This window comes from Stenotrophomonas muris (assembly GCF_052751275.1).
Genome location: NZ_CP199879.1, coordinates 3,875,172 through 3,931,880 on the forward strand (window position 1 = coordinate 3,875,172; position 56,709 = coordinate 3,931,880).

General features: G+C 68.5%; 54 protein-coding genes (2 of these 54 running past the window's edge). 41 read left to right on the forward strand and 13 right to left on the reverse strand.

The window, feature by feature from the left end:
• On the reverse strand, positions 1–79 hold the 5' portion of the coding sequence (locus ACUVWL_RS17950) for a RidA family protein (protein WP_445392024.1). The gene continues 311 nt to the left of window position 1, outside the view; 79 of the gene's 390 nt are visible here — the first part of the coding sequence; it begins with the start codon at positions 77–79; the stop codon falls past the left edge of the window.
• A gap of 108 nt (positions 80–187) precedes the next feature.
• Between ACUVWL_RS17950 and ACUVWL_RS17955 the strand changes: the two genes are divergently transcribed.
• Positions 188–1,081, forward strand: a complete 894-nt coding sequence (locus tag ACUVWL_RS17955; RefSeq protein WP_445978622.1) for a LysR substrate-binding domain-containing protein — start codon at positions 188–190, stop codon at positions 1,079–1,081.
• A gap of 146 nt (positions 1,082–1,227) precedes the next feature.
• Positions 1,228–1,737: a DNA polymerase III subunit epsilon gene (gene dnaQ, locus ACUVWL_RS17960; RefSeq protein ID WP_049407177.1), complete on the forward strand. Its 510-nt coding sequence runs from the start codon at positions 1,228–1,230 to the stop codon at positions 1,735–1,737.
• Positions 1,738–1,750: 13 nt separating this feature from the next.
• On the opposite strand, the gene ACUVWL_RS17965 is transcribed toward dnaQ, so the two are convergent.
• A complete protein-coding gene (locus ACUVWL_RS17965) occupies positions 1,751–2,965 on the reverse strand; it encodes a glycosyltransferase (RefSeq protein ID WP_049442086.1) in 1,215 nt (404 codons plus the stop codon).
• A 280-nt stretch (positions 2,966–3,245) separates the two neighbouring features.
• Here ACUVWL_RS17965 and rpmB point away from each other — a divergent pair, with 280 nt between their 5' ends.
• The 9 genes from rpmB to ACUVWL_RS18010 all read left to right on the forward strand — a co-directional run bounded on the left by rpmB (position 3,246) and on the right by ACUVWL_RS18010 (position 11,496).
• A complete protein-coding gene (rpmB, locus tag ACUVWL_RS17970) occupies positions 3,246–3,482 on the forward strand; it encodes a 50S ribosomal protein L28 (RefSeq protein ID WP_005411638.1) in 237 nt (78 codons plus the stop codon).
• Positions 3,483–3,492: 10 nt separating this feature from the next.
• The gene (gene rpmG / locus ACUVWL_RS17975; protein ID WP_169411268.1) at positions 3,493–3,660 is read left to right on the forward strand and encodes a 50S ribosomal protein L33; all 168 of its coding nucleotides are present in this window, start codon (positions 3,493–3,495) and stop codon (positions 3,658–3,660) included.
• A gap of 517 nt (positions 3,661–4,177) precedes the next feature.
• On the forward strand, positions 4,178–4,426 hold the full coding sequence (locus ACUVWL_RS17980) for a hypothetical protein (RefSeq protein WP_126411524.1): 249 nt from the start codon (positions 4,178–4,180) through the stop codon (positions 4,424–4,426).
• A 125-nt stretch (positions 4,427–4,551) separates the two neighbouring features.
• The gene (gene cls / locus ACUVWL_RS17985; protein ID WP_014648869.1) at positions 4,552–5,970 is read left to right on the forward strand and encodes a cardiolipin synthase; all 1,419 of its coding nucleotides are present in this window, start codon (positions 4,552–4,554) and stop codon (positions 5,968–5,970) included.
• A gap of 45 nt (positions 5,971–6,015) precedes the next feature.
• Positions 6,016–7,437 carry an FAD/NAD(P)-binding protein gene (locus tag ACUVWL_RS17990; RefSeq protein ID WP_445978623.1) on the forward strand — a complete coding sequence of 474 codons (1,422 nt, stop codon included), beginning with the start codon at positions 6,016–6,018 and terminating at the stop codon, positions 7,435–7,437.
• Between the two features lie 9 nt (positions 7,438–7,446).
• Entirely contained in the window at positions 7,447–9,639 is a 2,193-nt protein-coding gene (gene uvrD / locus ACUVWL_RS17995) for a DNA helicase II (RefSeq protein WP_445392020.1), read from the forward strand.
• 121 nt (positions 9,640–9,760) lie between these two features.
• Positions 9,761–10,087 (forward strand): low molecular weight protein tyrosine phosphatase family protein, encoded by a 327-nt coding sequence (locus tag ACUVWL_RS18000; RefSeq protein WP_032960648.1) that lies wholly within the window; start codon positions 9,761–9,763, stop codon positions 10,085–10,087.
• 106 nt (positions 10,088–10,193) lie between these two features.
• Positions 10,194–10,748: a hypothetical protein gene (locus tag ACUVWL_RS18005; RefSeq protein ID WP_049442082.1), complete on the forward strand. Its 555-nt coding sequence runs from the start codon at positions 10,194–10,196 to the stop codon at positions 10,746–10,748.
• Between the two features lie 301 nt (positions 10,749–11,049).
• Positions 11,050–11,496 carry a universal stress protein gene (locus tag ACUVWL_RS18010; RefSeq protein WP_005411629.1) on the forward strand — a complete coding sequence of 149 codons (447 nt, stop codon included), beginning with the start codon at positions 11,050–11,052 and terminating at the stop codon, positions 11,494–11,496.
• Between the two features lie 170 nt (positions 11,497–11,666).
• Here ACUVWL_RS18010 and ACUVWL_RS18015 read toward each other — a convergent pair whose 3' ends face one another.
• Positions 11,667–11,951, reverse strand: a complete 285-nt coding sequence (locus ACUVWL_RS18015) for a DUF2782 domain-containing protein (protein ID WP_111205376.1) — start codon at positions 11,949–11,951, stop codon at positions 11,667–11,669.
• A gap of 97 nt (positions 11,952–12,048) precedes the next feature.
• Here ACUVWL_RS18015 and polA point away from each other — a divergent pair, with 97 nt between their 5' ends.
• Complete coding sequence (polA, locus tag ACUVWL_RS18020; protein ID WP_445978624.1) at positions 12,049–14,823, forward strand: DNA polymerase I; 2,775 nt, start codon at positions 12,049–12,051, stop codon at positions 14,821–14,823.
• A gap of 369 nt (positions 14,824–15,192) precedes the next feature.
• A complete protein-coding gene (locus ACUVWL_RS18025) occupies positions 15,193–15,672 on the forward strand; it encodes a DUF421 domain-containing protein (RefSeq protein ID WP_014648862.1) in 480 nt (159 codons plus the stop codon).
• Positions 15,673–15,716: 44 nt separating this feature from the next.
• Here ACUVWL_RS18025 and ACUVWL_RS18030 read toward each other — a convergent pair whose 3' ends face one another.
• The 7 genes from ACUVWL_RS18030 to ACUVWL_RS18060 form a co-directional block, all read right to left on the reverse strand.
• On the reverse strand, positions 15,717–17,237 hold the full coding sequence (locus ACUVWL_RS18030) for a hypothetical protein (protein ID WP_445978625.1): 1,521 nt from the start codon (positions 17,235–17,237) through the stop codon (positions 15,717–15,719).
• 96 nt (positions 17,238–17,333) lie between these two features.
• A complete protein-coding gene (gene hemF / locus ACUVWL_RS18035) occupies positions 17,334–18,230 on the reverse strand; it encodes an oxygen-dependent coproporphyrinogen oxidase (RefSeq protein ID WP_032960638.1) in 897 nt (298 codons plus the stop codon).
• A gap of 53 nt (positions 18,231–18,283) precedes the next feature.
• Positions 18,284–19,897 (reverse strand): hypothetical protein, encoded by a 1,614-nt coding sequence (locus ACUVWL_RS18040; RefSeq protein ID WP_445978626.1) that lies wholly within the window; start codon positions 19,895–19,897, stop codon positions 18,284–18,286.
• Positions 19,898–19,934: 37 nt separating this feature from the next.
• Complete coding sequence (locus ACUVWL_RS18045) at positions 19,935–21,047, reverse strand: hypothetical protein (protein ID WP_445978627.1); 1,113 nt, start codon at positions 21,045–21,047, stop codon at positions 19,935–19,937.
• Between the two features lie 34 nt (positions 21,048–21,081).
• On the reverse strand, positions 21,082–21,642 hold the full coding sequence (locus ACUVWL_RS18050) for a hypothetical protein (protein ID WP_241887618.1): 561 nt from the start codon (positions 21,640–21,642) through the stop codon (positions 21,082–21,084).
• 30 nt (positions 21,643–21,672) lie between these two features.
• Positions 21,673–22,092, reverse strand: a complete 420-nt coding sequence (locus ACUVWL_RS18055) for an NUDIX hydrolase (RefSeq protein ID WP_445978628.1) — start codon at positions 22,090–22,092, stop codon at positions 21,673–21,675.
• Entirely contained in the window at positions 22,089–24,458 is a 2,370-nt protein-coding gene (locus ACUVWL_RS18060) for a prolyl oligopeptidase family serine peptidase (protein ID WP_164076988.1), read from the reverse strand. The genes ACUVWL_RS18055 and ACUVWL_RS18060 overlap by 4 nt, the downstream gene beginning before the upstream one ends.
• A gap of 167 nt (positions 24,459–24,625) precedes the next feature.
• On the opposite strand from ACUVWL_RS18060, the gene ACUVWL_RS18065 reads away from it, so the two are divergent.
• The 3 genes from ACUVWL_RS18065 to ACUVWL_RS18075 are packed head-to-tail and all read left to right on the forward strand — an operon-like array spanning position 24,626 to position 25,854.
• A complete protein-coding gene (locus tag ACUVWL_RS18065; RefSeq protein ID WP_005411618.1) occupies positions 24,626–24,955 on the forward strand; it encodes a hypothetical protein in 330 nt (109 codons plus the stop codon).
• Positions 24,956–24,991: 36 nt separating this feature from the next.
• Positions 24,992–25,642 (forward strand): RNA polymerase sigma factor, encoded by a 651-nt coding sequence (locus ACUVWL_RS18070; protein WP_445978629.1) that lies wholly within the window; start codon positions 24,992–24,994, stop codon positions 25,640–25,642.
• Positions 25,639–25,854 (forward strand): hypothetical protein, encoded by a 216-nt coding sequence (locus ACUVWL_RS18075; RefSeq protein WP_445392014.1) that lies wholly within the window; start codon positions 25,639–25,641, stop codon positions 25,852–25,854. The genes ACUVWL_RS18070 and ACUVWL_RS18075 overlap by 4 nt, the downstream gene beginning before the upstream one ends.
• Positions 25,855–25,944: 90 nt before the next feature.
• Here the strand turns inward: ACUVWL_RS18075 and ACUVWL_RS18080 are convergent, their stop codons facing one another.
• Complete coding sequence (locus ACUVWL_RS18080; RefSeq protein ID WP_445392013.1) at positions 25,945–26,487, reverse strand: hypothetical protein; 543 nt, start codon at positions 26,485–26,487, stop codon at positions 25,945–25,947.
• Positions 26,488–26,792: 305 nt separating this feature from the next.
• Here ACUVWL_RS18080 and ACUVWL_RS18085 point away from each other — a divergent pair, with 305 nt between their 5' ends.
• The 23 genes from ACUVWL_RS18085 (at position 26,793) to ACUVWL_RS18195 (ending at position 50,062) form a co-directional block, all read left to right on the forward strand.
• Entirely contained in the window at positions 26,793–28,190 is a 1,398-nt protein-coding gene (locus ACUVWL_RS18085; protein WP_032960628.1) for a cytochrome ubiquinol oxidase subunit I, read from the forward strand.
• Position 28,191: 1 nt separating this feature from the next.
• On the forward strand, positions 28,192–29,205 hold the full coding sequence (cydB, locus tag ACUVWL_RS18090) for a cytochrome d ubiquinol oxidase subunit II (RefSeq protein ID WP_032960627.1): 1,014 nt from the start codon (positions 28,192–28,194) through the stop codon (positions 29,203–29,205).
• A 217-nt stretch (positions 29,206–29,422) separates the two neighbouring features.
• The gene (locus ACUVWL_RS18095; protein ID WP_014648849.1) at positions 29,423–30,166 is read left to right on the forward strand and encodes a beta-ketoacyl synthase chain length factor; all 744 of its coding nucleotides are present in this window, start codon (positions 29,423–29,425) and stop codon (positions 30,164–30,166) included.
• On the forward strand, positions 30,159–30,956 hold the full coding sequence (locus ACUVWL_RS18100) for a lysophospholipid acyltransferase family protein (RefSeq protein ID WP_014038937.1): 798 nt from the start codon (positions 30,159–30,161) through the stop codon (positions 30,954–30,956). The genes ACUVWL_RS18095 and ACUVWL_RS18100 overlap by 8 nt, the downstream gene beginning before the upstream one ends.
• Positions 30,943–31,200, forward strand: a complete 258-nt coding sequence (locus tag ACUVWL_RS18105; RefSeq protein WP_005411610.1) for a phosphopantetheine-binding protein — start codon at positions 30,943–30,945, stop codon at positions 31,198–31,200. Before ACUVWL_RS18100 ends, ACUVWL_RS18105 begins: the two co-directional genes overlap by 14 nt.
• Before the next feature lie 17 nt (positions 31,201–31,217).
• Entirely contained in the window at positions 31,218–31,475 is a 258-nt protein-coding gene (locus tag ACUVWL_RS18110) for an acyl carrier protein (RefSeq protein ID WP_005411609.1), read from the forward strand.
• Between the two features lie 22 nt (positions 31,476–31,497).
• Positions 31,498–32,049 (forward strand): COG4648 family protein, encoded by a 552-nt coding sequence (locus tag ACUVWL_RS18115; RefSeq protein ID WP_046433259.1) that lies wholly within the window; start codon positions 31,498–31,500, stop codon positions 32,047–32,049.
• Positions 32,042–33,727: an ApeI family dehydratase gene (locus ACUVWL_RS18120; protein WP_134809428.1), complete on the forward strand. Its 1,686-nt coding sequence runs from the start codon at positions 32,042–32,044 to the stop codon at positions 33,725–33,727. The genes ACUVWL_RS18115 and ACUVWL_RS18120 overlap by 8 nt, the downstream gene beginning before the upstream one ends.
• A complete protein-coding gene (locus ACUVWL_RS18125) occupies positions 33,717–34,487 on the forward strand; it encodes a glycosyltransferase family 2 protein (RefSeq protein ID WP_445978630.1) in 771 nt (256 codons plus the stop codon). The genes ACUVWL_RS18120 and ACUVWL_RS18125 overlap by 11 nt, the downstream gene beginning before the upstream one ends.
• Position 34,488: 1 nt before the next feature.
• The gene (locus ACUVWL_RS18130) at positions 34,489–35,430 is read left to right on the forward strand and encodes an LpxL/LpxP family acyltransferase (RefSeq protein ID WP_445978631.1); all 942 of its coding nucleotides are present in this window, start codon (positions 34,489–34,491) and stop codon (positions 35,428–35,430) included.
• A complete protein-coding gene (locus ACUVWL_RS18135; protein ID WP_032960620.1) occupies positions 35,420–36,970 on the forward strand; it encodes an HAL/PAL/TAL family ammonia-lyase in 1,551 nt (516 codons plus the stop codon). Before ACUVWL_RS18130 ends, ACUVWL_RS18135 begins: the two co-directional genes overlap by 11 nt.
• On the forward strand, positions 36,957–37,388 hold the full coding sequence (locus tag ACUVWL_RS18140; protein WP_032960618.1) for an acyl-CoA thioesterase: 432 nt from the start codon (positions 36,957–36,959) through the stop codon (positions 37,386–37,388). The genes ACUVWL_RS18135 and ACUVWL_RS18140 overlap by 14 nt, the downstream gene beginning before the upstream one ends.
• Positions 37,385–38,014 carry a LolA family protein gene (locus ACUVWL_RS18145; protein WP_046433189.1) on the forward strand — a complete coding sequence of 210 codons (630 nt, stop codon included), beginning with the start codon at positions 37,385–37,387 and terminating at the stop codon, positions 38,012–38,014. The genes ACUVWL_RS18140 and ACUVWL_RS18145 overlap by 4 nt, the downstream gene beginning before the upstream one ends.
• Positions 38,007–40,361, forward strand: a complete 2,355-nt coding sequence (locus tag ACUVWL_RS18150) for an MMPL family transporter (RefSeq protein WP_227864177.1) — start codon at positions 38,007–38,009, stop codon at positions 40,359–40,361. The genes ACUVWL_RS18145 and ACUVWL_RS18150 overlap by 8 nt, the downstream gene beginning before the upstream one ends.
• Positions 40,362–40,413: 52 nt before the next feature.
• On the forward strand, positions 40,414–41,664 hold the full coding sequence (locus ACUVWL_RS18155; RefSeq protein WP_014648840.1) for an NAD(P)/FAD-dependent oxidoreductase: 1,251 nt from the start codon (positions 40,414–40,416) through the stop codon (positions 41,662–41,664).
• Entirely contained in the window at positions 41,652–42,209 is a 558-nt protein-coding gene (locus tag ACUVWL_RS18160) for a DUF3261 domain-containing protein (protein ID WP_014648839.1), read from the forward strand. Before ACUVWL_RS18155 ends, ACUVWL_RS18160 begins: the two co-directional genes overlap by 13 nt.
• A complete protein-coding gene (locus tag ACUVWL_RS18165; RefSeq protein WP_014648838.1) occupies positions 42,206–43,390 on the forward strand; it encodes a beta-ketoacyl-[acyl-carrier-protein] synthase family protein in 1,185 nt (394 codons plus the stop codon). The genes ACUVWL_RS18160 and ACUVWL_RS18165 overlap by 4 nt, the downstream gene beginning before the upstream one ends.
• Entirely contained in the window at positions 43,387–43,842 is a 456-nt protein-coding gene (locus ACUVWL_RS18170) for an ApeP family dehydratase (protein ID WP_032960608.1), read from the forward strand. The genes ACUVWL_RS18165 and ACUVWL_RS18170 overlap by 4 nt, the downstream gene beginning before the upstream one ends.
• Positions 43,839–44,570 (forward strand): 3-ketoacyl-ACP reductase FabG2, encoded by a 732-nt coding sequence (locus ACUVWL_RS18175; protein WP_032960607.1) that lies wholly within the window; start codon positions 43,839–43,841, stop codon positions 44,568–44,570. Before ACUVWL_RS18170 ends, ACUVWL_RS18175 begins: the two co-directional genes overlap by 4 nt.
• Positions 44,570–45,808, forward strand: coding sequence for a beta-ketoacyl-ACP synthase (locus tag ACUVWL_RS18180; protein WP_014648835.1), 1,239 nt, complete (start codon positions 44,570–44,572; stop codon positions 45,806–45,808). The genes ACUVWL_RS18175 and ACUVWL_RS18180 overlap by 1 nt, the downstream gene beginning before the upstream one ends.
• 61 nt (positions 45,809–45,869) lie before the next feature.
• Positions 45,870–46,310: a hypothetical protein gene (locus ACUVWL_RS18185; protein ID WP_032960605.1), complete on the forward strand. Its 441-nt coding sequence runs from the start codon at positions 45,870–45,872 to the stop codon at positions 46,308–46,310.
• 160 nt (positions 46,311–46,470) lie between these two features.
• Positions 46,471–46,731, forward strand: coding sequence for a YcgL domain-containing protein (locus ACUVWL_RS18190; protein WP_032960603.1), 261 nt, complete (start codon positions 46,471–46,473; stop codon positions 46,729–46,731).
• On the forward strand, positions 46,724–50,062 hold the full coding sequence (locus ACUVWL_RS18195) for an ankyrin repeat domain-containing protein (RefSeq protein WP_445978632.1): 3,339 nt from the start codon (positions 46,724–46,726) through the stop codon (positions 50,060–50,062). The genes ACUVWL_RS18190 and ACUVWL_RS18195 overlap by 8 nt, the downstream gene beginning before the upstream one ends.
• Positions 50,063–50,252: 190 nt before the next feature.
• Here the strand turns inward: ACUVWL_RS18195 and ACUVWL_RS18200 are convergent, their stop codons facing one another.
• A complete protein-coding gene (locus ACUVWL_RS18200; protein WP_014648831.1) occupies positions 50,253–52,031 on the reverse strand; it encodes a monovalent cation:proton antiporter-2 (CPA2) family protein in 1,779 nt (592 codons plus the stop codon).
• 346 nt (positions 52,032–52,377) lie between these two features.
• Here ACUVWL_RS18200 and mgtE point away from each other — a divergent pair, with 346 nt between their 5' ends.
• Entirely contained in the window at positions 52,378–53,748 is a 1,371-nt protein-coding gene (mgtE, locus tag ACUVWL_RS18205; RefSeq protein WP_445978633.1) for a magnesium transporter, read from the forward strand.
• A gap of 150 nt (positions 53,749–53,898) precedes the next feature.
• The gene (locus tag ACUVWL_RS18210; RefSeq protein WP_414611689.1) at positions 53,899–56,619 is read left to right on the forward strand and encodes a bifunctional acetate--CoA ligase family protein/GNAT family N-acetyltransferase; all 2,721 of its coding nucleotides are present in this window, start codon (positions 53,899–53,901) and stop codon (positions 56,617–56,619) included.
• A gap of 73 nt (positions 56,620–56,692) precedes the next feature.
• Here the strand turns inward: ACUVWL_RS18210 and ACUVWL_RS18215 are convergent, their stop codons facing one another.
• A protein-coding gene (locus ACUVWL_RS18215) for a YbjQ family protein (protein WP_049442059.1) crosses the window boundary here: on the reverse strand, positions 56,693–56,709 show its 3' portion. It continues 364 nt past the right edge of the window; 17 of the gene's 381 nt are visible here — the last part of the coding sequence; the start codon falls outside the window, past its right edge — the gene reads right to left on this strand; the stop codon is at positions 56,693–56,695.

The window sequence follows — 56,709 nt, forward strand, 5'->3', positions numbered from 1 at the left end:
ATCGGATCGCCGGCGAGTAGCGGTTGCGCTCGTAAAGCGCCTGGCGGCCGACGGGGAAAACGACATCACGCTGTGACATGGGGAAGATCCCGTGGGAGAGAACGCCATCCTCCGCGCCAGTGCTGTCTGGATAAACCGCGATGATCGGCCTAGATTGATTGCCAATCCCAAACAATCTTGACCCGCCATGGACCGTTTCGAGGCAATGCGCGCCTTCGCCCGGGTGGTGGAAACCGGCAGCTTCACCCGCGCCGCGCAGACCCTTCAGATCAGCCGCACCACGGTCACCCAACTGGTGCAGCAGCTGGAGGCGCACCTGCGGCTGCGCCTGCTCAACCGCACCACGCGCCGGGTCAGTGTCACCGCTGACGGCGCGGCCTACTACCCGCGCATCGCCCGCCTGCTGGCCGAGCTGGAAGAGGTGGAAGGCGGGCTGGGTGACGCGGCCACCCAGCCGCGCGGGCGGCTGCGCGTGGATGTGCCCGGGCCGTACGCGCGGCTGCGGCTGGTGCCGGTGTTGCCGGATTTCCAGGCGCGCTACCCGGAGATGCAGCTGGACATCGGCGTGAGTGACCGCGAGGTCGATGTCATCGCTGACAACGTCGACTGCGTGATCCGGGGTGGCATCCCGGCCGACCCGGCACTGGTGGCGCGGCCGCTGGCGGCGCTGCCGATCGGCTTCCACGCCAGCCCGGGCTATGTGCAGCGTTTCGGGTTGCCGGCCGATCCGCGCGCGCTGGAAGGACCCGACCACCACATGGTCGGCTTCCTTAGTCCGCGCAGTGGCCGGGCGCGGGTATTCAGCACGCAGCGCGGCGATGAACGCATCGAAGTGCAGGGCCGCTATACGGTCGGCTTCGATGACGGCAACGCCTATCTGGCCGCTGCGTTGGCCGGGCTCGGCGTGGTGGCGCTGCCCAGCTACATGGCTGATCCGCACGTGGCGCGCGGCGAGCTGCTGCCGATGCTGCAGGACTGGCAGCTGCCGCCAATGCCGATGCACGTGATGTTCCCGCCGAACCGGCACATGAACCAGCGGCTGCGGGTGTTCATCGATTGGGTGGTGGAGGCGTTGGGTTGATCGCGCGCGCGCATCTGTAGAGCCGAGCCCACGCTCGGCTGCTTCTGGCATCACCAAGCCCGCGCTACGCGCGCCAGCCGAGCGTGGGCCCGGCTCTACCGGCATGCGAAAATCACCACAGCACGCAACAGGACACATCGCCACGCATGAGTCGCATCGTCGCACTGGATACCGAAACCACCGGCATCTCCCACCGCCTGGGGCACCGGGTGATCGAAATCGGTGCCGTCGAACTGATCGATGGCCAGCTCACCGGCCGCCAGTTCCACACCTACCTGCAGCCGCAGCGCAGGGTCGACTGGGGTGCACAGCGCGTGCATGGCATCAGTGATGCGATGCTGGTGGGCAAGCCACTGTTTTCCAGCAAGGCCGCCGAACTGCTGGACTTCCTGCGCGGCAGCGAGATGGTCGCGCACAACGCCACCTTCGATGTGGGCTTCCTGGACAACGAGCTGCGTCTGTCCGGTATTCCTGGCACGCTGGCCCAGCATTGCCGCATCACCTGCAGCCTGAAGCTGGCGCGCGGGCGCTGGCCCGGCCAGGGCAACAAGCTCGATGATGTGCTGCAGCGCCTGCGCATTCCCAGCCAGCGCGGCCTGCACGGCGCGCTCAAGGATGCCCATCTGCTGGCGCAGGTGATTTCGCACCTGCGCTGAGGCCTGGGCGCTGTTACACCGGCCGTAACCAGCGCTCGATCATCGCCACGCCACAGGCCACCCCGTCCTCATGGCCCATCGCCACGCCCAGGGCCGCCGCGCGTGCGCGTGTTGCGTCGGTTTCAACGAAGGTGATGGCTGCCGCCAGCGTTGCTGCATCCAGTCGCTTCGGTGACAACGGTGCCGGTGCCACGCCCAACCGATACAGGCGATCGGCCCAGAAGAACTGATCCGCGGCGAACGGCATCACCAGCGAGGGAATGCCGGCGCGGCAGGCCGAATGCGTGGTGCCGCTGCCACCATGGTGGATGGCGAGTGCGCAATGCGGGAACAGTGCTTCGTGTGGCGTCGGGCCGAGCACGAACACATCTGCTGGCAGCGCACCCGTCGGCAATCCGGCCCACCCTGGAAACAGCAGCACCCGGCGCGGTGCCAGCGCCTGCAGCAGGGCCGGCAGCACGCGCTCGCGATCGAATCCGGTCATGCTGCCAAAGCCCAGATAGACCGGCGGCGGCCCGGCATCGAGGAAGGCCTGCAGATCGGCTGGCGGCGTCCAGGGCGCATCAGGAAGCCGCCATTGGCCACAGGCGATGTGGTCGACCGGCCAGTCCGCCGGTGGCGGCAGCAGCTGCGGCGAGATGCCATAGAGCATCGGCAGGCCGGACCACAGCGCGCGACGCGGCGATTGCCCCAGTTGCTGGCGTGCCGCGTTGATCGGCCGACGGAACTGGCGCCAGATCAGGCCGTTGACCCACCCGTAGCTGGCCCGGTTCAACCAGCCCGGCGAGCGTCCGGGTGGCAGGAACGGAGAGCGGAAGGCTCGCGTCGGGGTCAGCGGAATCATGCCGGTGCCGATGACCGGCAGACCCCGACGTTCGCCCACGCTCATGCCGACAAGGGCCGCCAGTCCGCCGGTCAGAATCGCATCGCAGCCTTCGGCGGCGGCATCGGCCTGGCGCATCCAGCCGCTGACATGCTGCAGCGCCATCCGTGCCAGACCGGTACTGGCGGCGGCAACACCGTTGCCCCGCGAGACAAGGGCGACCACTTCGTCATGGATGTCACCCTCAAGGGCCGCGTGGGGCACATCCAGGGCCTGCGCGCTGCCCAGGGTGCCGCCATCGGCCAGCAGTGTCACCGCGTGGCCTGCGCTGATCAGCCCATGGCAGAGCATGGCCAGCGGACGCGTATCGCCTTCGGTTCCGTAGGTCAGGGCCAGCAGCCGCATGGAAAGCTCCGCAGTGATCCGGGCCAGTATGCCGGTTGGCGAAGTCCCCCCGCCCCGCCGGTCCAGTCCCCGCCTGTGGGTAACTTGCGCAAGTGTTTGAACCCGTGCATAATGCGCGGCTCGCTGTGTCCGGTTTTCTACCGGGCGGCGCCCCCGGGAGCACGTCCCCGGCCGCCCAACGCCAGCGTAACCCTTTGATTCTCTTGACGTGTGGTGGGCAACCATCGAGGCCGCCGTCGCCCGGGCTACGGGCTGACAACTACTACTATCGAGGTGCGCAATGTCCCGCGTATGCCAGGTTTCCGGCAAGCGAGTGCAGACGGGTAACAACGTCTCGCACGCCAACAACAAGACCCGTCGTCGTTTCCTGCCGAATCTGCACGAGCGCCGTTTCTGGGTGGCCAGCGAGAACCGCTGGGTCAAGCTTCGTGTTTCCGCGCATGCACTGCGCACCATCGACAAGAACGGCATCGATTCCGTTCTGGCTGAGCTGCGTGCGCGCGGCGAAAAGGTCTGAGGAGTAAAGCATCATGGCAGGCAAGCGCGATAAGGTCCGTATGATTTCCTCGGCCGGTACCGGCCACTTCTACACGACCGACAAGAACAAGAAGAACACCCCGGGGAAGATGGAATTCCTGAAGTACGATCCGGTCGTGCGCAAGCACGTCCTGTACAAGGAAGGCAAGATCAAGTAATCCGCACGGATTGCTGGTCCCCGCGAAGAAACCCGCCCTTGTGGCGGGTTTTTTCATGCCCTGCGTTTACCTGGTGGATACCGACCGTTCCGATGCTGCTGTGGTGGTGGTGGGTGCCGACCGTTGGTCGGCACTGGGCAGTCCCTGCGCACGCTGTCGCCAATGGCGCCATGCCTGGAGCGAAGGGCCGAATGCGATAAGTGATTGTTCCTACCGGTTCGGGCGCCTCGCACGGTTCAAATCGATTGGAACGACGGGCGTGGCCGTGCCCATGATGGTGAGCCGCTGCGGTTGCAGCGGTCGGGCTTGCAATCCCGTGAAGTCAATCAATCAGTAGACTCGCCCGCCGTCGCCGGAGATCCCTCCGGCGACGGTTGGTGACCTATCCGCCTCTATGGCGGACGGTGCGAGGGGGCCTTGCGCCCGCCGGTTCGTTTGCTGATTGATTGCTTCCCGGTATTGCAACCACGCATCGTCCGCCACCTTCACGGTGGCCAGATCCGTTGAAGGAGGTTGCATGAACACCCCATCACACCGGCAGGACCTGGAACTGGGCTGGCTGCGCCTGCAGCGCATGCTGCAAGGCATCGAGGGCATGGCGCTGCTGCTGTGCGACCACCATCTGGCACTGGCCAACGGCGCGCCGTCGCCGCTGCCGGAGGCGCAGCTGGAGCGGGCCGCACAGGCGATCGCCTGCATGGCGCTCAACGGCCGCCGCCATGCCGACGCGGTGCGGCGGCTGTGCGAGGTGCCGGTGCGGCATTGAGCCATCCTGTAGAGCCGAGCCCACGCTCGGCTGCTGTGCGGTCGGACCGGAAGGCCGTCGAGCGCGGCTCGACTCCACAAGGGCCGGTGGGCAGAATGGCCCATCACCTCCCGACGGGCGACACGATGCTGTTCGAGTGGTTGCTGGGTTCGTACCTGCTGCTGATCGACTGGCTGATCCGGCTGGTTGCACTGTGCTGGATCCCCACCCGCACCACGCCGGGGGCGGCGCGTAGCTGGCTGCTGCTGGTCGGCTTCGTGCCGCTGCTGGGCCTGCCGCTGTACCTGCTGTTCGGCCACCCATGGCTGTCGCGCGAGCGCATCCGCCGCCAGGCCGAGGCCTCGCAGGTCATCCGCGAGGAACAGGCGCTGCAGCATCGCCTGCGCTGGACACCGCAGCCGGACACCGCCAGCGCCGAGATCGTGCCGCTGGTGCAGCGCCAGGGCGACTTCATGCCGGTGCACGGCAACGCCGTCGATCTGCTGACCGACTACGACGAATCACTGCACACGCTGATCGCCGACATCGACCAGGCCGAAGACCGCGTGCACCTGCTGTACTACCTGATGTTCGACGACGCGGTGGGCGAGGCGATCGTCGAGGCCCTGCAGCGTGCGGCTGCACGTGGCGTGCAGTGCCGCGTGCTGCTCGACGCGGTGGGCGCCAAGCGCGGCCTGCGTGCCTATCGCAAGCGCCTGCAGGCGCGCGACATCGAAGTGCGCGCGATGCTGCCCGGTGGCCTGCGCTGGCGCCGCAGCGGGCGCATGGACCTGCGCAACCATCGCAAGATCGCGGTGATCGACAACGAAGTGGCCTATGTCGGTTCGCAGAACCTGGCCGGCCCGCAGTTCGTGCCTGGCCACCCGAACCGCGAGCTGGTGGCGCGCGTGCGCGGCCCGGCGGTGGCGCATCTGGAAGCGGTGTTCGCCAGCGACTGGTACATGGAAACCGGCCAGCGCCTGGACGTGATCGCCGATGTGCCCGAGTGCAGCGACGACATCGCCACACAGTTGCTGCCCAGCGGCCCCGCCTATCCCTACAGCAACGCACGCGATGCGGTGGCGGCGCTGATCCACCTGGCGCGGCGCCGGCTGGTGATGGTCACCCCGTATTTCGTGCCCGACGAAGCCACGCTCAGCGCCTTGCGCATTGCGGCCTTGTCCGGCGTGCAGGTGCAGCTGATCCTCTCGGCCAGCAACAACCAGCGGCTGACGTCGTGGGCGCAGGAGGCCTACTACGACGAGCTGCTGCGCTGTGGCGTGCGCATCGCGCTGTACGAGCCGCAGTTCCTGCATGCCAAGCACATGAGCGTGGACGAGGACATCGCCGTGCTCGGCTCGATCAACATGGACATCCGCTCGTTCGCGCTGAATGCCGAAATCGGCCTGGTCTGCTACGACCGCGCGCTGGTGCAGCAGCTGTGCGCGATCGAGGATGGCTACCTGCGCGAGTCGCGGCAGCTGGACCTGCAGCAGTGGCGCAGCCGTCCCACGTGGCGGCGCAGCCGCGAAGGCATCGCACGGCTGGCCGATGCGTTGATGTGAAACGGCGGCAACCGCCCGCTTCGGCAATCCGGCCCGTCATCGCCGATGGCCTACAATCGGCGCATGACTGATTCACCGCGTAATGGCGAACTGGACCTGGCAATCATCGGTGGTGGTGCGGCCGGGGTGCTGGTGGCGATCCAGGTGTTGCGCCAGGCCCAGGCGCCGCTGGCGCTGGCCATCTTCGAACCGGCTTCGCAGCTGGCGCAGGGCATCGCCTATGCCACGCCGTGGCCGGAGCACCTGCTGAACGTGCCGGCGGCGAAGATGAGTGCGTTTGCCGACCAGCCCGGCGACTTCCTCGACTACCTGATGGCCGCCAACGCCTACCCGGGCGAGGCGCGCGAGGTGCTGGGCGAGCGTTACGTGTGCCGCCACTACTTTGCAGCGTACCTGCAGCAGCGCCTGCAGGAGGCCGCCGCGGCCAGCCCGGCACAGCTGCAGGTGATCGTGCAGCCGGTACTGGGCCTGCAGCCGGATGACCACGGCTACCAGCTGGCACTCGGCGATGGCCAGACGCTGCACGCCGCACAGGCAGTGCTCGCCACCGGCAACAGCATGCGGCCGCTGCCGGTAGCCGGTGCCGAGGCACTGCCCGCCGATGACGTGATCGAGGCCTGGGACTACGACGGCATACGCACCCTGGCCGGTGAGCAGGCCGTGGCCATCGTCGGCTCCGGCCTGAGCATGGCCGACACCGTGCTGGCGCTGGTTGCTGCCGGCCACACCGGCCCGCTGCACGTGATCTCGCGCCATGGCCTGCTGCCGCTGCCGCATGCGCATGGCGGCCTGCCCGCGTTCGACCCGGCTGCGCTGCTGCCGATGAGCCTGCGCCAGCGCCTGCGCGCGTTGCGCGGGTTCGCGCGCCAGGCGCAGGCCGATGGTCTGCCGTGGCAGGGGGTAATGGACCGCATCCGTCCGCACGGGCAGGCACTGTGGTGCAGCCTCGACGCGGCCGACCAGCGCCGCTTCCTGCGCCATGTGGTGCGCTACTGGGACGTGCATCGCCACCGCATCGCCGAAGAGGTCGACGCACAGCTGCAGGCGCTGATCGAAAGCGGCCAACTGCGTATTCACCGGTCCCGCCTGCAACGCGTCGGCCGCGAAGGCGAAGCGCTGCGGCTTTCTGGCCGCGCTCCGTCTGGCAATGAACAGCACTGGACGATCGGCGGCGTGATCAACGCCACCGGCGTGGAAACCCGCGCCAGCGCGCTGCGCAATCCCTTGCTGCAGCAGCTGCAGAGCGATGGCCTGGCCCGCCCCGGCCCGCACGGGCTGGGTCTGGACAGCACGGTGCCGGGCGACCGCCTGCGTGCCGCCGGTGGCCAGCCGCAGGCGCGGCTGGGCGTACTCGGCAGCCTGCGCATCGGCAGCCTGTGGGAAAGCCTGGCGGTGCCTGAACTGCGTCAGCAGGCGCAGGCACTGGCCACCCAGGTGGTCGCAGGAGCCGCGACGGCGATGCCGTAAAATGGGGGTATGGATGTCTCCCACCTGCTTGATGGTCTGAACCCGGCCCAGCGCGAAGCCGTCTCCGCTCCCCCCGGCCACCACCTGGTGCTGGCCGGTGCCGGTTCCGGCAAGACCCGCGTACTCACCCACCGCATCGCCTGGCTGCATGAAGTCGATGGCGTGCCGACCCACGGCATTTTCGCGGTGACCTTCACCAACAAGGCGGCCGGCGAGATGCGCCACCGCATCGACGCACAGCTGCCCCATGGCAGCCGTGGCATGTGGATCGGTACCTTCCACGGCCTGGCCAACCGCCTGCTGCGCCTGCACTGGCAGGACGCGAAGCTGCCCGAAGGCTTCCAGGTGATGGATTCGGACGACCAGCTGCGGCTGGTCAAGCGCGTGGTGCAGGCGCTGGAGCTGGACGACGGCAAGTACCCACCCAAGCAGATCGCGTGGTGGATCAACGCGCAGAAGGACGAGGGCCGCCGCCCGCAGCACATCCAGCCCGAACCGCACGACGCGTGGCTGGAGACCATGCGCCAGGCCTACATCGAGTACCAGGCGCGCTGCGACCGCGCCGGCCTGGTCGACTTCGCCGAGCTGCTGCTGCGCGCGCACGAACTGCTGCGCGACAACCCGGCGCTGCTGTCGCACTACCGCGCCCGCTTCCGCGAGATCCTGGTGGACGAGTTCCAGGACACCAATGCCATCCAGTACGCCTTCGTGCGCGTGCTGGCCGGCGATTCCGGCCACGTGTTCGTGGTCGGCGACGACGACCAGGCCATCTACGGCTGGCGTGGTGCCAAGGTCGAGAACGTGCAGGGCTTCCTGCGCGATTTCCCGGGCGCGCAGACCATCCGCCTGGAGCAGAACTACCGCTCCACCGCCAACATCCTCGGCGCTGCCAACGCGGTGATCGCGCACAACCCGGATCGCATCGGCAAGCAGCTGTGGACCGACAGCGGTGACGGCGAGCCGATCGACCTGTACGCCGCGTACAACGAGATGGACGAGGCACGCTACATCGTCGAGCGTGCCCGCCAGTGGGTGCGCGACGGTGGCAGCTACACCGAAGTGGCCGTGCTCTACCGCAGCAACGCGCAGTCGCGCGCGCTGGAAGAAGCGCTGCTGAGCGAACAGGTGCCCTACCGCGTGTATGGCGGCATGCGCTTCTTCGAGCGTGCCGAAATCAAGGACGCGCTGGCCTACCTGCGCCTGCTGTCCAACCGCAACGATGACGCCGCGTTCGAGCGCGCGGTCAACACCCCCACCCGGGGCATCGGCGACCGCACGCTGGACGAAGTGCGCCGCGAGGCACGCGCGCAGGGCATCTCGTTGTGGGAAGCAACCATGCTGGTCACCCAGGGCAGTGCGCTGGCCGCACGCGCGCGCAATGCACTGGCCGGCTTCCTGGGGCTGGTCAACGAGCTGCAGGCGCAGACCGTGCACATGACCCTGGCCGAGCGCGTGGACCACGTGCTGGCCCGCTCGCAGCTGCGCGAGCACTGGAGCAAGGAAAGCCGCAACGCGCTGGACTCGGAGTCGCGCACCGACAACCTCGACGAACTGGTCTCGGTCGCCTCGCGCTTCGTGCGCCGGGCCGACGACATCGAGGAAGTGGGCGAGGACATGGACGAGCTGGTCGCGTTCCTGGCCTATGCCGCGCTGGAGGCCGGTGAGGGCCAGGCGCAGGCGGGCGAAGAGGGCGTGCAGCTGATGACCCTGCACTCGGCCAAGGGCCTGGAATTCCCGCTGGTGTTCCTGGCCGGCCTGGAAGAAGGCCTGTTCCCCAGCGCACGCTCGCTGGAGGAAAGCGGGCGGCTGGAAGAAGAGCGCCGCCTGGCCTATGTCGGCATCACCCGCGCGCGCCAGAAGCTGGTGCTGAGCTATGCCGAATCGCGCCGCATCCACGGCCAGGACAACTACAGCCTGCCGTCACGCTTCCTGCGCGAGATTCCGCGCGAACTGCTGCACGAAGTGCGCCCGAAGGTGCAGGTCTCGCGGCCGGCCTCCATGGGCGCCAGCCGGGTGATGGGCCATGCCTCGATCGAGGCGCCGCCGGTCAAGCTCGGCGCGCTGGTTACCCATCCCAAGTTCGGCGAAGGCATGGTGACCGACTACGAAGGCAGCGGCGCGCACGCCCGCGTGCAGGTCGAGTTTGCTGATGCCGGCAGCAAGTGGCTGGTGATGGCCTACGCCAACCTGACGGTGATCTGATCGCCGTCGAGGGGTCGGATCCCTCCCGCAGGGAGGGCTCTGACCCCATCGCGGAATGCACGTGGTTGGGGCCGGAGCCTTTTCCGTTGGAAAAGGGCTCTGCCCCCATTAGGCTGCGCTCATGACCCGCAATGTGCTCTTCCTCTGCAGCCAGAACCGCCTGCGCAGCCCGACGGCCGAGCAGGTATTCGCCGATTGGCCGGGCATCGAGACCGCCTCGGCCGGGCTGCTGGCCGACGCCGAGGAAGTGCTCAGCCCCGAGCTGCTGCAGTGGGCCGATATCGTGTTCGTGATGGAGCGCGCCCACCGCAACCGGCTGTCCAGCCGCTACAAGGCCTGGTTGAACGGCAAGCGGGTGATCTGCCTGGATATTCCGGATGACTACGAGTACATGGACCCGGTGCTGGTGGAACTGCTGAAGCGCAAGGTCACGCCGTTCCTGCGTTGACAGGCTGTTGTAGAGCCGAGCCCATGCTCGGCTGCTTTTCCGGCCAGAAGCAGCCGAGCATGGGCTCGGCTCTACAATAGGTGGCACTTCTTCCAGGAACGCCCCCATGACCGAACCCACGCTGCACGTCACCGTGAAGTTGAACGCCCGGCTGCAGCCGGAGCACCGCCACGAACTGTTCGAGGATCCGCTCGACGCGCTGCTGCAGGCGGCCCAGGTGGGCGAGCTGACCGGCGGCGGCACCGCGATGTCCGACCTGGGTGAGGTCGAATACGGCGATATCGAAGTGGCACTGGTCGATGCCGCGGGCGTGCCGAAGCTGATCGACCTGCTGGAGCAGCTGGGTGCACCGAAGGGTTCGCAGATACAGGGCGCAGGCGAGGCCGATCGCAGCTTCGGCGTGACCGAAGGCCTGGGCATCTACCTGGATGGCCTGAACCTGCCGGACGAGGTCTACGAACAGTGCGATTCCAACCACGTGTTCGAGCAGCTGTCCGGGAACATCGACGGCCTGGGCGAGATCTGCAGCTGGTGGCAGGGCCCGACCGAGACCGCGCTGTACATGTACGGCCAATCGTTCGAGGCGATGCGCGATGCGATTGACGAGTTCGTGGCCAGCTACCCGCTGTGCCAGAACGCGCGCATCGTGCAGATCGCCTGAGCAACGTTGTTGTAGAGCCGAAGGTAGTGGCAGGAGCCGCTGCCAACGTCGCTTGCGACGGCCCGAAGGGTGCCGGTCAGGACGACCGGCATAGCCCATGTTCGGCTGCTCTTCCCGCCAGAAGCAGCCGAGCACGGGCTCGGCTCTACAGAAGAGGGCGGGCCGAGCCTGTCCCCCGGACCACGTGACGGTACGCACACGCCGCTGCGCGGCGCCGGATTGATCCTGCTCAAGGCGCCGCCTGCACATACGGTGTGCAATGGTGTCGTTCCCATCCGGCAGACCGCCACGGAGCCCCACCATGTACAAGCGCATCCTGATTGCCACTGACGGGTCCGAACTGGCCGACAAGGGCCTGGCCAAGGGCCTGGAGCTGGCCAAGGACCTCAACGCCGAGGTCGATATCGTCACTGTTTCCGAGCCGTGGGCCGTCGGCATGTACGACGCCATGGGCTGGAGCGTGGGCTACATGAACAGCCCCGAATACAAGGCCGACCGCGAGGAAGGCGCGCAGAAGGTGCTGCAGCCGGCGCTGGCCAAGGCCGCCGAGCAGGGCATCACCGCCAACCCGGTACACGTGCTGGACCGCTATGCGGCCGACGGCATCATCGAGACCGCCGGTGAGCGCAACAGCGACCTGATCGTGATGACCTCGCACGGCCGCCGCGGCGTGACCCGTGTACTGCTGGGCAGCCAGACCGCCGAAGTGCTGGCACGCAGCACGCTGCCGGTGCTGGTCATCCGCTGATCCATACCCGCTGATTCAAGCGTTCCCGGGGAGGGGACCCGACGCCGGCCGCAGGATGCGCGCCGGCGTTGTTTTTTTGTGGGGGGATCGGGGCCGTGCCGGTGGCTTCGAGGGGGTCAGAGCCCTTTCCTGTGGAAAGGGATCCGACCCCGGTCACAACCCCGGTCACCTCACCAGCTGTACAGCTTCCAGTAGACCGGCGACACGCCGTCCCTGTCGTTGTCCATGCGGCCGTCGCCGTTCTTGTCGTACATGTAGAACGGGGCACCGCGCGACGGGGTCACCTTGACCATGCGCAGCTGGCCGGACACGCGGTATTCCTCGATGGTGTCACCGTTGTCCATGGTGCGCTTGGATACATCCGCGCCCTTGACGTCCACCGGGGGAGCGCCCGCGCCACCCATGCTGGCGCAGCCAGCGAGCAGGAGCAGGGAAGCCAGCATCAGGGTCTTCATCGGCGGGGCCTTTGCCTGGAAAGAGCCCTGATTATGCCCCATCGCGGTGTACGGGCCGTGTCGCCGCGGTGCAGGCACGGGCGCGTAGAATCGGCACATGAGCAGATTAGTCCTGATCGACGGGTCCAGTTACCTGTACCGCGCGTTCCACGCGCTGCCGCCCCTGTCCAATGCACAGGGTGAACCCACCGGCGCGCTGTTCGGCGTGGTCAACATGCTGCGTTCGACGCTGAAGGAGCGCCCGGCCTACGTCGCGTTCGTGGTCGACGCGCCGGACAAGACCTTCCGTGACGACCTGTACGACCAGTACAAGGCCAACCGCCCGCCGATGCCCGATGAGCTGCGCAGCCAGGTCGAGCCGATGTGCCGCATCGTCGAAGCGCTGGGCATCAGCATCCTGCGCATCCCCGGCGTGGAGGCCGACGATGTGATCGGCACGCTGGCCCTTCAGGGCCTGGCGCAGGACCTGAAGGTGACCATTTCCACCGGCGACAAGGACTTCGCCCAGCTGGTGCGCCCGGGCATCGAGCTGGTCAACACCATGACCGGCAGCCGCATGGATTCGGATGCGGCGGTGATGGAGAAGTTCGGCGTGCGCGCCGACCAGATCATCGACCTGCTGGCGCTGATGGGCGACGCGGTCGACAACGTGCCGGGCGTGGAGAAGTGCGGGCCGAAGACCGCCGCCAAGTGGCTGGCCGAGTACCAGCACCTGGACGGCGTGATGGCGGCCGCGCCGGCCATGAAGGGCAAGATCGGCGAGAACCTGCGCGCCGCGCTGGAGCGGCTGCCGCTGAACCGCGAGCTGGTGACCATCCGTACCGACGTGCAGCTGGACGCCAGCCCGACCACGCTGGCCCTGCGCGAGCAGGATGTGCCGGCGCTGACCGAGCTGTATACGCGCTATGGCTTCACCCAGGCGCTGAAGGAGCTGGGCGCGCCGGTGCCGGCACCGGTGGCCGCCAGCGAGGCGACCCCGAGCCTGCGTGGCACCGCCGCTGGCTTCGCCCGTGGCAGCGTCGAGGCGCCCGCCGCTGGCACGCTGGATCCGGCACTGTCCGCGCCGGGTGAGTACGAGACCGTGCTGACCGCCGAGCAGCTGCAGGCCTGGGTCGAACGCCTGCAGCAGGCCGAACTGATCAGCTTCGATACCGAGACCGATGCGCTGGACGCGATGCGCGCGCGCCTGGTGGGCATCAGCCTGGCCGTCGAGCCGGGCAGGGCGGCGTACATTCCGGTCGGCCACGATTACCCGGGTGCGCCGGCCCAGCTGCCCATGCAGCAGGTGCTGGACGCACTGCGCCCGGCGCTGCAGGACCCGGCGAAGAAGAAGCTGGGCCAGCATGGCAAGTACGACCTGCATGTGCTGCGCCGCCACGGCGTGGCGGTGCAGGGCTACCACGACGACACCATGCTCGAGAGCTTCGTGCTCAATTCCACCGCCACCCGCCACGACATGGATTCGCTGGCGCTGCGTTACCTGGGCTACAGCACCATCAAGTTCGAGGACGTGGCCGGCAAGGGCGCCAAGCAGATCCCGTTCTCGCAGGTGGGCATCGACGAAGCCAGCCGCTACGCCGCCGAGGACGCCGACATCACCCTGCGCCTGCACCACGCATTGCAGCCGCAGCTGCTGGCCGAGCCGGCGCTGGACAGCGTGTACCGCAACATCGAGATGCCGCTGGTGCCGGTGCTGGCCAGCATTGAAGCCAATGGCGTGCGGATCGACACCGACGAACTGCGCCGGCAGAGCCAGGACCTGTCCTCGCGCATGCTGGCCGCGCAGCAGAAGGCCACCGAGCTGGCCGGGCGCAGCTTCAACCTGGATTCGCCCAAGCAGCTGCAGGCGGTGCTGTTCGACGAGCTGAAGCTGCCGGCGGTGGTGAAGACCCCGAAGGGCCAGCCCAGCACCAATGAAGAGGCGCTGGAGGCGATTGCCGACCAGCATGAGCTGCCGCGGGTCATCCTGGACTACCGTGGGTTGGCCAAGCTGCGCAGCACCTACACCGACAAGCTGCCGGAGATGGTCAACCCGGACACCGGCCGGGTGCATACCAGCTACCACCAGTCCGGTGCCGCCACCGGCCGCCTGTCCTCGTCGGACCCGAACCTGCAGAACATCCCGATCCGCACCGAGGACGGCCGCCGCATCCGCCGCGCGTTCATCGCCCCGGAAGGCTTCCAGCTGCTGGCGGCCGACTATTCGCAGATCGAACTGCGGATCATGGCCCACCTGTCCGAGGACCCGGGCCTGGTGCGTGCCTTCGAGCAGGGCGCCGACGTACACCGTGCCACCGCCGCCGAGGTGTTCGGGCGCACGCTGGAGGAGGTGACCCCGAACGAGCGCCGCGCCGCCAAGGCCATCAACTTCGGCCTGATGTACGGCATGAGCGCCTTCGGCCTGGCCCGCAACCTGGGCATCGACCGTGGCCAGGCGCAGGACTACGTGGCGCTGTACTTCAGCCGCTACCCGGGCGTGCGCGACTTCATGGAGCGGATGCGCCAGCAGGCCCGTGACCAGGGCTACGTGGAAACCCTGTTCGGCCGTCGCCTGTACCTGAACGACATCCACGCCCGCAACCAGGGCCTGCGTGCCGGTGCTGAACGCGCGGCGATCAACGCGCCGATGCAGGGCACTGCCGCCGACATCATCAAGCGCGCGATGGTGGATGTGGACCAGTGGCTGCGTGACAGCGGGGCGCCGGCACGGATGATCCTGCAGGTGCACGATGAACTGGTGTTCGAAACCGAAAGCAGTTTCGTCGAGGACCTGCGTTTGCAGGTGGTGGAGCGCATGTCGCAAGCGGCCAAACTGCGGGTGCCACTGGTGGTCGACACGGGCGTCGGCAACAACTGGGACGAAGCGCACTGACGGTGTTTCAGGCCGAAAACGACGTGAATTTGTTCATGAGTCGGGTGTTTCTGACTCGACCATGAATGTTGCCCCTATTGAAATTCATTAAATGGGGCCCCTTCACGAACCGTTAGTGTTCGAAGTGCTTCTATAACTCCCGACAGGCGCAACGCCTGTTGTGGATCTCTCCCATCCCCTGGAGCAGATCTCGGAACGGGGACTCCTCCCCAAGTGCCCGTTCCCCGGCCCCGTTGACCTCCCCCTGGTCAGCGGGGCTTTTTATTTGCGCCAACGGAACACACACTGGGGGTCAGATCCCTTTGCCCGCCGGGCAAAGGGATCTGACCCCAGGTGCTAGGCTGGGCCACCGTTCTGCAGGGGAAGACCATGCCCGACCTGTTCGCCCTGGCCATGCCGTGGTGGGAATTCATCCTGCGCGCGGTGGTGGTCTATGTCGTGGTGCTGGGCATGGTCCGGCTGGGCGGCAAGCGGGCTCTAGGGCAGATCACGCCTTTCGACGTGCTGCTGATCGTGCTGCTGGGCAACGCGGTGCAGAACGCGCTGCTGGGCACCGACACCTCGCTGGGCGGTGGCCTGCTGCTGGCGGCCACCCTGATCGTGCTGAACTACGGGGTGGGCTGGTTGACCACCCGGAATCGGCGCATGGAGCGGATGATCGAAGGAGAGCCCACCGTGATCGCGCGTGATGGCCGGCTGTTGGAGGGCGTTCTCCGCCGCGAACTGATCAGCCGGGCCGATTTCGATGCCGCGCTGCGCCAACAGGGCGGGCTGCGGATCGAGGACGTGCAGATCGCCTTGCTGGAGACGACCGGGCACATCACGATCATCGCGCGGAAGAGCACCTGACCTCGTAGCGCCGGGCCCATGCCCGGCTCAACAGGTGCCTGGCCTCAGGGAGCGGCTTCAGCCTTCAGCGCCGGCCAGTTGCGCGTCGCGTCCACATCGCAGGCGACGTGGGTGCCCTTGCCGTCCTTCGCGCAGATCGCCGCCATGGCCTGCGGAATCTTCGGATCCGCGGTATGCGCATACACCGCGGCCATTGCCAGGCAACCTTCGCGCACACCCGCGCTGCACAGCGTCTGGAAGTAGGACCGCGATGCGGCCCATTGTTCGTTTTTGAACAGTGCCTCGCCGGCAACCTTGCAGCCCAGCAGCTTGCCATCGGTGCAGCAGGCCTTGGCGCCGTCCTTGCGGTCCAGGGTCGGGCAGTCCAGCGGCAGGGGGATCTCCACGAAGGCCACCGGCGGTGCGCAGCTGGCATTGCCTGAGCCCGGCTTGCGCTCGTAGTAGGCGAAGCGGTTGCCGCCGTCGACGCTGGCCAGGTTTCCGTTCTTCAGCGGCTGCAGTACGAAGTCGCTGCCGACGTCGCGATGGATGAGGATGCGCCCGTCCTGCAGGCTCGCGCGCAGGCGCTGGTCGCGGCCCCCGGCTTCCACCAGGCCACCATCGAGGAAGCGCAGCTGCGAGAGCACGCCGTACTCCGCTTCATAGCTCCCACAGGGCAGCGCGGAAGCCGGCACCGGGGCCAGTGCGGCGGCCGGTACCGAGGCCAGTCGGGCAAGCGCCTCGGCGCCGCCGCAGGCCACGCCATCCGCGCGCTGGGCGCACGACAGCTGCAGCGCGTCATGGGCCTGCAACAGGCGCCCACCACTCCACAGCGCCTCGGCAACGTCGGCGCAGAACGCCTCGCCGTGCTGCTGCCGGCACAGTGCGGCCAGTTCATCGAGCTGCGCGGACGGCAAGACAGGGTCGTTCGAATGCTGCAGGCCGAGCACGGCCTTGCCCATCATCTCGGCGCCGACCACCTCGGCGATCGCCCTGCAGCCCTCGGCATTGAACGACGCCGAATCCTCCTTGCAGATCTCCGGCATCGGCGGCTCGGAACGTGCAGGCGCCGGCGCTGCGTCCTTGGCCTGCCGCTGGTAGGTCTCCAGCAGCTGCATGCAGGCCGCGCCCACGCCTTCGGCGCACCAGGCATGCAGCTTCAGCGGTTCGGCTTCCGGCAACGCCTCCAGGCACTCGGAGGTGTTCATTACGCAGCCGCCCTCGATGGGCTCCGGCATCGTCCTGCAGGCGGCGGTGTGCTCGCGGGTGAATTCGCGATAGGGGGTGCTGATCGTGCGATCGTTGTCCGAGAAGTACCAGTTTTCCAGGCGGCCGGTGGACAGGTTGCCGGTGCCGAGCACGTCCTCCTGGCGGGCGATGCGCAGCTGCTCGGTGGCCTGGTAGGGGCCGGACAGGAAACCATGGCCTTCACTTTCGATGGTCAGCGTGGTGTTGCCGTCGACGTCCTTGTAGGTGCCGCAGGCCATCGATTGCGCGGCGGCCGGCAGGCTGGCCGAGGCCAATGCAAGCAACAGCAGGGAGCGCCAGCCCGCGGCGCGGGGGCGGAAGGGAACAGCAGCAGGCATGGGGTCATCCTTGAAGGAGGCAGTGCAGGGCCTGTCCGGCGCGGGGCGCACCACAGGCGTAAGAAGGCGCCACGGATCAGGCGTGGCGCCGGACGATCAGAGCCAGTCGCGTGGCACCAGGTAGTCGGCCAGGCGCGCCTCGGCGCTGCCCGCTTCCGGGGTGAAGCCGTACTCCCAGCGCACCCGCGGCGGCAGGCTCATCAGGATGCTTTCGCTGCGGCCACCGCTCTGCAGCCCGAACAGGGTGCCGCGGTCGTAGACCAGGTTGAACTCCACGTAGCGGCCGCGGCGGTACAGCTGGAACTCGCGTTCGCGCTCGCCATATGCGGCGTCCTTGCGCTGCTGCACGATCGGCAGGTAGGCGTCGAGGAAGCCATCACCGACCGCACGCAGATAAGCGAAATCGCGCTCGAAATCGCCGTGCAGGTCATCGAAGAACAGGCCGCCGACGCCGCGCGTTTCATTGCGGTGGCGCAGGAAGAAGTATTCATCGCACCAGCGCTTGTGCGCGGCATAGCGCTCGTCGCCGAACGGCGTGCACAGGTTGCGTGCGACCCGGTGCCAATGCTGCACGTCCTCGTCGAACGGGTAGAACGGAGTCAGGTCGAAGCCGCCGCCGAACCAGCTGGCCACCACTTCGCCGTCGCGCTGCGCCTGGAAGAAGCGCACGTTGGCATGGGTGGTCGGCACGTAGGGATTGAGCGGGTGGAACACCAGCGACACGCCGGTGGCGCGCCAGGAGGCGCCGGCCAGTTCCGGGCGGTTGGCCGAGGCCGACGGCGGCAGGCGGCTGCCGGCCACGTCGGAGAAGCCGATGCCGGCCTGCTCGAACACCGCGCCGTCGCGCAGCACGCGGGTACGCCCGCCACCGCCCTCGGCCCGCTGCCACAGGTCTTCCTGGAAGCGGGCCTGGCCATCGACGGCCTCGATCGCCGCACAGATGCGGTCCTGCAGGTCGGTGAGGTAGGTGCGCACGCGCTCGAATTCGTTCATGGCGCTACTTTACCGCAGGGCCCGCCCGAAGCTGCGGGCAGGCCTTGGCCGGCTCATCGCTTGCGGTTGGAAGCGCGCGGCGCCGGAGTGTCCTCGGCCGTCGCTTCGTCCACCGCCTCCTGCAGGACACGGCCCAGCTCCAGGGCGCTCCAGTTTCCGGTGTCCAGCACGTCGCAGGCGACGTGGCGCCCGCTGCGGTCGGCGGCACACAGCCGCTCCAGCGTCGCATGGGCGTCGATGTCGCTGCTGCGGCCCTGCGCTGCGACCAGGTTTTCGCAGCCCTCGCGCACGCCGGCACGGCACACGGTGGTGTAGTGCTCTGCCGCCTGCCGCCACTGGCCGGACAGCGCAAGACGGTTGCCAAGAATGTTGCAGCCCTGCAGCTTGCCCTGCGCGCAGCAGGCTTCGGCACCGCCGCTGGCCAGCGCCTGCGGGCAGTCCTGCGGCAGCGGCAGCACCGTGTAGTGTTTCGGCGGGCTGCAGGTGCTCGCGCCCTCGCCGGTCGGCACGAACACCTGGAAGCGTGTCCACGTGTCCAGGCCCAGCAGCTGGCCCCCGGGCAACGGCCGCAGCACGAAGTCGCCGCCCTTGTCGTGGCGGATGCGGATGTCGCCGCCTTCGACACGAGCACGCAGTTGGCTGTCCCAGCCGATGCCGACCCGTCCTGCATCGCCGAAGTCCAGCGTATCCATCAGGCCACCTGCGGCGCGGAAGGTGCCGCAGGGCAGCGCCGTAGCCGGCTGCGGCCGCAACGAGGCGCCCAGCGCCTGCAATGCAGGCAGGCGCTCGCAGGTGGCGCTTTCCTTACCGGGCGCGCACGCTGTGGTCAGTGCCTGCACCGCCTGCAAGGGGTCGCCGGATTCCCACGAGAGCTCGGCCACGCGGCTGCAGAAGCCGCCATGGCCGACCTGCTGGCACAACTGCAACAGCTGCTGGCGCTGCGCGGCCGGCACCACCACCGGCGTGGAGGGTGACAGCACGGAGCTCACGGCTTCGACCGTCGCCGCACCCATCGCGGCCTTGACGATCTGATCCTGCAGCGCCGGATCCGCTTCCAGCGCCGCTGCACAGGCCGGTGTTTCGTTGCTGAAGCCGCCATTCCGGCACGGCACAGGCAGTTCGATGCCGGCCAGTGCGGTATCGAGGATGGCCTGTTGCTGCGCCTCATCCGGCGTGGCCGGCGCCCTGGCCTCGACATGCCAGCGATCGGCCAGCTGCAGGCACATGCCGGGCACGCCTTCCCGGCACCCTGCTTCCAGCGCGGCCGGGGGCGCTTCACGGCGGTTGTCCAGGCACGCCGCCGCATCGGCCAGGCAGCTGCCTTCAGCCGGCCTGGCTGCGGCGGCGCACTGTGCGGGGGCCTGCAGGATGTAGACCGTGCCATCCACCTCGACCGTGCGGCCACGATCGCGCACCTGCAACGCGCTGGGCAGGCCGTACTCCAGGTTCACCAGTTGCAGCTTTCCGTCGATCTGCTGGAACGCGACCGGAGACGGCGCACTGCCGAAGTGCTTCTGCTCGCCGCGGTTCGGTGAGCTGATGCGCAGCGTGCTGCTGCCTTCGTCGGCCTTGAACAGGCCGCATTGCGGTGACTGTGCGGCGGCCATCGGCGCGGCCAGCAGCAGCGCCCAGGCCAGCCAGCGGCGGCGCGGTGCGGGTGAATGCATGTCGTCTCCTTGACGATCGAACGGGAAACTCCAGGCGCTACGGCGAATCACGGCCCTCGCGCGGGGGCGTGCATTGTGCCGTGCCGGGCACCGGCTGGTAGCGCTGGTAACCGGTCTGCGTATCCATGCCAAGCAGGTCGCCGTTGCCCAGCTGGCGCAGGACAAGGGTTTCGCCGTCCTGCTGCAGGTGGATGGCGCCGTCATCCAGTCGGCCGCGCGTGCCATCGCCGAAGTCGAGCCTGTCGATCGCGCCGCCATCGGCCTGATAGCGGCCACAGGGCACTTGCTGGAGAGGCACGAGGCGTAGATCGGTGCCGAGTTCACGCAATGGCGCACTACGTTCGCAGGCACTGGCGCGCCCAGCATCGCAGACCACCTGCAGCGCCTGCACGGCCAGCGCGGGTTCCAGCGCGATCAACTGCTGCTCGGCAACCTCGGTACAGAAGCGACCACCACGGTGTTGCAGGCACAGCTGCTGCAGACGATCACGTGCAGCGCCCGGAAGCGGCGAATCCAGCGCGCCTTCGTCTACCTGTTGCAGACGTTCGCCCAATTGCTGCATGGCGGCAGCCAGCGCATCACTGGTTTGCGTCTCGCAGGCCTCCGGATCATGCCCAGGTGTGGGTTCGCGGCAGATGCCCGGGCGCTCGAAGCGGGCCGGGCCGGTGTCATTGGCTACTGCTGCGCTGTTCTCGCGCAGTTGTCGCAGCAGCGTCGAGCAGCCTGCGCCAACGCCTTCATTGCACGCGCGCAGGGCCTGGCCGGGTGAGGCCGTGGGCAGCTGCGCGATGCAGTGGCTGCCGGCGGCGCGACAGCTGCCGTCCATCACGCTGGGTTCGATGGCGCAGGCGCGGGAGTGGCTCAGCGTGTAGGTCACCACGTCGTCCTCGATGCGGTGCCCATCGGCGCTGATCCGGATCGGCTGCGCCACGCCATCGTCGAGCATGACCAACCGGGTCTGCGCCGCACTGCGATCGACCCATAGCGGCTCCCGTTCACGGATGTCGTTGTGGCGGTAGCCGCTGCTGGAGGTGGTGAACACGAGCGCCGTGCCGCCATCGGCGCTGCGGTATTCGCCACACTGCAACGCGTCGGCGCTGGCAGGCAGCGCGGCGAACAGCAGTGCGGGAAGAAGCATCAGCAAGCGCATGCGACAGTCCTTGTCGAACGGGGATCGGTAGAACTCAGTGGAAGCGCGAGCGCACATCCGGCCGCAGCAGGCGCCAGGCCAGCCAGCCCTGCAGGCCGAGAAGCACGAACGACATGCCGACCACGGTCAGCGTGATCAGCCAGCGTTTCAGATGCAGCTCCTGCAGCAGGGCCGGGTCATTGGCCAGCAGCGGAATGAAGTCGCCCATGAACAGGTCCAGCCACCAGGCGGCCGCGAAGTTGGTCAGGCCACTCAGCAGCAGCAGTACCACGAAGCTCCACAGGCCCCAGCGCCGTTCGCGCAGCAGGCCCCAGCTGGATACGGTCGAGGCCAGGCACAACAGCGCGACGACCATCGATGCGGCTACCGGGTGCGCCAGCAGCCAGATCAGGCTGTGCAGCTGCTGGTGCTGCACTTCGCTTTCCACCAGGCGCCACAGCGCGAGGTTGTGCAACGGCCACAGCACCAGTCCCTGCAGCACGAAGTAGATCGTCAGCACCAGTGACAGCCAGAACGAGGCCTGTGCGACAGGACGCACCCAGGCGTGATAGGCCGGGGAAGGCAGCGAGGGGATCGACGGGATCGACATTGACATCCGATGTCCTTGCAGTCGGCGCCCGCCTGCTCAGCGGGCCGTCACCCGGGTGGCGACCGCCGGCAGGATATGGTGTTCGCTCAAGGGTGCCAAGGGCAGGCCATGCGGTGGTTGCAGCGGCACCCAGGCCAGTTCGGCAATTTCGGCGCACGCCTGCGGCGTACCGTCCACCTGCACCCACCAGGCCTGGGCCTGCACGCGGTGGCCGGGCTCGTTCACCGCCCACTCCTCGAACGTGCCCAGTGCGATGGCGGCACCGGTGCACAGCTGCACGCCCAGTTCCTCGTGCAGTTCGCGGGCCAGCGCCTGCAGCGGTGCTTCGCCGGGTTCGGGCTTGCCACCGGGCTGGATGAAGCGGCGGGCACCGTGCTTGCGCACCAGCAGCGCCCGGCCGCGGTCATCCAGGATGACCGCGGCCACGATCCGGATCATGGCCGCGGCGTTGCTCACTTCAGGTTCTGCTCGAACAGCTTGAGGATGCGCTTGTACTGGTCCAGCCAGGAATCGGCACGCACGTAGCCGTGGCGTTCCAGCGGGTACGGTGCGATCGACCAGTTGTCCTTGTGCAGTTCGATCAGGCGCTGGGTCAGGTTCACCGAGTCCTGGAAGAACACGTTGTCATCCATCATGCCGTGGGCGATCAGCAGGTTGTCCTGCAGGTTCTGCGCGTACTCGATCGGCGAGGACACGCGGTACGCCTCCGGATCGATGTCCGGGGTGTTGAGGATGTTGCTGGTGTAGCCGTGGTTGTAGTTGTGCCAGTCGACCACCGGGCGCAGCGCGGCGCCGGCCTTGAACGTGCCCGGCGAACGGAACAGCGCCATGAAGGTCATGAAGCCGCCGTAGGAGCCGCCGTAGATGCCGGCGTGGTCACGGTCGCCCTGCTGGGTGTCGACCAGCCAGTCCAGGCCGTCCTTGTAGTCTTCCAGTTCCGGGTGGCCCATGTTGCGGTAGATGGCCGTGCGCCAGTCGCGGCCGTAGCCCTCGCTGCCGCGGTAATCCATGTCCAGCACGATGTAGCCCTTCTGCACCAGCAGGTTGTGGAACATCTGCTCGCGGAAGTAGGCCGGGTAGCGCTGGTGCACGTTCTGCAGGTAGCCGGCGCCGTGCACGAACATCACGATCGGGTACTTCTTCCCCGGTTCCTTGTTTTCCGGCTCGTAGTACTTGGCCCAGACCACGCCCGCACCGTGCCTGGACGGTACCGCGACCAGCTTCGGCTGGATCCACTGGCGTGCCTTGTAGTCGGCGGTGCGGGTATCGGTCAGCACGCGTGCCTGGCCGCCGGTGCTGGGCAGCACCGCCAGCTGCGGCGGCAGGTAGGCACCGGAGTAGCGCACCAGCAGCTGCTGGCCGTCCGGCGACAGCGAGAAATCCTCCACGCCGTTGAGGCTGGTCAGCTCGCGTACCTGGCGGTTGCCGGTGTCGACCGCGCAGACTTCGTAGTCATGCGGCGCCTGCTGGTTGCACAGGAAATAGAAGCCCTTGCCATCGGCCGACGGCACCGGCGCCGAGGTTTCCCATTTGCCGCTGGTCAACGCCTGCGGCTTGGCGGTGCCGGCCTGGGTGTACAGGTGCGAGAAGCCCGATTCCTCGGACAGCAGCCACAGCGTGCGGCCATCGGCCATCCAGCCGAAATCGTTGAAGCCCCAGTTGATCCAGGCGTTGTCGGTCAGGCGGTGGCGGTTCTGCACGCGGCCGTCGGCGGCATTGACGCTGATGATCCAGCGGTCCTTGTTGTCGTTGGCACGCAGCATCACCGCGGCCTGCTGGCCGTCGGCGCTCCAGCGGATGCCGCCGCCCATGAAGTCGCTCATCACCTGCACGCTGCGCTCGCCCTTCAGCGCATCCTTGCCGGCCTTGCGGCGCAGCTCGGCCAGCGGGTCGGTGCTGATGCCCGGCAGGCTGGACAGCGAGAGCTTTTCGGCCTTGCCGGTGCGCACGTCCACGTACCACAGGGTGTGTGGCTCGAAGCCGTTGCGGCCGACGCGGGTGCGGGTGTCCTCGGTTTCCTCGTAGCCCGACTCGGTCACGTACAGCGGCATCTTGCTGGTGCGGCCGTCGTCGAAGTCCTTCGGCTTGGTCACCACGATCAGGTGGGTCAGGTCCGGCGACAGCACGCTGTCACCGATCTCGACGTCGGCGCCCAGGTACACCGGGCCCGGTGCGCGGGTCGGGTCGGCCTGGCGCCAGCGCTGGTCCTGGTCCTTCAATGCCTCGCGCTGGTCGCGGTCGCGGCGCAGGGTTTCCAGCGTGCGCAGCTGCTGGTCGCGCAGCACGTCGGCCTTCGGCGGCGTACGCGGGTCCTTCTCGGCCTTCAGGCTGGCCACCTGCTGCACGCCGCTGGCGGCGGTCCAGTGGAACCAGTTCTGGCCGACGCGCCAGATCACGCCGTTGTCGGCAGCGAAGTTCACGTTGCCCGCGCGCTCGTTGCTGCGGGTCAGCTGGGTCAGTGCGCCGCTGCGCAGGTCGCGCACGAACACATCGCCATTGCGGACGAAGGCGCTGCGGCTGCGGCTGCGGTCATAGACCGGCTCGGCCACGTCCAGGGTGCCGCGCTGGTCATCGGCCACCTGCGCGGCCACGCCACCGGCCACCGGCTGGCGGAAGGTATCGCGTACCGGGCTGCCGTTGCGCTTGAGCTGGTACTCCACCTGCTGGCTGTTCCACGACCACCAGGCCTTCTCGACCGGCGGACCGATCCAGTCCGGGTCGGCCATGGCCTGTTCGATGGTGATCGGCGTCGGCGCGGCATGCGCAGCCGGTGCGGCCAGCACGGCCGACAGCAGGAGGGACAGGGGCAGCACTCGGGACATGGGCGGACGGCACCAGTAGAGGAAACCGGGCAAGCGTAGCAGCCGCACGGGCCCGGGGCAGGGGCCACAGGTCATGGCAGCGGGATTGGCAAAGTGGTGCAACCGGTGGCCGGCCTCGCGCATCCATTCTCCTGAACCCGCATCATCCACCGAACAGGAGCCCGACCATGCAGGAACTGATCCCGATCACCCTCTTCATCTGCATCGCCTACGCGATCCATGCCATTGCCGATGCCCGCGCCCGCAGCAAGCTGGTGGCCCCGCACGTGCCGGAAGAAGTGATCCGCTCGCTGGCCGTGCTGGAAGAAGAGCGCCGCCGCCAGGGCGCGCTGCGCTGGGGCATCAGCCTGGTCTGCCTGGCGCTGGCCATGGCCCTGCTGGAAGCGATGGGTGCCCGTGACCTGACCTTCGGCGCCGCCGCCGCACTGGTCGGCAGCGCCGGCCTCGGCCAGCTGCTGGCCTGGCACTTCACCCGTCCTGCTGCGCGCAAGGGCTGAGGCAGGCGTGCCACGGGCACAGGGGGCGCCCCGTAGATGAGCCTGCTCGACGACGCACTGTCGGCACTGCGGGGCCGTCGCCGCCACGACGCGAAGACGGAGGCACCCATCGGACCGCTGGACGCGGACCAGGCCCTGGTGCGGGCCATCATCGATGGCTCGCAGGTGGCGTTTTCGCAGCTGGTCGAGACCCATCAACGCACCTGCGCGCATGTGATCGGGCGCATGGTGGGCGATCGTGATCAGGTGGCCGACCTGCTGCAGGAAACTTTCCTTGCGGTGTTCCGCCAGCTGCACCGGTTTCGTTTTGAATGCTCGCTGCGCACCTGGGTATCCCGGGTCGCTTACACCACGGCGCTGCAGCACCTGCGCCGGCGGCGGCTGGAGGCGCAATGGATGGTGGCCGTGGAGGTGCCGGAGGAACTGGGTGTCGGCGATGAAGGCCCGGGCCCGGTTGAGTTGAGCGAGGCGCTGCAGGCAGGGCGCCAGCTCGGCGCGGCGCTGGAACGGCTGAGTGCACCGCAGCGCCTGATCGTCGGCCTGCACTACCTGGAGGATTTCGATCTGGCCGAAATCGAGCAGGTGACCGGACTGGCACGCGGTACCATCAAGAGCCACCTGCACCGCGCGCGCCAGGTCCTGAAGCAGGAACTGACGCGGCATGCCGCCGCCGGAGAACTGCTGTGAACCGACCGACCGACCCTCGCGATGCGGAAAAGCGCGCGCTGGCGCAGGCATTGCGTAAGCAGGCGCAGCAGGAAGCAACGCCGGATGTGAGCGAGGCGCTGCAGAAGCGCATTGCCGCTGAGTCGCGCGACAGTGGCGTGGGCTATGTGGTGGTGCAGGTGGTGTTGTTTGGCGCGCTGCTGGCTGCAGCAGCCTGGTATTTCTGGCACTGATTGAAGATCAAGCCCGGGGCCGTATATGGAGCCGCCGTGCCTCGAACCCGATCGAACCCATCTGCAATCCGTCCACGGGGACCACTTGGATCACCCCTTCGATTTCTCGATATCTTCAGGATTCAGATCGATGCTCCTGGACTTCCATTCGTCCAGCTGAACTTGGCTGACGAACGCCCTGATCAACGGATGGTTGTCAATCTCTGCTCTGACCTCCTTCGTGACTAGTAGCGATTGTTGTGCCGGACCCAACGGATCGATCATCTCATCGACCACCACTTCCTCGACGACGTGTCTTTCGAACTCCTCAGGGATGAAATCAAGCGATTCTGCAGGCTCCTCTCCCAAGAAAAGCACTAGGGAACCCAAGGCCAGAATGAACGCCTCACCTTTATTGTCAGCGGCTGAAAGACCGTACTCGTCGAGTGGGACAGCATTCTCGACGTAGAGATCGGTTTCGCTGATGAGACCTTGTGAAGGCATCTCGCCTGTCGCAACCAAATTCCACAATGAATCCAGAAAATTGCGCGCTGGCTGTTTCTGGAAAATCGATGAGGACGAGAACTCAATGTAGAGCCTTTCGGTGGAATAGAGCGCCCGCAGAAGCTCACGGCGTTGGGGAGTTGTGATCATTGGTTCTCTAAATGATTTGGCTGATTTTGGCGATGTTTCGTGAGGAACCGCCGAAAGTTGCAGTGCTGCCTGCCGAACTCGGCCGACTGCAGTCAGCAACCCAGGACGGCAAGAAGCTCTCACGTCAAAGGACCCGCAGATATGCAACGAGTTGCAATTTGTCCGGCCCATCTGAAATTGGACCCTTCCCTGAGCCGGTCCACCTGCGACAAAGTGAAGCAGCGCGTCACCCGGTCGCATCCCACCTTAACGAAATCCTCCTAAAGTGGTCCGGTATCCCACCGGTCGCAGGCAGGAGGCGTCCCTTGGACGCGTTGTTGTTGTCCCGGATCCAGTTCGGATTCGTCATCAGTTTCCACGTGCTGTTCCCGGCCTTCACCATCGGCACGGCCAGCTGGCTGGCCTTCATCGAATGGCGCTGGCTGCGCACCAAGCTGCCCGTCTGGCGCGAGCTGTATTTCTTCTGGCAGAAGATCTTCGCGGTGTCGTTCGGCATGGGCGTGGTCAGCGGCATCGTCATGGCCTTCCAGTTCGGCACCAACTGGCCGCGGCTGAGCGAGGTGGCCGGTACGGTCATCGGCCCGCTGCTGACCTACGAGGTGCTGACCGCGTTCTTCCTGGAAGCCAGCTTCCTCGGCGTGATGATGTTCGGCTGGGGCCGGGTCTCGCCGCGCCTGCATTTCCTGTCCACCTGCATGGTGGCGCTGGGCACGCTGTTCTCCACGTTCTGGATCCTGTCGTCCAACAGCTGGCTGCATACGCCTGCCGGCTACGAGATGGTCAACGGCATCGTGCATCCGGTGGACTGGTGGCAGGTGGTGTTCAACCCCTCGTTCCCGTACCGCCTGGCGCACATGGCGCTGGGCTCGTTCATCACCACCTGTTTCGTGATTGGTGGCGTCGGTGCGTGGTACCTGCGCAGGGGCACGCACGTGGAAGCGGGGCGGCGCATGCTGATCGCCGCCGTTGCATTCGCGGCATTGACCGTGCCGGTGCAGATCTTCGTCGGCGACATGCATGGCCTGAACACGCTCAAGCACCAGCCGATGAAGATCGCGGCGATGGAAGCGCACTGGCATGAAACCGAGGAAGGCGAGGGCGTGCCGCTGGTGGTGTTCGCGCTGCCGAACGAGAAGGAAGAGCGCAACGATTTCGAAGTGGCCATCCCGAAGCTGGGCAGCGTGATCCTCACCCACAGCCTGGACGGCACCTTCGACCCGCTGACCTCGGTACCGGCCAGCGAGCGGCCGCCGGTGACGCCGGTGTTCTTCGCCTTCCGCATCATGGTCGGGCTGGGCACGCTGATGCTGCTGTTGGCCTGGGTGTCAGCGTTCCAGCTGTGGCGCAGGAAGCTGCTGGATTCACCGTGGCTGCTGCGCGGATGGAACTGGATGCTGCCGAGTGGCTTCATCGCGCTGCTGTCCGGTTGGTTCGTCACCGAGATGGGGCGCCAGCCGTGGGTGGTGTACGGCGTGCTGCGCACCGCCGATGCGGTTGGCCCCCAGAGCGCGTGGATGACGGCGTTGTCGCTGGGCGTGTACGTGGTCGGCTACGCCTTCGTGTTCGGCTGGGGCATCTGGTACCTGGTGAAGATCCTGCGCCACGGGCCGCAGCCGTATGCCGAGGGGCCGTCGCTGGACCATGGCAGCCATACGCCGGCACGCCCGCTGTCGGCGGCCGACGAACCGCTGGAGGAGCGCTGACATGGACCTGATGACCTGGCTGCCGGTGGCGTGGTTCGCGGTGATCGGCTTCGGCGTGCTGATGTACGTGGTGCTGGACGGCTTCGTGCTCGGCATCGGCATCCTGGCCCCGTTCGCCGAGGACGAGGAGCAGCTGGACCTGATGATGAACACCGCCGCGCCGATCTGGGACGGCAACGAGACCTGGCTGGTGCTGGGCGGCGCCGGGCTGCTGGCGGCGTTCCCGAAAGCCTATGCGGTGCTGTTGTCGGCGCTGTACCTGCCGGTGCTGCTGCTGGTGGTGGCGCTGGTGTTCCGCGGCGTGGCGTTCGAGTTCCGCTTCAAGGCACATCGTTCGCGCCGGCTGTGGAGCGTGGGGTTCGGCCTGGGCTCGCTGCTGGCCACCTTTGCCCAGGGCGTGATCCTGGGCACGCTGGTGCAGGGCATCCCGCTGGTGGACGGTGCCTACCAGGGCGGCGCGTTCGCCTGGTTCAGCCCGTTTGCGATGCTGACCGGTGCCGCGCTGGTGGCCGGCTATGCGCTGCTGGGCAGCACCTGGCTGATCCTGAAGACGGAAGGGCGCGTGCAGGCGCTGGCGCGGCAGATGACCCGCCCGCTGGTGGTGGCGGTGATCGCGGCGATGGGCCTGGTGAGCAGCTGGCTGCCGTTCCTCGATTCGCGGTTGATGGACCGCTGGTTCAGCGACGGCAACTTCTGGTGGCTGTCGCCGGTCCCGCTGCTGACCCTGGCGGTGGCGGCCGCGCTGTGGCGCAGCGCGACCCATCCGCGCCGCGACCTGCCGCCGTTCCTGCTCAGCCTGGCCCTGTTCGTGCTCGGCTTCCTTGGCCTGGTGCTGGGCATGTGGCCCTACCTGCTGCCGCCGTCGATGACCCTGTGGCAGGCCGCCGCGCCGGCCTCCTCGCTGGGCTTCACCCTGGTCGGGCTGGTCATTCTGCTGCCGGTCATCCTCGGCTACACGGCGTGGTCGTACCGGGTGTTCCGCGGCAAGGTGCACGCCGACACCGGTTACCACTGATCGTTTGAATGCGGGGCCGGCCGGTGCCGGCCCCCGCGTTGGGGAATGTGAAACCTGCACACCCCGCGCAGGACGTGCTAGCGTGCGCTCCTTTCCGGCGGCCAGGGGGGCAGCCGGCGACGTCCTGGACGGACGCACGGCTGCAGGAATGGGGGGCCGCCGCGCGTCGCCGTAATGGCTCGTGCCTATCGTTCTCCCGTTGAAGCACCATCGCTAAATGATCGAATTCTCCATCGTCGACTGGGCCGCCTGGGCGCCCGGCCTGAGCGAGCGTAGCCAGTGGCTGGGCTGGGCCGATGCGCCGTATCCGCCGCAGGGCGAAGACACGCCGGCGTTGGCCGAGATCCCGGCGATGCAGCGCCGCCGCATCGAGCGGCTGGGCCGGATGGCGATCCAGGCTGCCTGCTGGTGCGAGGACGGGCAGGGCGCTGACAGCCAGGTGCCGCTGGTGTTCGCCAGCCGCCACGGCGACGTGGCCCGTTCGATGGACCTGCTGGGGGCGCTGGCCAGCGATCAGCCCCTGTCCCCCACCGGGTTCGGCCTGTCGGTGCACAACGCGATCGCGGCGCTGTACTCGATCGCCCGCGGCCACCGCGGCAACTACCTGGCGCTGGCCGCCGGCCAGGCCACGGTCGAGACCGCCTGCCTGGAGGCCGCCGGGCTGCTGGCCGATGGTGCCCGCGAAGTGCGGGTGGTGGTCTATGAGTCGCCGCTTCCTGAAATTTACGCGACGTTTGCCGACGAACCCGACCCGTTCTTTGCCTGGTGCTGGCGTTTGACCGCGCCGACAGCGGGCCAGCCGACGCTCTCGCTGCAATGGGAGGCGGCGCCGGAGGCCACCGCCACCGCCCCGGGCACGCTGCCGCACGCGCTGGACCTGCACCGCTTCCTGCTGTCTGGCGCGCCGGCGCTGGAGCACGTGGCCCAGGGCCAGCGCTGGCGCTGGGGACGCCGTGGCTGAGGCGCTGCGCCGCCTCGATCATGCCTGGCGGGTGTTCGGCACCGGCCTGAGCTTCGCCGCATTTGGCGTGGGCGGCCTGCTGCTGGGCGTGCTGGTGATGCCGGTGCTGCTGCTGATGCGCGACCCGGTGGTCCGCCGCCGCCGGGCCCGCCGCGTGGTCCAGGTCGCCTTTGCCAGCCACCTGCGCCTGATGCGTGCGCTGGGGGTGATGACCTACCAGATCGAGGGCGGGGAACGCCTGCAGCGCGACGGTTTGCTGGTTCTGGCCAATCACCCGACCCTGATCGACGTGGTCTGCCTGATTTCGCTGCTGCCCAACGCCGATTGCGTGGTGAAGCGGGCCGTGGCCTGCAACCCGTTCATGCGCGGCCCGGTGCGGGCGGCCGGCTACATCGCCAACGATGACGGGGCCGGCCTGGTCGACGACTGCGTAGCGGCGGTGCATGCCGGCGGTACCCTGGTGATCTTCCCGGAGGGCACCCGCAGCGTGCCGGGCCAACCGCCGCGGCTGCAGCGCGGGGCCGCCAACATCGCCGTCCGCGGCCGGCTGGACATCACCCCGGTACGGATCACCTGCACCCCGCCCACGTTGACCAAGGGACAGAAGTGGTATCGTGTCCCCTCACGTCGCTTTCACGTTCGGCTGCAGATCGGCGAAGATATCCCGATCGCGCCCTTCCTGGCCGATGACGACTCGCCAAGGGGGGATGCCTTGGCAGCACGCCGCGTCACCGAGCACCTTTCTCGTTATTTCGACCTGTCTGGAGATCCGCCCCGTGCAAGCACTTGAGCACGAGATCAAGGAATTGATCATTTCCTCCCTTTCGCTGGAGGACATCACGCCGGAGGACATCGATCCGACCGCGCCGCTGTTCGTCGAGGGCCTCGGCCTGGATTCGATCGACGCGCTGGAACTGGGCCTGGCGCTGCAGAAGAAGTACGGTGTCAGCCTCTCGGCCGATTCGGAAGAAACCCGTCGCCATTTCTCCAGCGTGCGCGCGCTCGGCGAGTTCGTCGCCGCCCGCCAGTCGTAACGGCGCCAGGAATTGCCATGACCAAGAATGAACTGTTCGAACGCATCGTCAGCATCCTGACCGACAGCTTCGAGATCGAAACCGCCCGGATCACCCCCGAGGCCCGCCTGTACGACGACCTGGACATCGACAGCATCGATGCGGTCGACCTGATCGTGCAGCTCAAGCCGCTGCTCGGCCGCAATCTGCAGCCGGAAGCGTTCAAGGCCGTGCGCACCGTGCAGGACATCGTCGATGTCGTGCATGGACTGCTGCCGGACCAGGCAGCCGCCTGACCGCAGCGCCGGCGGCTTCGCCATGGCTCGCGCACGTACCGTCGTGGTGGCAGCGATTTCGCTTGCCTACCCGCTGCTGGTGTACCTGGCGATGGGCCGTTTCGAGCCGCGCTGGCTGTCGCTGCTGCTGTTCACCCTGGCCCTCCTGCGTGCACTGAGCACGCGACAGCCGCTGTGGTGGGCCGCCGCCGCTGGCACCGGCCTGCTGGCGGTGCTGGCCACCGTGCTCAACCAGGCCCTGCCGCTGAAGCTGTACCCGGCGCTGGTGAACGTGGTGATGCTGGCGGTGTTCGGCACCAGCCTGCGCTTCGGGCCGCCGCTGGTGGAGCGCCTGGCGCGGCTGCAGGAGCCGGACCTGCCGCCGTTCGCGGTGGCCTATACCCGCCGCGTCACCCAGGTGTGGTGCGGCTTCTTCGTTCTCAACGGCAGCCTGGCCCTGCTGACCGCGCTGTACGCGTCGGACCGGGTCTGGATGCTCTACAACGGATTGTTGGCGTACGTGATGATGGGCGTGTTGTTCGCAGGGGAGTGGCTGGTGCGGCGGCAGGTGAAGGCGGCGCACGCGCATGGCTGAGTGGATTGCCCTGGACCGGCTGCTGCTGGAGGCACGGCCGCAGCGCAGCGTCGGCCTGTGCGACGGCGAGGTGATCGACCATGCCGGCTTCCGCCAGCGCGTACTGGCCTGGCGCGCCGCCTTTGCGGCCGCCGAAGGCCGCGACTGGGCCCTGTACTTCGATGATGCCGTGGCCTTTGCCGCCGCGCTGTTCGGTGCCTGGCATGCCGGCAAGCGGGTGTTCCTGGCCGCCGACAACCTGCCAGCCACGCTGCAGGCGCTGCAGCCGCAGGTGAGCGGCTTCGCAGGCGACGTGTCCGCCGACTACCGCTCGCTGGTGGCGCTGGACGCCGCGCTGGACGATGAGCTGCAGGCGCTGGACGAGCGCGCCTGCGAGCTGTGCGTGTTCACCTCCGGCAGCACCGGCCAGCCCAGTGCGATCGGCAAGCGCCTGGACCAGCTGGCGCGCGAGGTGGAGGCGCTGCAGGCCGCGTTCGGTGCGCAGATGGAGGGTGTGCAGGTCCATGGCACGGTGTCCCACCAGCACATCTACGGGCTGCTGTTCCGCGTGCTGTGGCCGCTGGCCGCCGGCCGCCTGATTCATCCGCGCCGGTTCTTCCACGAAGACCTGGTGGGTGCGCTGGCCGGTACCGATACGGTGCTGGTGGCGACGCCGGCCCACCTCAAGCGCCTGCCCGGGCAGCTCGACTGGGCCAGCCTGCATGGCCGCCTGCGCGCGGTGTTCTCCTCCGGTGGTCCGCTGCCGGAAGACGCAGCGCGGCAGGTGCGGCAGTGGCTGGGCGTGGCCCCGACCGAGGTCTATGGCAGCAGCGAGACCGGCGGCATCGCCTGGCGCCGCTGGGACATCGACCTGCCGCCGTGGCAGCCGCTGCCGGGCGTGCAGTGGCGCATCGACGATGGCTGCCTGGCGGTGGCCTCGGCGCACCTGGACACCCCCGGTTGGTGGCGCACCCAGGACCGTGTCGAAGCCCTGGTCGACGGCCGCTTCCGCCTGCTGGGCCGGGCCGACCGCATCGTCAAGATCGAGGAACGCCGGGTGTCGCTGGATGCGCTGGAACGCGCGCTGCGCGAAGACGCCGAGGTGGATGACGCGCGCGTGCTGGTGCTGCCCGGGCAGCGCGAGCAGCTGGCCGCCGTGGTGGTGCCGGCCGATCCGGCGCTGCTGGAGGGCGGCGACGCTGCGCGGCGGGCGCTGGGCCAGCGCCTTGGCGCCCGCCTGGCGCATGCGCATGACGCAGTGACCCGGCCGCGTCGCTGGCGCCTGGTGCAGGCGCTGCCGATCAATGCGCAGGGCAAGGTGACCCAGGCCGCGCTGGCGGCGCTGTTCCAGCCGTTGATGCCGGTGCCGGCGTGGGATCACCGCGATGCCGCCAGCGCCACCCTGCGCATGACCCTGGACCCGGCGCTGCGGCCGTTCCAGGGCCACTTCCCGCAGGCGGCAATCCTGCCCGGCGTGGCGCAGCTGGACTGGGCGGTGCGCTTCGCCCGCCAGGCGTTTGTGATGCGGGGCGCGTTCGTGCGCATGGATGCGGTGAAATTCCAGCACGTGGCCCGCCCCGGTGACGAGTTGACCCTGCAGCTGGACTGGGATGCCGCACGCAACGTGCTGGCCTTCCGCTACACCTCCAGCCACGGTGTGCATGCCAGCGGCAGGGTGGTTTTCGCTGATGCGGACTGACCCGGCCGTTGCCGGTGCCGCATTCGCGCCACTGGTGGTGATCCCCGTCTACGACCACGAGCACGCCATCGCGGCGGTGGTCGATGGCGTGCAGGCCGCGGGACTGCCCTGCCTGCTGGTCGACGATGGTTCGCACGATGGGTGCGCGGCGGTGCTGCGCGCGCTGGCACAGCGCCAGGGCGTCGACCTGCTGCGCCTGGACGCCAACCAGGGCAAGGGCGGGGCGATGCTGGCCGGCTTTGCCGAGGCCGGCGCGCGTGGCTACAGCCACGTGCTGCAGATCGATGCCGACGGCCAGCACGATACCACTGACCTGCCACGCTTCATCGAAGCCGCGCGCGCCCATCCCGAGGCGGTGATCTGCGGCATTCCGGCTTACGACGCCAGTGTTCCCAAGGCGCGCCTGTATGGCCGCTACGCCACCCACATCTGGGTCTGGATCAACACGCTGTCGCTGCACCTGCGCGACACCATGTGTGGCTTCCGCGTGTATCCGCTGCCGCCGGTACTGCGCCTGATCGGTGAAGAGACCATCGGCCGGCGCATGGATTTCGATACCGAAGTGATGGTGCGGCTGTACTGGCGGCAGTTGCCGGTCGAGCACCTGGCCACGCGCGTGACCTATCCATCCGATGGCGTGTCGCACTTCGATGTGTGGCGCGACAACGTGCGCATCAGCCGCATGCATACCCGCCTGTTCTTCGGCATGCTCTGGCGTGCGCCGCGGCTGCTGTGGCGCCGCCTGCGGGGGCAGCGCTGAGATGGCGGCCGCGCAGGGTGCCCCGCACTGGGCCGACATCGGCGAATCGACGTCGGTGGCCGGCGTGCTGTTCCTGTGCTGGGTGCACCGCTGGTTCGGGCGCTGGCCGTTCCGCCTGTGCGTGTGGCCGGTGGTGGCCTGCCATTGGCTGGGCAACCGTATAGGGCGCCAGGCTTCGATGCAGTACCTGCAGCGGCTGCAGGCGCACAGCGGCGTGCTCGGCCGCGCGCCGACACGGCGTGACAGCCTGCGCCACTTCTTCGCCTTCGCCGATACGATGCTGGACAAGATCCTCGGCCTGGGCGGGCGCTACCCGGCCGAGCGCATCCACCTGCATCGTGACCTGGTGCTGCAGAAGATCGCGCGCCGCGAGGGCGGGCTGATCCTCACCGCGCACATCGGCTGCCTGGAGCTGTGCCAGGTGCTGGCCGAACAGGTGCCGGGGTTCCGCATCACCGTGCTGGTGCACACCGCGCATGCGCAGCGCTTCAACCGCCTGCTGCAGCGGCTGGACCCGCTGGCGGCGGTGGAACTGGTGCAGGTGACCGAAATGGGGCCGGCCACCGCGGTGACGCTGGCCGAGCGCGTGGCGGCGGGGGGCTTCGTTGCCATCGTCGGCGACCGCACGCCGGTACAGGGTGGCCGCAGCGTCACTGCCGATTTCCTGGGCCACCGCGCGCCGTTCCCGATCGGCGCCTATGTGCTCGCCGCGGCGCTGGGCTGCCCGGTCTACACCATGGCCTGCCTGCACGAGGGCGACGGCTATCGGGTGGCATTCGAACAGTTCGCCGAACGCATCGTGCTGCCGCGTGGCTCGCGCGACGCCGCGCTGGCCGAACAGGCACAGCGCTTCGCGCGCTGGCTGGAACTCCAGGTCATCCAGTCCCCGTTGGACTGGTTCAATTTCTTCCCCTTCTGGGATCAGGCTCCGCATGACGACTGACGCCGTACCCGTGTGCCGCTTTGGCGACGCACCGTTGACCATCGAAGACGTGGTTGCCCTGGCCCAGCGCCAGTGCGAGGCCGCACTGAGCGACGCGCCGGCGTTCCGCGCGCACATCCAGCGCGGTGCCGACTTCCTCGACCGCCTGCTGCGCGAGGACGGCGTGATCTACGGCGTGACCACCGGCTACGGCGACTCGTGCACGGTGAACATCCCGCCGGCGCTGGTGGCGGAACTGCCGCACCACCTGTACACCTACCACGGCTGCGGCCTGGGCCGTTACCTGGACCCGGTCGAGACCCGCGCGGTGCTGGCCGCGCGCCTGGCGTCGCTGGTGCGCGGCATGTCCGGCGTCAGTGTGCCGCTGCTGGAAGGCCTGGCCACGCTGCTGCAGCACGACGTGCTGCCGATGATCCCGGCCGAAGGCTCGGTCGGTGCCAGCGGCGACCTGACTCCGCTGTCGTACGTGGCGGCGGTGCTGTGCGGCGAGCGCGAGGTGCTGCATGACGGCCGCGTGCAGCCGGCGGCCGAAGTGCTGGCGAAGATCGGCATGACCCCGCTGAAGCTGCGGCCGAAGGAAGGCCTGGCGATCATGAACGGCACCGCGGTGATGACCGGCCTGGCCTGCCTGGCCTGGCAGCGCGCCGATTACCTGGCGCGCATGGCCACGCGCCTGACCGCGTTCAACGTGCTGGCCAGCGACGGCAACGCGCACCACTTCGACGAAACCCTGTTCGCCGCCAAGCCGCACCCGGGCCAGGGCCGCATCGCTGCGCGCCTGCGCAGCGACCTGCACAGCGAACGCCCGCCGCGCAACGAACAGCGCCTGCAGGACCGCTATTCGCTGCGCTGCGCGCCGCACGTCATCGGCGTGCTGGAAGACAGCCTGCCGTTCCTGCGCCAGCTGATCGAAACCGAACTGAACAGTGCCAACGACAACCCGCTGATCGACGCCGACGGCGAGCGCATCCTGCATGGCGGCCACTTCTACGGCGGCCACATCGCACTGGCGATGGACACCCTGAAGAACACCGTGGCCAACGTTGCCGACCTGCTCGACCGGCAGCTGGCGCTGGTGGTGGATGCCCGCTACAACCACGGCCTGCCGGCCAACCTGTCGGCGGCCACCGGCCCGCGCGCGGCCATCAACCATGGCCTGAAGGCGCTGCAGATCAGCGTGTCGGCCTGGACTGCCGAAGCGCTGAAGCAGACCATGCCGGCCAGCGTGTTCTCGCGCTCCACCGAGTGCCACAACCAGGACAAGGTCAGCATGGGCACCATCGCCGCGCGCGACTGCCTGCGCGTGATCGAGCTGACTGAACAGGTGGTGGCCGCGATGCTGATCGCCGCCCGCCAGGGCCTGGCGCTGCGCGAACGGGTTGGCCTGAACGCGCAGCTGCATGGCAGTCTGGCCGACATGTACGCCGACCTGGGGCAGCGCATCGCCCTGGTTGAAGAAGACCGCGCGCTGGATCGCGAACTGCGGGAACTGCTGGTGGAGATCCGCGCGCAACGTTGGGAGCTGTATGCCGGTGAATGAGGCCATCGAACGGGTTGGCGAAATTGCGTTGACCCCTGCCTTCCATGACTGCGATCCGATGAACGTGGTCTGGCATGGCAACTATTTCAAGTACTTCGAGATCGCGCGCTGCGCGCTGCTCGGGCGCTACGACTACGACTACCCGCAGATGCTCGAATCGGGCTACCTGTGGCCGGTGGTCGATGCGCGGGTGAAGTACGTGCGCCCGCTGCTGTTCAACCAGGCGCTGCGCGTGGTCGCGCGCATCGTGGAATGGGAGAACCGGCTGAAGATCGAGTATGAAATCCTCGATGCGCAGAGCGGCCAGGTGCTGACCCGCGCGATGACCATCCAGGTCGCGGTGGACGCGGCCAGCAAGGAAATGCTGTACCAGTGCCCGCCGGTACTGTGGGAACGCCTGGGAGTACCTGCGCCGTGAACCCCCTTGTCCGTCTTTCGAGCGTGCTGCTGTGCGCGCTGATCTTCGTTGCCGCACCGCAGGTGCAGGCGGCCGACCCCGCCATCGATGCGATCACCCAGGCGGTGGCGCGGCCGGACGTGCTGCGTGGCCAGTTCAGCCAGGAAAAGCAGGTCAGCGGCTTCAGGAACCCGCTGCGCTCGCAGGGCCAGTTCGTGGTCGCGCGCCGGCACGGCGTGATCTGGACCACGCTCAAGCCGTTCCCTTCCGAAGTGGTGGTCACCGCCGACCGCATCCTGAGCCGCCAGCGCGATGGCAGCACCCGTGTCGAGCTCGATGCACGGCAGCAGCCGGCGATGCGTTCGGTGAACGCGATCATGTTCGCGCTGATGAGTGGCGACGTGCAGGCGCTGTCCAGCCAGTTCAACGTGGCGGCCAGCCGTGAAGGGCAGGGCTGGCGGCTGCGGCTGACGCCGAAGTCGGCGATGCTGGCCAAGGCGTTCCAGTCGCTGACCCTGCAGGGTGACCGCTACGTGCGCCAGGTCGAGATCGTCGAGGCCAACAAGGACCGCACGCAGATCCAGTTCAGTGCATTGAGCGAGGCGCCGGCCACGCTCACCGCCGACGAGGCACGCCGCTTTGAGTGAGGCCGTCGCATCGAACGCACCGGAGCGGCTGCGGCGCTGGTGGCACTGGCTGGGCATCGCCTGGCTGTTGCTGCTGCTGGTACTGGGCGCGCAGCAGTGGCACCTGTGGAGCCAGCAATCGCGGATCGATACCGACATCCTCGCGCTGCTGCCGCAGGATGCGCATGACCGCCTGTTGAGCGACGTCACCCGGCGCATCGCCGACGGCAGCTCGCGGCAGGTGGTGGTGCTGCTGGGCAGCAAGGACGGCGCTGCCGCCAAGCGTGCGCAGGCGGCCTTTGCCGCGGCCATGGCCAAGGACACTGACCGAGCCCTGCTGGTGCCCAGTGGTTCGATCGAAGGCTGGTTCGATGAGGCGCGCGCGTTCTACGCGCCGTACCGCGACCGCCTGCTGACGCCGGCCCAGCGCGAGCAGCTGCAGGGCAGCGAACCGGGCGCGTTGGCCGAGCAGGCGTTGGCCGCGCTGTACGGCCCGATGGGCGCTCCGCGCCTGACCGACTGGCGGCAAGACCCGTTGTCGTTGTGGCCGCAATGGTGGCAGCAGCAGTCGCAGGGGTCGGGGTTGCGGCTGGGCGATGACGGCCTGCTCGAAGCCGAGGGCAGGCACTGGGCCGTGCTGCAGTTCGATACACCGGGTTCGGCGTTCCAGCTCGACGGTGAGCGTCATCTCGACGGCCTGCTGGAACGTGCCGGGCGGGCTGCCAGGGCGGCAGCGCCGGAGCTGGAAATCCTGCATGCCGGCGTGCCGCTGCACGCCGAGGCGGCCGCGGTGCAGGCCAACCAGGAGATCAACACGATCGGCTGGGGCTCGCTGGCCGCGGTGCTGCTGCTGGTGTGGCTGGCGTTCCGTTCGCTGCGGCCGATCCTGCTGGTCGCCGCGTCGTTGCTGATCGGTTGTGGCGTGGCGCTGGCGGTGACCGTGCTGGTGTTCGGCAAGGTGCACGTGCTCACCCTGGTGTTCGGTGCGTCGCTGGTGGGCGTGGCCGAGGATTACGGCATCCACTGGTTTGCCTCGCGCCAGGCCGAGCCGGCCGATCGCCGCTGGAAGCTGCTGCGGCACCTGTTGCCGGGCCTGTGGCTGGCCTTGCTGACCAGCGCGCTGGCCTACCTGGCCCTGGGCCTGGCCCCGTTCCCGGGCCTGCGCCAGATGGCGCTGTTCTCGGTGGTCGGCCTGGCCGCCGCGTTCCTCACGGTGATCTTCTGGTTCCCGTGGCTGGATGGCGGCGAGATCCGCCAGACCCGTTTCTCGCAGTGGCTGGGCAACACGCTGGAGCGCTTCCCGCGGTTGCATGGCCGCCGGCCGGTGACGGTGTTCGTGGTGATCACGCTGGCGCTGTCTGCCATCGGCATCGCCCGCCTGCACAGCAATGACGACCTGCGCAGCCTGCAGTCCTCACCGCCGGCACTGATGGCCCAGCAGATCCGCCTGAGCCAGCTGCTGGGCATGCCCAGCCCGGCGCAGTTCTATCTGGTGCAGGGCAGTGACGCTGCACAGCTGCTGCAGCGCGAAGAAGCACTGACCGAACGCCTGCGTGTACTGGCCAACGACAAGCGCATCGGCGGTTACCGCGCGATCAGTGACTGGCTGCCGTCGCCGGCACGCCAGCAGGCCGATGCGGCGCTGACCGCCAAGGTGGAACCGGGCGTGCTGCAGGCCGTGTCCGATGCGGTCGGAGAACCCTTGCCGCGCCCCGACTTCGCCACCACGCCGCTGACCGCGGAGGCGTTCCTGGCCTCGCCGGCGTCGCAGCCGTTCCGCCACCTGTGGGTGGGTGAGGTCGGTGGGCAGATGATCAGCGTGGTGATGGTCGATGACCTGTCGCGCGCCGATGCGCTGGCGACCCTGCGCGGGGCGGCCGAAGGCCTGCCCGGCGTGCGCTGGGTGGACCGCACCGCCGACTTCTCGCAGCTGCTGGGCCACTACCGCAAGCTGATGGGGGGGCTGCTGCTGGTCGGCATCGTGCTGGTGTTCGGCGCGCTGTGGCTGCGCTACCGCCGCCAGGCCTGGCGCGTGTTCGCGCCGACCCTGATTGCCGGTGCGTTGACCCTGGGCCTGCTGGGCCTGTTCGGCCAGCCACTGCAGCTGTTCAACGTGCTGGCACTGATGCTGCTGCTGGGCATGGGCATCGACTACGGCATCTTCCTGATCGAGCACCGCGGCGATGCCAGTGCCTGGCTGGCGGTGTGCGTGGGCGCGGCCAGCACCTGGCTGTCGTTCGGCCTGCTGGGACTGTCGCAGACCCCGGCGCTGCGCGCGTTCGGCCTGACCCTGCTGTTCGGCATCGGCCTGGTCTGGCTGATCTCGCCGCTGTTCCGGCCGCCGCCGCATGATCTGCCGCGGGCCTGAGCCTGCTTCCGACTTCCTTCTTTCCACTTGATCGAGCAACAAGGACGCACCGATGAATACTGCTGTGGATGCTGTCGAACGTACTGAAATCCTGATCATCGGTGCCGGCCCGGCCGGCTCCGTGGCTGCGGCGATGCTGCGCCAGCAGGGCCGCCAGGTGCTGATGCTGGAGCGCCAGCAGTTCCCGCGCTTCTCCATCGGCGAAAGCCTGCTGCCGCAGAGCATGGAGTACATCGAGGCCGCCGGCCTGCTGCAGGACGTGGTCGAAGCCGGCTTCCAGCACAAGAACGGCGCGGCCTTCGTGCACGGCGAAGCGCGTACCGCATTCGACTTCAGGAAGAAGTTCTCGCCGGGCTGGGGCACCACCTACCAGGTGCAGCGCGCCGACTTCGACAACGTGCTGGCGCGCGGTGCCGAGCGCATGGGGGCCACGCTGCGTTTCGGTGATGAAGTGCTGTCGGTCGAAGCCGGCGAGCAGCCGGCGGTGACGGTGCGCCGCCCGGACGGCAGCGAGTACCGCATCGAGGCCGATTTCATCCTCGACGCCTCGGGCTTCGCACGCCTGCTGCCGCGCCTGCTGCAGCTGGAATCCCCGTCCAACTTCCCGGTGCGCGGGGCGATCTTCTGCCACGTGCGCGACAACATTCCGGCCGAAGCGGACTTCGACCGCAACAAGATCCTGATCACCACCCATCCCGAGCACGTCGACGTCTGGTACTGGACAATCCCGTTCTCCAACGGCTGCTGCTCGCTGGGCGTGGTCGCCGAACCGTCGTTCTTCGAGCGCTACGAGGGCGACGACCTGCAGAAACTGCAGGCCATCGTCGGCGAGGACCCGAACCTGACCCGGCTGCTGGCCAATGCCGAATGGGCGGTGCTGCCGGTGCGCCGCATCACCGGCTACTCGGCCAATGTCAGTTCGTTGTGGGGGCCGGGCTATGCCCTGCTGGGCAATGCCGGCGAGTTCCTCGACCCGGTGTTCTCGTCCGGCGTGACCATCGCCTTCAAGTCCGCGCAGCTGGCCAGTGCATGCCTGGCGCGCCGCTATGCCGGCGAAGCCGTGGACTGGGAAGCGGAGTTCTCGGTCCCGCTGCGGGCGGGCGTGAAGACCTTCCGCCGCTTTGTCGAAAGCTGGTACGAAGGCGGTTTCCAGAAGATCATCTACCACCCGCAGCAGCAGCCCGAAGTGCGCGACATGATCAGCTCCATCCTGGCCGGTTACGCCTGGGACACCAACAACCCGTACGTGGCCGATGACAGTGGCCGCCGCATGCGCGTGCTGGAGCAGCTGTGCGGCGCCTGATCGCCCCTGCGACAGCACTGCTGCTGAGCCTGCTGCTGGTGGCCTGCGCCGGCCGCATGCCGAAGCCGTTGGTGGAACTGCCGCCGCTGCGCCTGTCGCCGGCCAGCCTGCCGGCGCCGCTGGCGTTGCAGCAGCAGTTGCATTTCCGGTTCGGCACGCATGAGCGCGACCTGGATGCACTGCTGGAAGCCGATGCGCAGCAGGTGCAGCTGGCGGTGCAGGCGATGGGCCAGACCGGCGTGCGCCTGCAGTGGGACGGCCGGCAGCTGACCCAGCAGCGCGCGCCGTGGCTGCCGCCGCAGGTGCGCGCCGAGCGCGTGCTGGATGACCTGCAGTTCGCGCTGTGGCCGACCGCAGCCATCGCGGCCGCGCTGCCAGCCGGCTGGCAGGTCCGTGACGATGGCCATCAGCGCAGCCTGTCGCGCGACGGCACGGTGTGGCTGCAGCTGCAGCGCCTGGACGATGGCAGCGTGCAGCTGGACAACCGCGCCGAAGGCTATGCGCTGCGCATCGAATCGATCGACATGGCCGGGCCGGATCGATGAGTGCACCGATCTATCTGAACGATCTGGGCGTGGTCTGCGCGCTCGGCGATGGCCGCGACGCGGTGGCTTCGGCGATGTTCGCCGGCGTGCCGGGCGGGCTCAGCGACAACGATACCCTGCTGCCGGGGCACACCCTGGCGCTGGGGCAGGTGCGTACACCGCTGCCGACGCTGGAAGAACTGCCGGCCGCCCTGCGCGGGCGCAACAACGCCCTGCTGGACGTGGCACTGGCGCAGATCGCACCGGCGGTGGCCGCCGCGATCGCCCGCCACGGCGCCGAACGCGTGGCGGTCGTGCTGGGCACCAGTACCTCGGGCATCGGTGAATCCGAGCAGGCCCTGCGCACCCATGCCGAACAGGGCCAATGGCCGCCCGGGTTCGATTACGCCCAGCAGGAAATGGGTACTGCCGCGCAGTTCGTGCGCCAGCGCAGCGGCGCTCAGGGGCCGGCGTGGACCCTGTCCACCGCCTGCTCGTCCAGTGCCAAGGCACTGATGTCGGCGGCACGCATGCTGCGGGCCGGTATCGTCGACGCCGTGATCGCAGGTGGCGCGGACTCGCTGTGCCGCTTCACCGTGGCCGGCTTCAGCGCGCTGGAATCGGTGTCGGCCCTGCGCTGCAATCCATTCTCGCAGCACCGTGCCGGCATCAACATCGGCGAGGGTGCCGCGCTGTTCCTGCTCACCCGCGAACCCGGCCCGGTATGCCTGGCCGGCTGGGGCGAATCGGCCGACGCGCACCATATGTCCGCCCCCGATCCGCAGGGCCTGGGTGCCATCGATGCCCTGCAGCAGGCGCTGCAGCGCGCCGGCTGGGCGGCCGATGAAGTGGACTACGTGAACCTGCATGGCACCGCCACCGGCCACAACGATGCGATGGAAAGCCTGGCGGTGTCGCAGGTGCTGGGCAACCAGGTGCCGGCCAGTTCGACCAAGCCGCTGACCGGCCATACGCTGGGTGCTTCAGGCGCGATCGAAGCTGCACTGTGCTGGATCGTGCTGGCCGGGAACCCGCAGCAGCAGCTGCCACCGCACTGGTGGGACGGCGTGGCAGACCCCGCGCTGCCGGCACTGCCGCTGGTCGCACCGGCCACCCGCCTGGCACAGGCACCGCGGCGGGTGCTGAGCAATTCGTTCGCCTTCGGCGGCAGCAATGCCGTGCTGGCGCTGGAGCGTCGATGAACACGCTGTACGCGATCGAAGAGGTGGTGCCGCACCGCCAGGACATGTGCCTGCTGGAGCGCATCACGCACTGGGACCAGGACACCATCGAGGCCGAACTGGTGGTGCCCGACGCGGGCCTGTTCGTCGAGGAGGGCCAGGTGCCGGCGTGGGTCGGCATCGAATACATGGCGCAGGCCATCGCGGCCTGGGCCGGTTGCCGTGCGCGTGCGGCGGGCAAGCCGCCGCAGTTGGGCTTCCTGCTTGGCAGCCGCCGCTACAGCAGCCCGCGCAGCAGCTTTCCCAGCGGATCGCGGCTGCGCGTACAGGCGCGCTGCGAGCTGTTGGGTGACAATGGATTGGGGATGTTCGCCTGCCGCATCCTGGCAGGCGAGGACGAATGGGCGACAGCCAACGTGTCGGTGTTCGAACCGGCCGATGCGATGGCCTATCTGGAGAGTGGACAGGCATGACAGGGAATCGAAGCGTGCTGGTGACCGGCGCCAGCCGGGGCATCGGCCGGGCCATCGCGCTGCGCATCGCGCGTGACGGCTTCGACGTGGTGGTGCATTGCCGCAGCCGCCTGGATGAGGCACAGGCCGTGATGGCCGAGATCCACGCGTTGGGCCAGCAGGCCCGCGTACTGATGTTCGACGTGGCTGATCGCGAGGCCGCACGCGCTGTGCTGGAGGCCGATGTCGAAGCGCACGGCGCGTACTACGGCGTGGTCTGCAACGCCGGCATCGCCCGTGACGGTGCCTTCCCGGCACTGTCAGCGGAGGATTGGGACCAGGTCATCCACACCAACCTGGACGGTTTCTACAACGTACTGCATCCGCTGATCATGCCGATGGTGCGCCGGCGCAAGCCTGGCCGCATCATCACCCTGTCGTCGGTGTCCGGACTGGCCGGCAACCGCGGGCAGGTCAATTACAGCGCCGCCAAGGCCGGCATCATCGGTGCCACCAAGGCCCTGGCGCTGGAACTGGCCAGCCGCCAGATCACCGTCAACTGCGTGGCCCCGGGCCTGATCGAGACCGAAATGCTCAACGATGAAGTGGTTGAACACGCGCTCAAGCTGATTCCCGCCGGCCGCGTCGGTCGTCCCGACGAAGTGGCGGCCACGGTGGCGTTCCTGCTGTCCGAGCCGGCCGGCTACATCACCCGCCAGGTGATCTCGGTGAACGGAGGCATGATCTGATGGCCGCCGATCGTCGCGTGGTGGTCACCGGTGCCGCCGCCATCAGTCCGCTCGGCCACGACTGGCCGACCATCGAGGCACACCTGCGCAGCTGCCGCAATGCGGTGCGTGCGATGCCCGAGTGGGATGTCTATGCCGGGCTGAACACCAAGCTGGCCGCGCCGGCACAGGATTTCGAGCTGCCGCCGAACTACAACCGCAAGACCACCCGCTCGATGGGCAAGGTCGCGATCATGTCGGTGCGCGCCACTGAGGTGGCACTGCGTGAAGCCGGCCTGCACGAGCATCCGGTGCTGCGCAGCGGCCGTACCGGCGTGGCCTACGGCTCGTCCTCGGGCAGCCACGAGGCCACCGGTGAATTCGGGCGCATGCTCAACGAGTTCACCACCGATGGCATCAGTGCCACCACCTACCTGAAGATGATGAGCCACACCGCGCCGGTCAACATCGGCGTGTTCTTCGGCCTGTCCGGGCGCGTGTACACCACCTCCAGTGCCTGCACCTCCGGCAGCCAGGGCGTGGGTGCGGCCTATGAAGCGATCCGCAGTGGCAAGCAGACGGTGATGGTGGCCGGCGGTGCCGAGCAGCTCGATGCCACCGCAGCGGCGGTGTTCGACACCCTGTTCGCCACCAGCGTGCGCAACGATGCGCCGCAGACCACCCCGCGCCCGTTCGATGCCGGCCGTGATGGCCTGGTGCTGGGCGAGGGCGCCTGCACGCTGATCCTGGAAGACCTGGAGCACGCGCAGGCGCGCGGCGCCACCATCCTTGCCGAGGTGGTCGGCTACGGCACCAACAGCGATGGCCAGCACGTCACCCAGCCCAGCGCCGACACCATGGCCCAGGCCATGCGCCTGGCGCTGGAGGATGCCGGCCTGGACGCGGCGCAGATCGACTACGTCAACGCCCACGGCACCGCCACCGACCACGGTGACATCGCCGAAACCCAGGCGACCGCGCAGGTGTTCGGCAACCGCGTGCCGATCAGCTCGCTGAAGAGCTATGTCGGCCACATGCTGGGTGCCTGTGGCGCGTTCGAGGCCTGGCTGAGCATCCAGATGATGCGCGCCGGCTGGTTCGCGCCGACCCTGAACCTGGCCGAGGTCGACCCGCGCTGTGGCCAGCTCGACTTCATCACCGGGCAGGGCCGCGAACTGCAGGCCGAGTACGTGATGAGCAACAACTTCGCCTTCGGCGGCATCAACACCTCACTGGTGTTCCGCCGCTGGAGCGAGTGATCCACCGCCCCACCGCACTGTTTCCGCCATCCACCCGCACCCCTGACAAGGAGAAGTTTCGATGCGCCGCACTCTCATGATCGCCACTGCCACCGCGCTGCTGGCCCTGACCTCCACCGCCTCTGCCCGCGATACCCGCGTCGAGCAGTCCCTGCAGGAGCTGGTCAGCTCGCAGGCTGCCAAGGACGCCGGCATCGACGGCAGCGTGCGCTTCTACCTGGCCGGCCAGCCGGTCAGCGTGCAGCAGCGCCTGGGTGAAGACGTGACCAACAAGAAGACCAACGCCGCCAACAAGAGCGATGCCGAGGCCTGCCGCTGGGTCGCGCTGTCGGCGCTGCGCGCGCTGCAGGACGGCGCCAGGTCGCGCGGCGCCAACGCCGTGGTCGACATCGTCAGCTACTACAAGAAGAACGAGTTCAAGAGCAGCACCAATTACGAGTGCTACGCCGGCACCATCCTCGCCGGTGTCGCGCTGAAGGGCACCTACGCCAAGGTCAAGTAAGCGCCCGCGTGGCGGCGGCGTTGGCTGAACGTCGCCGCCACATTGCTGAACCCCGCAGGGGAAACGCCGCCGATCGCGCCGCCATCGTCGGCTGACGGCTTTCCCCGGTGTCGGCTTTCCGACACAATCATGGCTCTTCCCGGGTTATCGTCCCGCGGACATGCACGCCTACGTCTATAAAAGCCAACTCAAGCCGGACACCTACGTCTACGTTCCCCGACGCGATGATTTCAGCGCGCTGCCCGCGCCGCTGCTCACCTCGCTGGGGACGCTCGCCTTCGTCCTGGAGGTGGCCCTGGATGTCCAGCGCCGCCTGGCCCAGGCCGATCCTGAAAAGGTCCGCAGCGAAATGAGCGAACGCGGGTTCTACCTGCAGGTACCGCCGTCGGTGGCCAGCCTGATGCCGCGACACTATGACTGACACCTCCCGTCCGCGTGCCCTGTCGATCGGCTTCGCCGTGGGTGCCATGCTGGCGTTGGGCGCCGCGGTGGGCGGTGTGCCGGGTGCCATCCTTGCCGCACTGGCGCAGCCGGCGTTCGCGCTGGGCGTGTCGTGGTGGCGTCGCAGCCGTGCGCTGCTGCCGCTGAAGGTGGTCGCACGCCAGGACCTGCCCGCACTGCTGGCGCTGTGGGCTGCCGCGCCATTGCTGCTGGCGCTGCTGCTGGCCTGGCCGCTGGCGGCCCTGCGTGACAGCGGCAGCCTGGCGGCGGTGCTGGGCCTGAGCGTGCTGGTCAGTGCCGGCCTGCTGGCGGCCTGGCGCACCTGGCCGCTGTGGAACGATGTCGAACGCCTGGATGGCAGCCTGGCCCAGCACTGGCAGGCGCTGGCCGGCCGCGACCTGACCGCCTGGCGTGGTCTTGGCGTGGCGGCGCTGGTGATCGCCTTGGCCGCACTGGTGGTGCTGCCGGCCTGGCCGGGCCTGTTGCCGGACGGCGCACGCTGGCCCGCCGCACTGGCGGTCGTGCTGCTGTCGCCGGCGCTGCACCTGCTGCTGCAGCGGGTCGCGCCCGCGCCGCTGGTGTCGCTGCGCCCCAGCCCGTTCGCCGCTGCCAGCAGCGAACAGGAACCGATGTTCCCCGCTGCGGCCGAAACCGCGCCGCTGGAGGCGATGGCGCCGCAGGAACTGACACCGGCCCTGTATGAGGCCGCGCGCCAGGGCCGCGTCGACCGTGGCCTGCAGCTGCTGCAGGCCGGTGCTGATCCGTATGCGCTGCCGGACCCGAACTGGCGTGACCAGCGCAGCCTGGCGGTGCTGGCGGCGGTGCTGCCGGACCTGCGCCTGCTGCGCGAGCTGATTGCCCGCGGCGTTGATGTGAACGCGCCGCACCGGGGCATGACCCCGCTGCTGGCCGCCACCCGTGACAGCTGGCATGGCCGCCCCGAAGCGGTGATGACCCTGCTCGCCAACGGTGCCGATTCGCGTGCCACCGACAGCGATGGCAACACCCCGCTGCACCATGCCGCACGCAGTTCCGACCCGGGCGTTGCCGCGCTGCTGCGCGATGCCGCTGCCGAAGTCGATGCGCTGAACCGCGAGGGCTGGTCGCCGCTGGCGGTGGCCTGCCAGGTCGGCAACTGGCGCCTGGCCCGCTTCCTGCTCGAGCGCGGTGCACGCAGCGAACCGGCCGACGGCACCCCGGTACTGCTGGCCGCCGCCGCCACCGAGGACGACGATCCGGCCGGCGTGCAGCTGCTGCTCAAGCACAAGGCACGCGCCGACGCGCGTGATCGCCAGCGCCGCAGCGCGCTGCACGAGGCAGCGCTGGCCGGCCACGTGGAGATCATCGGCGTGCTGCTGGGCGCCGGCGCCAACCTGGAAGCGCGCGATGCACTGGGCCGCACGCCGTGGCTGGAAGCCGCCCGTGCCGGCCGTGCCGCCGTGGTCGAGCACCTGCTGCCGCACAAGCCGGACCTGGTCGCGGTGGACGGCGAAGGCCGCAATGCGGTGCAGCTGGCAGTGATGGCCGAGGATGTCTCGCCGCTGCTGATCAAGCGCCTGGTGGAACTGGGCATCGCCGCCGACGCCACCGACCCGGTTGGCCGCCGCGCGGTGGACTATGCGGCCGAAGCGGGCCGCTGGGCGATCGTGGCCCTGCTGGACCCGTCCTATCCGCTGCCGGCAGCCGTCAGTGATGGCCTGGCCGAGCGCGGTGAAGCGGCCAGCGCCAGCGGCCTGTTGCCGGACCGTCCGCCGCTGACCCTGCTGCGCGAAGCGCTGGGCTTCGGCAACACCGATGGCATGGCCCCGCTGGCCAGGCTGTGCCAGCCGGAAGAACTGGGCGGCCTGCTGCTCGATCCGGAGCTGGCCCTGGAGCCGCGCGCGGTCGATTGGCTGCTAGCCCACGGTGCCGATCCCTATGTGCGCGACGCCTGCGCCGATACGCCGATGTTCGCGCTGCTGTCGCGCGGCATCGACGCGGTGCCGGCGCTGCAGGTCATGCTGCAGCGCGGCCTGTCGCCGGCCGGGCGCGGTGGGCTGGCACGCTTCCTGGCCGCCTGCGCACAGCACGACCAGGCCGCCCGCGGCCTGGAACAGCTGGCGCTGGAACTGCTGGAGCGTGGCGCCGATCCGTTCGCCGCTTCGCCGGCCGGTGACCCACCGCTGTCGCTGGCGGTACGCCTGGGCTGGCTGCGCCTGCAGCAGGCCCTGCTCAAGGCCGGTGTCGATCGCGAAGCGCGCGACAGCCATGGCATGACCGCACTGCATCTGGCCACCGCCCTGGCCCGCGAAGGCGCGCTGAAGCTGCTGGTGCAGCACGGTGCCTCGCCGGAAGCACGTGCCGCCGACGGTCAGACGCCACTGGGCGTGGCGCTGTCGATCGGTCGCCGTGACCTGGCCGACTGGCTGGACTGGCGGGTGTGGCCGCTGCCACGCCGTACCCTGCGCGAGGCCGATCTGCCGGCCGCTGCGATGGCAGGTGATGTGGACGCCGTGCGCCGCCTGATCGATCTGGGATTTGCCGTCGACGCGGTCGACGCACAGGGCTGCACCGCGCTGCTGCGTGCGGCCGGTGGTGGCCACCTGGCCGTGACCGACCTGCTGCTGGCGCGCGGTGCCGATCCGCAGCACGCCGCTGCAAGCGGTGCGACGCCGCTGTCGGCGGCGGTCAGCATGCGCCAGGTCGACATCGTTTCGGCCCTGCTCGATGCCGGCGCCAAGCTGGAACATCGCCTGCCGGGCGGGGTGACCGTGCTGATGCTGGCCTCGGCGCTGGGCCTGCCGGACATCGTCGCGCGCCTGCTCACTGCCGGTGCCGACGTGCATGCCGGTGACGCGCAGCAGCTGGGCCCGCTGCACTGTGCCGCGCTGTACGGTTTCAGTGCCCGCGACCGCTCGCGCCTGCTGGCCCTGCTCGACACCCTGCTGTTGGCGGGCGCCGAGCCGGACCAGGCCGCCGCCGGTTCGGTCACGCCGCTGCTGCTGCTGCTGGGCGCACGCGCCGAGCCGGGAACCGCCTGCGACGAGCAGGTGGTGATGGCGGCGGTAGAGCGCCTGCTGGATGAGGACGTCAGCCTGGACGTGCGCGATCCGCGCGGCTTCGGCCCGCTGCATCTGGCCGCCCTGCATGGACTGCCGCTGCTGGTGCAGCGCCTGTTGCGCGCCGGTGCCGATCCGGAAGTGCGCGACAGCCTCAACCGCAGCCCGCGCGAGATCGCGGTGATGCGCGGCTTCATCGACGTCGCTGGCGAGTTCGAACCGCGCGTGCCGGGCGTTTCGTCGATGGCGCGGTTCCTGCGCGACAACGGTTGAGCACCGGGATCGGAATCCGCAGTGGGTAGTGCCGGCCGCTGGCCGGCAACCTGCTGAGACCTCCGGGATACCGAGGCTGCCGGCCAGCGGCCGGCACTACCGGGTCCGCCATCGATCGGGTCGGTGCCAACCCTGCCCCCGGTGGGTGCCGATCGTGCCCCCGGTGGGTGCCGACCGTTGGTCGGCACGCCTACTTGCCGTCGCTTTCCGCGTCGGCCTCGAACAGATGCATCAGGTCGTTGCGTGCGTCGCGCGAGGTCTGGATCACCGCTGCCTCGTCGTCGTACACCAGATACTGGTCGCGCAGCAGCTGCTCATCGTGCTCGCGGAAGCGCTGCACATGGCGTTCGGCCACGTCCGGCGCCACGCCCAGCGCGGTCAGCACGCGTCCGCTCATCTCAAGGCTGGTGCCGAACACTTCGCGGAACGGCTCGGCCGACATGTCCATCAGGCGCCACGCATGCTGGCGGTTGCGTGCACGCGCCAGCACCGTCGCGTCCGGGTACAGCCGGCGCACCATGCGTACCGCGCGCAGGTTGGTCTCCGGGTCATCCACGGTGATCACGAACACATCGATGTGCTCGCCCCCCGCCGCACGCAGCATCTCCGGCCGGGTCGGATCGCCGTAGTACAGCTGGTTGCCGAAGCGGCGCAGGTCGGCAACGGTGTCCGGGTTCGCCTCCAGCGCCACGAACGGCACCTTCTGCGCGGTCAGCAGGCGCGCGATCACCTGGCCGAAGCGCCCCATGCCGGCGATCAGCACCTTGGGCCGGTTGTCCGGCGCCACCTTGTCGGCCTCGGCCGCCGCGCGTGGTGCGGCTTTTTCCTGGCCGAGCAGCTTGAGCAGCGCGATCATCAGCAGCGGCGTGATCGCCATCGACAGGCCGACGATCGCCACCAGCCGGTCGTGGTTGGCGTTGCCCAGCAGGTGCGCGCGCTGTGCCTCGTTGAATACCACGAAGGCAAACTCGCCGCCCAGCCACAGCACGCTGCCCAGCAGCAGCGATTGCCGCGAGCTGAGCCGGGCGACACGTCCAACCGCGTAGAGCAGGCTGAACTTGACCACCAGCAGGATGCCGACACCCGCGGCGATCAGCCACGGCTCGGCGGCGATGCGGTCCAGGTCGATGCCCATGCCCACTGCGATGAAGAACAAGCCCAGCAGCAGCCCCTTGAACGGTTCGATCTGCGCTTCCAGCTCATGCCGGAACTCCGAATCGGACAGCAGCACGCCGGCCAGGAACGCGCCGAGGCTGGGGCTGAGGCCGGCTTCCTGCATGAACCAGGCGGTGCCCAGCACCACCAGCAGGGCGGTGGCAGTGAATACTTCCGGGCTGCGGGTGCGCGCAATGATGCTGAACACCTTGCGCAGCACCGGTCGTCCGCACAGGATCACCACCGCCAGCGCACCCAGCGCCACGGCCGCATCTTCCCAGCGCAGGGTCTCGTTCTTCACTCCGCCCAGCAGGGGGATGGCCGCCAGCAGCGGGATCGCGATCAGGTCCTGGAACAGCAGGATGGCGAACCCGAGCCGGCCATGGTCGCTGTTGATCGCCTTGTGCTCGGACAGCAGCTGCAGGCCGACCGCGGTGGATGACAGCGCCAGCGCCACGCCGACCACCAGCGCGCTCTTCCACTGGAAGTGATCGAGCAGCAGCAGGCCGCCCAGCACCAGCCCGGACAACGCCACCTGCGCCGCGCCGGCGCCGAACACCGAGCGCCGCATCACCTTCAGGCGTGCCGGTGACAGCTCCAGGCCGATCACGAACAGCAGCATCACCACACCGATCTCGGCGGCACCGAGGATGCGGTCGGCGTCCTGCACGAAGCCCAGCCCGTCCGGGCCCAGCACCACGCCGGCCGCCAGGTAGCCCAGTACCGCGCCGAAGCCGAACTTCTTGAACACCGGCACGGCGATGACCGCCGCCAGCAGCAGCACCAGGGCCAGTTCCAGACCACCGCTATGCATGGGAATACCTGGTCATCGGGGGAGCCCGCTGTGCGTCCGTTCGGATGGGGGAGGGCGTGGCGAGCGCCACCACGACATTATGCGCGCCGGCCTGTGTATGCACGAGAACAACCGGCCGGGCGGCCACCCAGCGCGGGGCGCCCAGGTTGACCTGCATGGCCCACGGGTCCAGACTGCCCGCCGCTGGCGGCGCGTCCGTTGGCATACGCATCCCGGAGTCCCCAACCCATGTCCAGCGACAGTAGAAGTCGACCTCGTTCGACGCCAGCGATGGCCACCGCCTGATACCGGGACGGTTTGCCTGCGTTGGCGTTGCGCGAGGTCGCATCCCCACAAGGCAAAACCGATGAACCAGAAGCAATTGCTGCGCCCGGTGGCCGATGCCGCCGCACTGGCCGCACCGCTGGCGAACTACAACACCGCCGACGCGGTGGAATTCCTCAACACGCTGGACCTGACCCGCGCCGCGGAAACGCTGGCTGCGCTGCCGTTGCCGCGTGCAGTGAAGATGCTCGAAGCGCCGGAGCTGCACCGCAGCGGTGAGCTGGTGGCCGCACTGCCACCCGCGCGGGCTGCGGCGCTGCTGGGCCTGATGGCCGACGACCGCGCCACCGACATCGTCCACGAGCTGGATGAGGAAGAGCGCGCGCGGTTGATCCCGCTGCTGGGCGCCGACGCCCGCCAGGTCATCCAGAAGCTGCTCAGCTACCCGCCGAACACCGCCGGCGCACTGATGACCACCGAGTACGTGGCGGTGCCCGCCAGCTGGACCGTGGCGCAGACCCTGCAGCACATCCGCCAGGTCGAGCGCACCCGCGAGACGGTGTACGCGATCTACGTGCTGGAGCCGGCCAGCCAGCAGCTGCAGCAGGTGGTGACCATGCGCCGGCTGATCACCGGCCTGCCCGAGGAATCGATCCTGGACGTGGCTCAGGTCAATCCGCCGGTAACAGTGGATGCGCTGATGGACCAGGAAGAGGTGGCACGGCTGATCCGCCGCCACGACCTGCTGGCGATTCCGGTGGTCGACGCGCAGCAGCAGATGCTCGGCATCGTCACCGTGGACGACGTGCTCGATGCGCTGATCGAGGAATCCACCGAGGACGCGCACAAGTTCGGCGGCATGGAAGCGCTGGACAAGCCGTACATGCAGATCGGCTTCTTCGAGATGCTGCGCAAGCGCGCCGGCTGGCTGAGCGTGCTGTTCCTGGGCGAGATGCTGACGGCCAGCGCGATGCAGCACTACGAGGACGAACTGGCGCGCGCGGTGGTGCTGACCCTGTTCATCCCATTGATCATGAGTTCGGGTGGCAATTCCGGCTCGCAGGCCACCTCGCTGCTGATCCGCAGCCTGGCACTGCGCGAACTGCGCCTGCGCGACTGGTGGAAGGTGGCCCTGCGCGAAGTGCCGACCGGCATGGTGCTGGGCGCCATCCTCGGCTGCCTGGCCATCGTGCGCATCGTGATCTGGCAGCTGGGCGGCCTGCACGACTACGGCGAGCACTGGATCCTGCTGGCGATCACCATCGGCGCCGCGCTGGTGGGCATCGTCACCTTCGGTTCGCTGTCCGGCTCGATGCTGCCCTTCATCCTGAAGCGGCTCGGCTTCGACCCGGCCAGCGCCTCGGCCCCGTTCGTGGCCACCCTGGTGGATGTGACCGGCCTGGTGATCTACTTCAGCATCGCCGCGATGATCCTGCACGGCACGCTGCTGTAACAAAACGTGCACGCCGGGGTCGGATCCCTTCGCGCAGCGAAGGGCTCTGACCCCGGATATCCGCAGCAGGGGATCAGAGCCCTTTCCTGCGAAAAGGGATCCGACCCCGCCTCCGACCCCATCGCCACGGAATTTGGGTACCGTAGGCGCATGAGTACCTACCACCTGCAGTCCGTGTTCCGTCCGCAGTCGCTCGCGGTGATCGGCGGCAGCCCGCGCGAGCGTTCGGCCGGGCGCGCGGTGATGCGCAACCTGCGTGGCACCGGCTTCCCCGGCAAGGTGGCGTGGATCAATCCGCGGCATGCCGAGATCGATGGCATCCGCACGGTCAAGCGGCTGAAGGACCTGGACTGGGTGCCCGACCTGGTGGTGATCACCGCACCAGCGGCGATCGTGCCGCAGGTGGTGCGCACTGCCGCCGAACGTGGCGTGCAGGCGGCGATCATCCTCACCGCGCACCTGGGCGAAGGCCCCGGTTCGTTGTCTGCACAGGTAGAGGCGGTGGCGCGCAAGCATGGCCTGCGCATCCTCGGGCCGCATTGCCTGGGCGTGATCGCGCCGCACGCGCGGCTCAATGCCAGCATCGCCGCACATTTTCCGCAGGCCGGCGACCTCGCGCTGATCTCCGAATCCTCGGCCATTGCCGCCGCGCTGGTGGAATGGGGCGTGGCGCGCTCGGTCGGGTTCTCCGCCGTGGTCTCGCTGGGCGATACGATGGACGTCGACTTCGGCGACCTGCTCGACTACTTCGCCACCGACTACCGTACCCGCGCCATCCTGCTCTACGTCGAGCAGATCAAGGACGCGCGCAAGTTCATGTCGGCCGCGCGCGCCGCCGCCCGCGCCAAGCCGGTGGTGGTGGTGAAGTCCGGCCGCGCCGAGCGCGTGCAGCCGGGCAGCCGCGATACCCATGTGCAGGCCCTGGCCCGCGCCGATGATGTGTACGGTGCGGCCTTCAACCGCGCCGGCCTGCTGCGCGTCGGTGCGCTGGACGAGCTGTTCACCGCCGCCGAATCACTGGGGCGGCTGGGCACCTTCCCTGGCCGCCGCCTGGCCATTCTCAGCAATGGTGGCGGCGTCGGCCGCCTTGCCGTGGACCAGCTGATCGCGCTGCGTGGCACGCTGGCCACCCTGTCCGACAGCACGGTGCAGAAGCTCGATGCGGTATTGCCACAGGGCTGGTCGCGCAGCAATCCGGTCGACATCGTGGTCGACGCCGATGGTGACCGCTATGCCGCGGCCATCGAAGCGCTGCTGGCCGACAACGAGAATGACGCGGTGATGGTGGTCAACGTGCCGACCGCATTCACCTCATCGGCGGACGCCGCGCAGGCACTCACCCGCACGCTCGGCCTGCGCCCGCGCCACCACCGCGACAAGCCGGTGTTCGCGGTGTGGCTGGGCAACGACGACCAGGCCACCGCCACGCTCAACGCGGCGCGGGTGCCGACCTATCCGACCGAGGCCGAAGCCGTACGTGGCTTCCAGCATCTGGTGCGCTACCGCGAAGCGCAGAACGCGTTGATGGAAACGCCGCCCAGCCTGCCGCAGGACTTCAGCGTCGACACGGCCGCCGCGCGCGCACTGGTCGATGCCGCGCTGGCCAACGGCCAGCAGTGGCTGGACCCGCTGGCTACGCATGAACTGCTCAAGGCCTACGGCATTCCCTCCGCGCCGGTGATGCATGCGCGTGATGCGCACGAGGCGATGGACCTGGCGCAGCCGCTGCTGGAACGCGGTGCCACGGTCGCGCTGAAGATTCTCTCGCCGGATATTCCGCACAAGTCGGAAGTGGATGGTGTGCGCCTGAACCTGTCCACGCTGCCGGCGGTGCAGAGCGCGGCCAACGCGATCCTGTCGCGCGCACGCCAGCTGCGGCCGGATGCGCGTATCGACGGCCTGCTGGTGCAGCCGACCATCGTGCGTCCGAAGGCGCGCGAGTTGATTGTCGGCATCGCCGATGATGCGACGTTCGGCCCGGTGATCGTGGTCGGTCGCGGCGGCACTGCCGTCGAAGTGATCAACGACAAGGCGCTGGCGCTGCCGCCGCTGGACCTGCGCCTGGCCCACGAGCTGATTGGCCAGACCCGCGCCTCGCGCATCCTCAAGGCCTACGGTGACGTGCCGGCGGCTGACGAGCGCGCACTGGCGCTGGCGCTGGTGAAGCTGGCACAACTGGCCGCCGACATTCCCGAAGTGCGTACGCTGGACATCAACCCGTTGCTGGTCGACGGCAAGGGCATCCTCGCCCTCGACGCCCGCGTGGCGGTGGCGCCGTCGCGCATCCTGCACAAGGGCCGCGGCCATCCACGTTTCTCGGTGTTCCCGTACCCGAAGGAGTGGGAGCGCACCATCGAACTGTCCGATGGCGGCCGTGCCTTCGTGCGCCCGGTGCGGCCGGAGGACGACGCGCTGTTCCGTGCGTTCTTCGCCCGCGTCAGCGACGAGGACCTGCGCCTGCGCTTCTTCCAGTCGGTGAAGCACTTCAGCCACGAGTTCATCGCGCGCCTGACCCAGCTCGACTACGCGCGCTCGATTGCGCTGGTGGCGATCGAACCGCGCAGCGGCGAGATGCTGGGCGCGGTGCGCCTGCACGCCGATGCCGATTACCACCGTGGCGAGTACGGCATCCTGATCCGCTCGGACCTGAAGGGCCACGGCATCGGCTGGCGGCTGATGGCGATCATGATCGAGTACGCCAAGTGGCTGGGCCTGGACGTGGTCGAAGGCCAGGTGCTGCGCGAGAACAGCACCATGCTGGCGATGTGCCAGAGCCTGGGCTTCAAGACGAAGCTGGACCCGGACGACCCGACGGTGATGATGGTGACCCTGCCGGTGCAGCAGGTCGAGGTGCCCGACGTGCCATTGTAGAGCCGAGCCCACGCTCGGCTGCCTTGCATCACACGGGCACGCCTGAGCCGGGCATGGGCTCGGCTCTACAGCTTCAACGCATCGGTTCCA

Coding starts and splice junctions, on each gene's coding strand:
- ACUVWL_RS17955 (WP_445978622.1), top strand. CDS start 188: ATGGACCGTTTCGAGGCAATGCGCGCCTTCGCCCGGGTGGTGGAAACC.
- dnaQ (WP_049407177.1), top strand. CDS start 1,228: ATGAGTCGCATCGTCGCACTGGATACCGAAACCACCGGCATCTCCCAC.
- ACUVWL_RS17965 (WP_049442086.1), bottom strand. CDS start 2,965: ATGCGGCTGCTGGCCCTGACCTACGGAACCGAAGGCGATACGCGTCCG.
- rpmB (WP_005411638.1), top strand. CDS start 3,246: ATGTCCCGCGTATGCCAGGTTTCCGGCAAGCGAGTGCAGACGGGTAAC.
- ACUVWL_RS17980 (WP_126411524.1), top strand. CDS start 4,178: ATGAACACCCCATCACACCGGCAGGACCTGGAACTGGGCTGGCTGCGC.
- cls (WP_014648869.1), top strand. CDS start 4,552: ATGCTGTTCGAGTGGTTGCTGGGTTCGTACCTGCTGCTGATCGACTGG.
- ACUVWL_RS17990 (WP_445978623.1), top strand. CDS start 6,016: ATGGCCTACAATCGGCGCATGACTGATTCACCGCGTAATGGCGAACTG.
- uvrD (WP_445392020.1), top strand. CDS start 7,447: ATGGATGTCTCCCACCTGCTTGATGGTCTGAACCCGGCCCAGCGCGAA.
- ACUVWL_RS18000 (WP_032960648.1), top strand. CDS start 9,761: ATGACCCGCAATGTGCTCTTCCTCTGCAGCCAGAACCGCCTGCGCAGC.
- ACUVWL_RS18005 (WP_049442082.1), top strand. CDS start 10,194: ATGACCGAACCCACGCTGCACGTCACCGTGAAGTTGAACGCCCGGCTG.
- ACUVWL_RS18010 (WP_005411629.1), top strand. CDS start 11,050: ATGTACAAGCGCATCCTGATTGCCACTGACGGGTCCGAACTGGCCGAC.
- ACUVWL_RS18015 (WP_111205376.1), bottom strand. CDS start 11,951: ATGAAGACCCTGATGCTGGCTTCCCTGCTCCTGCTCGCTGGCTGCGCC.
- polA (WP_445978624.1), top strand. CDS start 12,049: ATGAGCAGATTAGTCCTGATCGACGGGTCCAGTTACCTGTACCGCGCG.
- ACUVWL_RS18025 (WP_014648862.1), top strand. CDS start 15,193: ATGCCCGACCTGTTCGCCCTGGCCATGCCGTGGTGGGAATTCATCCTG.
- ACUVWL_RS18030 (WP_445978625.1), bottom strand. CDS start 17,237: ATGCCTGCTGCTGTTCCCTTCCGCCCCCGCGCCGCGGGCTGGCGCTCC.
- hemF (WP_032960638.1), bottom strand. CDS start 18,230: ATGAACGAATTCGAGCGCGTGCGCACCTACCTCACCGACCTGCAGGAC.
- ACUVWL_RS18040 (WP_445978626.1), bottom strand. CDS start 19,897: ATGCATTCACCCGCACCGCGCCGCCGCTGGCTGGCCTGGGCGCTGCTG.
- ACUVWL_RS18045 (WP_445978627.1), bottom strand. CDS start 21,047: ATGCGCTTGCTGATGCTTCTTCCCGCACTGCTGTTCGCCGCGCTGCCT.
- ACUVWL_RS18050 (WP_241887618.1), bottom strand. CDS start 21,642: ATGTCAATGTCGATCCCGTCGATCCCCTCGCTGCCTTCCCCGGCCTAT.
- ACUVWL_RS18060 (WP_164076988.1), bottom strand. CDS start 24,458: ATGTCCCGAGTGCTGCCCCTGTCCCTCCTGCTGTCGGCCGTGCTGGCC.
- ACUVWL_RS18065 (WP_005411618.1), top strand. CDS start 24,626: ATGCAGGAACTGATCCCGATCACCCTCTTCATCTGCATCGCCTACGCG.
- ACUVWL_RS18070 (WP_445978629.1), top strand. CDS start 24,992: ATGAGCCTGCTCGACGACGCACTGTCGGCACTGCGGGGCCGTCGCCGC.
- ACUVWL_RS18080 (WP_445392013.1), bottom strand. CDS start 26,487: ATGATCACAACTCCCCAACGCCGTGAGCTTCTGCGGGCGCTCTATTCC.
- cydB (WP_032960627.1), top strand. CDS start 28,192: ATGGACCTGATGACCTGGCTGCCGGTGGCGTGGTTCGCGGTGATCGGC.
- ACUVWL_RS18095 (WP_014648849.1), top strand. CDS start 29,423: ATGATCGAATTCTCCATCGTCGACTGGGCCGCCTGGGCGCCCGGCCTG.
- ACUVWL_RS18110 (WP_005411609.1), top strand. CDS start 31,218: ATGACCAAGAATGAACTGTTCGAACGCATCGTCAGCATCCTGACCGAC.
- ACUVWL_RS18115 (WP_046433259.1), top strand. CDS start 31,498: ATGGCTCGCGCACGTACCGTCGTGGTGGCAGCGATTTCGCTTGCCTAC.
- ACUVWL_RS18120 (WP_134809428.1), top strand. CDS start 32,042: ATGGCTGAGTGGATTGCCCTGGACCGGCTGCTGCTGGAGGCACGGCCG.
- ACUVWL_RS18125 (WP_445978630.1), top strand. CDS start 33,717: ATGCGGACTGACCCGGCCGTTGCCGGTGCCGCATTCGCGCCACTGGTG.
- ACUVWL_RS18130 (WP_445978631.1), top strand. CDS start 34,489: ATGGCGGCCGCGCAGGGTGCCCCGCACTGGGCCGACATCGGCGAATCG.
- ACUVWL_RS18135 (WP_032960620.1), top strand. CDS start 35,420: ATGACGACTGACGCCGTACCCGTGTGCCGCTTTGGCGACGCACCGTTG.
- ACUVWL_RS18140 (WP_032960618.1), top strand. CDS start 36,957: ATGCCGGTGAATGAGGCCATCGAACGGGTTGGCGAAATTGCGTTGACC.
- ACUVWL_RS18155 (WP_014648840.1), top strand. CDS start 40,414: ATGAATACTGCTGTGGATGCTGTCGAACGTACTGAAATCCTGATCATC.
- ACUVWL_RS18165 (WP_014648838.1), top strand. CDS start 42,206: ATGAGTGCACCGATCTATCTGAACGATCTGGGCGTGGTCTGCGCGCTC.
- ACUVWL_RS18170 (WP_032960608.1), top strand. CDS start 43,387: ATGAACACGCTGTACGCGATCGAAGAGGTGGTGCCGCACCGCCAGGAC.
- ACUVWL_RS18175 (WP_032960607.1), top strand. CDS start 43,839: ATGACAGGGAATCGAAGCGTGCTGGTGACCGGCGCCAGCCGGGGCATC.
- ACUVWL_RS18180 (WP_014648835.1), top strand. CDS start 44,570: ATGGCCGCCGATCGTCGCGTGGTGGTCACCGGTGCCGCCGCCATCAGT.
- ACUVWL_RS18185 (WP_032960605.1), top strand. CDS start 45,870: ATGCGCCGCACTCTCATGATCGCCACTGCCACCGCGCTGCTGGCCCTG.
- ACUVWL_RS18190 (WP_032960603.1), top strand. CDS start 46,471: ATGCACGCCTACGTCTATAAAAGCCAACTCAAGCCGGACACCTACGTC.
- ACUVWL_RS18195 (WP_445978632.1), top strand. CDS start 46,724: ATGACTGACACCTCCCGTCCGCGTGCCCTGTCGATCGGCTTCGCCGTG.
- ACUVWL_RS18200 (WP_014648831.1), bottom strand. CDS start 52,031: ATGCATAGCGGTGGTCTGGAACTGGCCCTGGTGCTGCTGCTGGCGGCG.
- mgtE (WP_445978633.1), top strand. CDS start 52,378: ATGAACCAGAAGCAATTGCTGCGCCCGGTGGCCGATGCCGCCGCACTG.
- ACUVWL_RS18210 (WP_414611689.1), top strand. CDS start 53,899: ATGAGTACCTACCACCTGCAGTCCGTGTTCCGTCCGCAGTCGCTCGCG.